The sequence below is a fragment of the Clostridium sp. LIBA-8553 genome, assembly GCF_057782465.1.
In genome coordinates this window covers 3,030,001-3,087,671 of record NZ_CM173489.1, presented here as the reverse complement: position 1 = coordinate 3,087,671, position 57,671 = coordinate 3,030,001, and the positions used below count along the sequence as shown (strand labels likewise).

Genomic DNA, 57,671 nt, shown 5'->3' with positions numbered 1-57,671 from the left:
ATGCCTAATAAATATTTTGATAATAATAAAACTGGAGTTATTATGTCTAGAATAGTAAATGATCTTTTAGACATATCAGAATTAGCTCATCATGGTCCAGAGGATTTATTTATATCAATAGTTATGTTACTTGGATCATTTATAATTTTATGTACAATAAATATACCTCTAACTATTATTACTTTTGCTATTTTACCATTTTTACTTTTTTATACTATTAATAAAAGAAATAAAATGAAAAAAGCATTTAAGGAGACAAGAGTTAAAACTGGTGAGGTAAACGCTACTATAGAAAATAGTATTTCAGGTGTTAGAGTAACAAAATCTTTTGGTAATAAGATTTATGAAATGAAAAAATTCGATAAGAGTAATAACATATTTAAAAAGGCTAGAGAACATGCATATAAGGCTATGGCTGAATATTTTTCAGGTATGTTTTTCCTTGTAGATATGCTTGAACTTATTGTTTTAATAGCAGCAGGATATTTTACTTATTTAGGGAAAATAAATATTGGTGATTTTGCAGCTTATTTATTATATATAAAAATGTTCTTACAACCTATTAGAAAGCTTATAAACTTTAATGAAATGTTCCAAAATGGAATGTCTGGGTTTGAGAGATTTGAAGAGATAATGAATGAAGAAAATGAAAAAGAAATTCCTAATGCAAAGGAACTTAAAGATGTAAAAGGTAAGATTTCAATAAAAGATGTTACTTTTAGATATGATAATAAGGAAAGCATATTAGAAAACTTTAATCTAGATATTAAAGCTGGTAAAATGGTTGCTTTAGTTGGACCTTCAGGTGGAGGAAAAACAACAGTATGTAATCTTATTCCTAGATTCTATGACTATGAAAGTGGAAAGATATTTATAGATGGTGTAGATATAAGTACTGTAACTTTAAAATCTTTAAGAGAAAACATAGGAATAGTTCAACAAGATGTATTCTTATTTACAGGAACTATAAGAGAAAATATAATGTATGGAAATCCTAATGCTACTGAGGAGGAAGTTATAGAAGCAGCTAAAAGTGCTTGTCTGCATGACTTCATAATGGGATTAGAAGATGGATATGATACATTTATAGGAGAAAGAGGGGTTAAGCTTTCCGGTGGTCAAAAACAAAGAATAGCAATAGCTAGAGTATTTTTAAAGAATCCTGCAATACTAATATTAGATGAAGCTACTTCAGCTTTAGATAATGTCACTGAATATGAAATACAAAAAGCCTTAGAAGAATTAAGTAAGGATAGAACAACTCTTGTAGTTGCACATAGACTTTCAACTGTTAAAAATTCTGATGAAATAATTGTATTAACAGATAAGGGAATAGAAGAGAGAGGAACTCATGAAGAGCTTATAAAGCTTGGAGGAGTTTATAGTCATCTTCATAATCTATAGAATATTTTAGGTCAAAAGAGGTTGTATTAAAAGCAAGTTAAAATAAAACTTATAAATATATTTAGAAAATTACTAGATTTCACTAAGAATTTGTAGTTATTACTCCGAAAAATTCGTCTAGATATTTTCTCTATATTATTTGTAAGTTTTATTATTTAAAGTTTTGATATAACAATTTTTTATTTTAAGAACTTTCAAAAATGAAATTAAAATAATGTATTTAAAAAGTGAAATATTTATAAATAGTCATACTTTACATAATATTTGAATATAAATATAATAGGGCAATTGCATTTATATTCAAGATTTAGTAAGGGTGAGTTTATGAGTAATAAAAAGATAGGTAATACAATATATTATATAGTTGTAGGTATGTTAGTTCTTATATTAATAAACAACTTTATGAGCAAGTCAGATGCAATATTTAAGGCTGTTGGTTTTAGAACATATTCTATATTAAGTGGAAGTATGGAACCGGAGATTAGGACAGGAGATTTAGCTATTGTTAAGAGTGCTAAAATGAATCAGGTTGAACCTGGAGACATAATAACTTTTAAATATGAAGGAAATACTGTTACTCATAGAATTATAGAAAAAAATGAAGAAGGATTCATAACAAAAGGTGATAATAACAACGCAGAGGATACTGAAATAGTTAAAGAGGAAGATCTAATAGGAAAAGTTTTATTTCACATACCGTTTCTAGGATATGTCACAGTATTTTTATCAAAGCCTATAGTTATATCTGGACTTATGGTATTAATTGCAATAAGTATTCTTTGGGATACTTTTAAAGGGGATAAGAAAAAAGTATTGAAGGCTTAGTTTATAACATGGAGGGTGATTCGATAGAACACCTATCCATGTTTTTATTTTGATTTGTATAAAAAGACTATTTATTAATAATTTTTATTAGTATAATATTATTGACATAAGGTTTTATAAATAATGTTTTTAAATATGAATTTTAGCTAGTTTATCTTATGGGTGTATAATTTTGAAACAGAAATTTTTTCATTTATAATAACTATAAGATAAATGTTGATATAATTAATAAAACTTTATTTTGGAGGGATAATATGTTAGTTGAAAAAGCAAGAGAAAAGTGGGATAAAAAACACGATTTAAATTGCGCAGAATGCATAATGTATGCTGCAAATGAAGAATATAATTTAAATTTATCAAAAGAAACTTTAAAGGTTATGTCTTCTTTTGGCGGAGGATTAGCTATAGGTCATGTATGTGGAGCAGCCACAGGAGCAGCAGGAATACTTGGAGTTATGTTTACTGAGGATAGAGGGCATCAGAGTCCACAGATAAGAGCTTTAACAAAGGAATTTATGGAAAAGTTTTATGATAAATTAGGAGATTATAATTGTACTGAGTTAAAGGCTAAGTATAAAAAAGACGATGATAGAAGATGTATAGTTATGATAGAAACAGCAGCAGAAGCTTTAGATGAAATCGTAAGAAGAGAAAGATAGGTGAAACAAATGGACTTTAAAAGTGTAGAATACGGAGAGGAAAAAGTAATATTAAAAGATGTAAAAAATTTTAATATAAAACAAACTTTTGAGTGTGGACAGTGTTTTAGATGGGAAAGAACAGAGAGTGGTTCATACATCGGTGTTGCCTTTGGAAAAGTAATAGAAGTTGCTCAAGAGGGTGATGATGTAATAATATACAATACTAATAAAGATGATTTTGAAAATATTTGGGTAGATTATTTTGATTTAGAAAGAGATTATTCAAAGGTTAAGGAAGCTTTATCTTGGGATGATACATTAAAAAGTGCTGTAGAGTTTGGGTATGGAATAAGAATATTAAATCAAGAACCTTTTGAATTAGTTATTTCATTTATAATATCAGCAAGAAATAGCATACCTGTAATATCAAAAACTATAAAAAAAATTAGTGAAAAATGGGGAAGTGCTATAGAATATAAAGGAAATACTTATTATGCTTTCCCGACACCGGAGAGCTTAGCTAAGGCTTCAATAGATGAGATAAGAGAAACAGGTGCATCATTTAGAAGCAAATACATATATGATACAACTCAAAAGATATATAATTGTGAATTGGCTAAAAAAGGAATGCTTGAAGCTCCAGAAGAGGATATAGTTGAAATATTAGAAAAATATGATTTAGAAAAGATAATAAATATGGATGCTGATGAATGCCATAAAGGACTTCAAGAGTTTATGGGAGTAGGAGCAAAAGTAGCAGATTGCATAATGCTATTCTCTATGAAAAAAAGTTCAGCTTTCCCAGTTGATGTTTGGGTTAAAAGAGCTATGATGCATTTTTATGGTGCAGATGATGCTTCATTAAATAAGATAAGAATTTTTGCAAGAGAAAGATTTGGAGAGTATTCAGGATTCGCTCAACAATATTTATTCTATTATGCAAGAGAAAATGGAATAAAAATATAGTTTAGATTAATGAGAAAAAGAGTAGACTAAGAGCTTTATAAACTTTGAGTTTGAGAAGCTAATAATCTACTCTTTTATTAATAACGACCTTTTTTACGAATGGCTTTTGATTGTTTTATAGTAAAATTAGCATCTCCAGGATGTTTTTTGATAAATTTTAAGTAACGTTTTATCTTCTCGTCATCTTTGAGCTTTTGTATAGAGTTAAGTCTAACAGCTAATTCATAATTACTATATAAAGCATGTACTTGTTTGTGACAAGGTACACAAAGCCACGCTGTTTCTTCAAATCTTCCTCCTTTTTCACGAGGAATTAGATGATGTTCTGTGATTGTAGGAACTTTCCTTTCACAAAGATCACATATATGAGTTTCTTTATTCATATTCATCACACCTTAAATAATAGAATACTTATAAATATTATAATATATGTATTTAAAATTTAAAAAGTCGTTACTTTAATAGTTTGAAAATTTAAGAAGAATTATTCTATAATTTAAGGAAAAAAGATTAAAGACTTTTTTTAAAAGAATAAAATACTTTAGAAATTATTGAAAATAATAGTACTAAAAGTATTACTACTGTTGCTAAGAATAAAAAATATGATTCTGGTAAAACATTTATTATTGGATCTTTTTTAGGGTCAAATATCCAATAGTCATTATTAAAGAAAACTTTATGAAATAAAGTAAATACTTTTGAAAAATTAAAATAAAATCCTAAAAGTATAAGAGAACAAATAATCAAAACTTCATAAAAAAATAAATTAAATGCATTTAAATAGATTTTAAACTTTAATTTTTTTAATAATATAAATAATATTATTCCTATTATTAAACAAGCTAATGCAGCTAAATAGACAGAAGTGAAAATATTTTTTACTTCTAAAAAATGATATTCTCCAGTAGGACTCATTTTAAAATTTTCAAACTTAAGAGTAGTTTCATATGGAGAGTTTAGGTAGTGAATTATATTATTATAATCATTCATAATTTGATTTTTACTAAGGTTGTTTACTGATGATAGACCTTTAAAATTTAAAAAGAATGAATATAGTAATGGAGAAATATTAAGTGTTATTAGAACAGAAAATATTATTGAACTAATTAATAAATATAAAGAAAATAGGATATCTTTTAAGATTCTAATCATTATTTACTCCTTAAAATAACTGTTTTTAGTAATTCTAGACTTTTTTATAAAATATTAATCAAAGAAGACATATTTCAAGAATAAACTTAGTATTAATCTATAGTGTGTGATGTATTAATAAAGATGAAATTGTCTAGAATTAATAAATAAAAGCTATAATTAAGCTAAAAAAGATATTAAAAGAAAACTAGAGGATATTACAGAAAACTAAAGATAATTTAAAGCAAAAGTAAGAAATAATAATAACATATTGTAAATTAACAAATTTAGTTATTGAATTTACAACTGGTAAATTATATTATATTAATAAGAATTAGCACTCTGTAATTAAGAGTGCTAAAAATTGAATGATTAAATAGCATTTTTAAGGAGGGTTTTTTGAATGAATATTAAACCACTTGGAGACAGAGTTGTCATTAAAAGATTAGAGGCAGAAGAAACTACTAAAAGCGGTATAATAGTTACTGGAACTGCGAAGGAAAGACCACAGGAAGCAGAAGTTGTAGCAGTAGGGCCAGGAGCAATAGTAGATGGAAAAAGAACAGAGATGGAAGTTAAGGTTGGAGATAAGGTTTTATGCGCTAAGTATGCAGGAACGGAAGTTAAGTTCGAAGGTGAAGAATACACTATATTAAGACAAGATGATATACTTGCAATAGTTCAATAATTTGAACATATAGATGATTTAGATATTTATAATAAATTTGGGAGGTAGATTAATATGGCTAAAACATTATTATTTGGTGAAGAAGCAAGAAAATCTATGCAGGCAGGTGTAGATAAACTAGCTAACACTGTTAAAGTTACATTAGGACCAAAAGGAAGAAATGTTATTTTAGATAAAAAATTTGGATCACCACTTATAACAAATGATGGAGTTACAATAGCAAGAGAAATTGAGCTTGAGGATGCTTATGAAAATATGGGAGCTCAACTTGTTAAAGAGGTGGCTACTAAGACTAATGATGTGGCGGGAGACGGAACAACTACAGCTACACTTTTAGCTCAAGCTATCATAAGAGAAGGATTAAAAAATGTAACAGCAGGAGCAAATCCTATATTAATAAGAAATGGAATTAGACTTGCTGTTGAAACTGCTGTTGAAGAAATAAAGAAAATTTCTAAACCTGTTAATGGAAAAGAAGATATTGCTAGGGTTGCTGCTATCTCAGCTGCTGATGAAAAAGTTGGTGAATTAATAGCAGCTGCTATGGAGAAGGTTGGTAACGAAGGAGTTATCACTGTAGAAGAATCTAAATCAATGGGAACTGAGTTAGATGTGGTTGAAGGTATGCAATTTGATAGAGGATATGTATCAGCCTACATGGTAACAGATACAGAAAAAATGGAAGCTACTTTAGATAATCCATTAGTATTAATAACTGATAAGAAAGTAAGTAATATTCAAGATTTATTACCAATACTTGAGCAAATAGTTCAAGCAGGTAGAAAGCTTTTAATAGTAGCTGATGATATAGAAGGCGAAGCTATGACAACATTAGTTGTTAATAAATTAAGAGGAACATTCACTTGCGTCGCTGTTAAAGCACCAGGATTTGGTGATAGAAGAAAAGAGATGTTACAAGATATAGCTATCTTAACAGGCGGAGTTGTTGTATCTGATGAATTAGGAAGAGATTTAAAAGAAGTTACATTAGATATGCTTGGAGAAGCTGAAAGTGTTAAGGTAACTAAAGATAATACAACAATAGTTAATGGAAGAGGAAATTCAGAAGAAATTAAAAATAGAATTAGTCAAATAAAAATTCAATTAGAAGATACTACTTCTGAATTTGACAGAGAAAAATTACAAGAAAGATTAGCTAAACTAGCTGGTGGAGTTGCAGTGGTTAAAGTTGGTGCCGCTACAGAAACTGAGCTTAAGGAAAGTAAGTTAAGAATAGAAGATGCTTTAGCAGCTACAAAGGCAGCTGTTGAAGAGGGAATCGTTCCAGGTGGTGGAACTGCTTATGTAAATGTAATAAATGAAGTTGCTAAGTTAACTTCAGATGTTCAAGATGAACAAGTTGGTATAAATATAATCGTAAGAGCCTTAGAAGAACCAATGAGACAAATAGCTCATAATGCAGGTTTAGAAGGCTCAGTTATAATAGAAAATGTTAAGAATAGTGAAGCAGGTATAGGATTTGATGCTTTAAGAGGAGAATATAAAAACATGCTTAAAGCAGGTATTGTTGACCCAACTAAGGTTACAAGATCAGCTCTTCAAAACGCATCATCAATAGCATCAACATTCTTAACAACAGAGGCTGCTGTAGCAGATATTCCAGAAAAAGAAATGCCTCAAGGTGCAGGTATGGGAATGGACGGAATGTATTAATAAAGAGGGATGGCAATTAAATGCCATCCTTTTTTTATGAAATTAATTATTTTGAATATAATTACACAATATCCTTTAAAAGGATTAAATGTCGAAAAATCAACTGAAAATGGTATGTAAATAGTGAATTCATTAAGTAATTGTTATTAAAAGTATTAATTTTAAAATTTTAATTGGTGAAAAAAATTTATATTAAAAAAATAAAAAAATATTGTATTATTTTGTAGACAACTGGAAAAATATGTGTTATTATAAGTTCATAAGTTACAAATGATTTTGAGAAACAAAAGAAATAGATATACTAAAGATGAAATAATTACTAACGAATGAATTTACAAAACAAAAGATATTAAAATTACATATGATTTAAATTCATTTAATAGCTTTTAGCTATTATAGCAAAAGACATTAAAGAAAAACGAAAGAAGTTATAGAGTACGTACATAAAGTTAGAATAAACAAAAGATTTAGAAATACGAAAGATTTTAAGATAACTAAGGAATTTAAATAACATAAGAAATTTAATAAACGAATGATATATAGAAAGAGATTCTTTTTAAAAAGAATCTCTTTTTTTATGTATAAAAATGGTAAAAAAGTCCATAATCCTAATATAAATCTAAAGTTAAAAAATATTTAACTTTAAAAAAATTATACTAGGAGGGATCCATAAATGATATCACTAAAATATGCGAATTTTAAAAAAGAAAAATCTAGGGAAAAAAAGAAAAAGGGATTTACTTTGATTGAGTTAACTGTTGTTTTGGCTATTATGGCTATAATTATTACTGTTATAGCTCCAAATTTTTCATCAGTAAAAGAAGGGGCAAAGACAAAGGTTGATGAGCAAAACTGTGCAGCTATCGAAAGATCGGTAGAAATGTTGTTAGCTGAAGATGTTATTGATAGTAGTACAACAAGTATAAAAATTACACCTAATGGTTCTGGAGTTGATGTTTCAGGGATACAAGGTGATGGAGGTGGAAAAACTAAATTACAGGATTTGCTTGGAGATTTAGATAAACCACAAAATGGAGATTTTTATAATGTAAGTATAGAGAATGGAAGAAAGGTTACGGCTTCAACTGGAAAAACTTCAACTGGAGGAGATTCAAATATAGAGGAGTAAAACAAAGAGACCTAATATTATCAATAAATATATAATTAAATAATTGTTATTTTAAGTAGATTATAGAGCTTTTGATGAAAAATAAAATCAAAAGCTTATTTTTTATAAAGTGTAATTTAATGTATTATTAAGTACTATTTAATAATTATGTTTATAAGAAGAAAAATAGTAAATTATTTATTTAATAAGCTAAAAATGTTGCTTAAATTATTTACAAAAAAATGTACGATGTTTATAATTAATATGAAATATTAATAGAAAGTTAATTTTTAAAACGAATTATGGAGGACATGTGTCAATAGTATTTTTTTTATTTGGATTAATAATTGGAAGTTTTTTAAATGTATGCATTTTTAGAATTCCAGCAGGTGAATCCATAGCATTTCCACCTTCACATTGTGGAGTATGTAAAAGGAAACTGAAATCTATAGATTTAATACCTGTATTGAGTTATTTATTTTTAAGGGGAAAGTGTAGATATTGTAAAACAAAAATATCTATAAGATATCCTCTAGTAGAATTACTTACAGGTTTTTTATATTTTTGTGTATATGAATATTATGGTATATCTTTTTTTACAATTAAGTATTTAGTCTTAATTACATTTCTTATAGTAATTTCATTCATAGATTATGACACTCAAGATGTTTATGCTGTTACAACTTATCCAGCAATATTACTTGGGGTTGTTTTTGCATTAATAGAAAAATTTTATTTTGGAGAAAGCATTTTAAATTATTTTTTAGGGTGCTTAATAGCTAGTGGAGTAATTTTCTTAGTTAGTAAACTAACTGGAGCTATGGGAAGTGGAGATATAGAAATACATGCTATAGCAGGAATTTTTCTAGGATGGAAATTAGCTATAATAAATATATTTTTATCTTTTATAGTTGGTGGAATATTAGCTGTTTTAGAGATTGTGATTAGGAAAAAGAAAAGAGGAGATTACATAGCTTTTGGGCCAGCTATAGGTATATCAACTATAATATTAATTTTTTTTGGAAATATTATAATTCCAATATATTTTGGAATTTAGTTATTTACTTTAGATAAAGGGGGATATTCCTTTGGTAAGTTATCAAAAGAAGCGTTTAGGAGATATCCTAATAGAATCAGGTAAACTGACAGAACAAGAAATAAAAGAAGCTTTAGCAATTCAGAAACAAGTTGGTAAAAGACTTGGAGAAATACTTGTTGATCAGAATTTTGTCACTGAAGAGGACATAATAGAGGTTTTAGAAAAACAATTAAATATAGAAAAAGTAAATCTTGAGATTATAACAATAGATAGAAGAGCTATAAAGATGATTTCAGAAACTGTATGTAGAAAACATATGATATTTCCTTATGAGATAGAAGATAATATTATAAAAGTTGCTATGGCTGATCCTTTGGATATAGTAGCGATAGATGATGTTGAAATTTCTACAGGATTAAAGGTTAAGCCTTATATAGCTTTAAAGCAATCTATTCAAAGAGCAATAGACATATATTATTCAAATCAAAAGGTTCTTTCAGTGGCAGAAGAATTATCAAAAGTATCAAGTGAAGAGAATAATGAACTTAATTTAGATAAAATTGAGGAAATTGATAATTTAGATAATGCACCTATTGTAAAAATGATAGAGTATGTTATTAAAAATGCAGTTGAAGAAAGAGCTAGTGATATACATATTGAATCTTATGAAAATATATTAAGGATTAGGTATAGAATAGATGGTAAGCTACATACTATATCAACATTGCCAGTAGATACCTTAGCACCATTAGTAACACGTGTTAAAATACTGGCAAACCTTGATATATCGGAAAAAAGACTTCCCCAGGATGGAAGAATACTTACTAAAGTAGGAAATAAACAAATAGATTTAAGAGTATCTATTTTACCTATGATAACAGGAGAAAAGATAGTTATAAGAATAGTAAATAAAGATAACTTTATAATATCTAAAGAAAGTCTTGGAATGAAGAAAGGTGAACTTGATTTATTAGAAAAAATAACTAAACATTCTAATGGAATAATACTTGTTACTGGGCCTACAGGTAGTGGTAAAACAACAACTCTTTATGCTATTTTGAATGAATTGAATACAGAAAGCAAAAATATTATTACTGTAGAAGATCCTGTTGAATGTGCAATAGAGGGAGTTAATCAAGTTAATGTTAATTCAAAAGTAGGATTAACTTTTGCAACAGGGTTAAGGTCAATTTTGAGACAAGACCCTGATACTATAATGGTTGGAGAGATTAGAGATACTGAAACGGCTCAGATTGCTATAAGAGCAGCTATTACAGGCCACTTAGTATTATCAACATTACATACTAATGATGCTCCTTCTAGTATTTTGAGATTAGAAGATATGGGGGTTCAAAAGTATTTAATAGCTAACGCTATTAAAGGGGTTATAGCTCAAAGACTTGTGAGAAAAGTTTGTCCTAAATGTGGTGAGGAATATGATGCAAACACATATGAAAAATCAATTTTAGGAATAGATAAGCATGAAAATTTAATTTTACATAAAGGAAAAGGATGTGTTTATTGTAATAACACAGGTTATGTTGGAAGAGTTGGTATATATGAAATTATGGAGATTACTAAAAGACATAGAGATGCAATTTTAAATAGTGAAAGTGCTGATGTTATTAGAGATATTTCCATAAGAGAAGGAATGAAAACTTTAGGACAAGCATGTAGAGATCTAGTATTAGAAGGGATAACTACAGTAGAAGAAATGTTAGCAGTAACTTATGATGATTAGTTCTGATAAAAGAAAAGGAGATGAATTATGGCAAATTATAAATATAAGGCTATTAATTCTGAAGGACAAAGGATAGAAGGAACACAAACTGCTGATTCTGAGAGTCAAGTTAGGGAAATTCTTTTATCTAATGAATATTATCCTTTAAGTATAGAAAAGGACAATTCCAAAAGTAAAAAACATTTTTCTTTTAAACATAAAGTTAAACTTAAGGATATAGCGGTTTTTTGTAGACAGTTTTATGTAATGCTAGATTCAGGGTTATCAGTGGGAAAAACTCTGAATATATTAATGGAACAAGATGAGAATCAAAAGATGAAGGAAGCTCTAATAGGAGTAAATGCAGATGTGAAAAGAGGAGAAACTCTTGCGAATTCTATGAGAAAGAGAAAAGATGTTTTTCCTAGATTACTTACCAGTATGGTTGATGCAGGTGAAAAAAGTGGTAATTTAGATATGATTCTTAAAAGAATGGCAGATTACTATGAGAAGGAAAACAAGATAAGAGGAAAAATAAAAAGTGCTATGATTTATCCTATAGTTTTAGGGATAGTTGCCATTATAGCAATAACTTTTATTCTTACTTTCGTAATGCCAACCTTTATACAAATGTTTGAAGAGAATAATGTTGAACTTCCTGCTATAACAAAGGTTGTGTTAGCCACAAGTAAGATAATTGGTAAGTATGGAATAATAATATTTATAATTTTGGTTGTGGGAATTTATTTCCTAGGAAAATATTTTAGAAGTGAAGAAGGTCAATATAAATTAAGTCATATAAATTTAAAAATTCCAATTATAAAAAAACTAACTCAAAAAATAATCGTTTCTAGATTTACTAGAACATTGGGTATAGTTTCTTCAAGTGGAATGTCTTTAGTTACTTCCCTTGAGGTTGTAGCATTTGTTGTTGGTAATAAGATTGCCGAGAAAGAGCTATTGGGAGTTAAGGATAAGGTTATTAGAGGAGAAAGTCTTGGAGAATCAATTATGAAAATAAAAATTTTCCCACCAATGCTTGGTTCTATGGTTAAAGTTGGAGAAGAGTCTGGATCTTTAGATAGTATATTAGATAAAACAGCAGATTTTTATGATGATGAATTAGAAAGAGAAATACAAACAGCAACAGCTTTAATAGAACCTCTAATGATAGTAGTTATGGGAATAATTATAGGAATCTTATTAATATCAATACTAACACCTATGTTTAAGATGTATAACAGTATAGGTTAATTTTAAGGAGGTGAATAGTCTTGAGTATTAACAAAAGATCAAAGAAAAAAGGATTTACTCTTATTGAACTTATTATAGTAATAGCAATAATAGCTATTTTAGCTGCAATAGCAATACCAAATTTTTTAGCTATTCAAAGGAAGGCTAAGGTTAATGCTGATATAGCCACAGCAAAGAATATATATGATGCTACATCGGCTCTTATTACTGAAGGTGCTCAAGAATTTACAATGCCTAAATATAATATTGATGAAGATGGTAAAGTCAATGGCGGTTATTCTATATATTTAACTAATAAACAAATGAATACGGAAGGAACTAGGGCTAATGAATTAAGAGAATATTTAGCAACTCAACCTGTAGTTAAGTCAGTTAAAAATGGGTATTATGCAGTAGCAGTTGAATTCGAGTTTGATAAAAATGGAAAGCCTCAAGTTGACAAGCCTAAGATAAGAGTTGCAATTTTTGATTCAGAGGCTCAGGATAGAAGACCAATTGGTGAAGTATATCCAGCACAAACAGGAATTTTTAATTTAGATAAAAAACCTAGTTAAGGTTTTATATAAATTACATATTATTTTAAGGAGGAAAACTAATGAATACAAAAAAACAGAATAAAAAGAAAAAAGGTTTTACTTTAATTGAGTTAATTATAGTAATAGCGATAATAGCAATATTAGCTGCTATAGCTATTCCAAATTTCTTATCAATTCAAAGAAAATCAAAGGTAAAGGCGGATATAGCAAGTGCTAAAACTGTATATGATGCAACATCAGCATTAATAGCAGAAGGAAAAATAATTCCAAATGGATCAGATGTTACATTTACATTAACACCTGGAGCAAATGGAGGAAAAGGAACTATAACAGCAGCTCCAGAAAATAAAAATGAATCAGAGGCGTTGACAGCATATTTACAAACAATACCAGCTGTGAAAACAGATAGTAAACAAAAATTTACTGTTGTTGTAGGTGGAAAAGCTGATGATCCTACTATAGTAGTTAAGTTATCAGGTGGAGATATTGTTTATCCAAATGGAGAAGATGCTTTTAATATAAATGGCGATGGATCAACACCAGCAAAATCCGTATCAGGTAGCGTTCAGCAATAAAAGATGATTTAATTAATAAAAGTGTAAGGAATCTTTCCTTGCACTTTTCAACTATAAAAGGCAAGGAGGTATCCCCTTGAGTTTAGAGAAAAAAGAGAATAAAAGCATATTACAAATGGATGTTAGTGACATATTAAAGCTATTTAAGAGGAAAAAACAGGGTAAGAAAAATAGTAAAGTTAAAAAAGTAATATCTAAAAAGGCTGTTTCTATAGATATTGGAAGCGAGAATATTAAAATAGTGCTTGGAAGATATTTTAGAAATAAAGTCATTATAGAAAAAGCTTTTAAAATACTAACTCCAGAAGGTGCAATTGAAGATGGACATATAAAAAATATTAATGAGTTAAGTGATGTTATAGGCGATGCTTTAGATTTACATAAGATAAATGAAGACAATATTATTTTTACTACTAACAGTACATCAATAATAAATAGAACCATATTAATTCCCAAAGTAAACGAAGATGAAATAGATGCAGTTATTAAATATGAGGTTCAGCAATATCTTCCTATAGATTTAGAAGAACATATGATTCAATACAATATATTAAGCGAGAAAGTTATTGAGGGAAAGGAAAAGTTAGAGGTTCTTATAGTTGTTTATCCAAATAGAATGATTTATTCTTATGCAGAACTTACTAATTTACTTGGTGGAAAACCATATGCGCTTGATTTAAATTACAATTCTAAGAGAAAAGCACTTTATGTAATGAATCCATATGTAAAGGAAACAGTTTTAAGTATGGATATAGGTGCAAATAATATAGGATTAACAATAATGAGTGGTAACGAACTTGTTTTAATTAAAACAATGAATTCAGGTGGTGACTATTTAGACCATCAAATATCAAGATTGTTAGGAATATCATTAGAAGAAGCAGAAAATGAGAAAAAAGAAAATTGCAATTTAATGAGTAGAGAAGAAGGACCTCTAGAACACTGTGTTAAAGAAAGTGTAGATATGTGGTTTGACGAAGCAAATAGATTGATAAAGTATTATAAAAGTAAAAATTCTCAAAGTAAAATAGATAAAATATATCTTTGTGGTGGTGGAGCTAACATAAGAGGACTAGAGAGATATGTTTCAACTAAATTTGATATGAGAGTTAAAATACTTCAAGGAAATAGCAATATAGAATTTAAAAAGAATGTAGAAGAGGTTAGTATTTCTGAATATATAAATGCTATTGGAGCCTTAATAAGACTTTAGGTTGGTGATTAAAAATGAGAGATTTTAACTTTTTCTCCCATATAGCTCAAGAAAGAAAAAGTGATTCAAAAAGAAAATATATAGGGTTAAGTATATTAGGAGCAGTTTTATTTATATTCATAGTAAGTTTCTCAATAAATCTTGTAAGAATTCATATTTTGAAAAAGCAGATAAGTGCTTATGAATCAGAGATAAATGCTACTGATATGCAAGAAAATTTAACTCAAGCAAAAAAAATTGCTTCAGAACATTCTACTTTAGAGAAGTATTATACAAATGTTAAAGCAGCTTCAGAACAAATTTGTAGCAATGACTATGTAAATACTCAAAGAATAAAAATAATAAATAGTACAGTACCTAATGATGTTATATTCACTCAAATAAGTATAGATAATAAGAATTTAACAATACAAGCCTTATCAAAAACAAGAAGTGCAATAAGTGATTTACAATATAACTTAAATAATATTGGATTTATTGAAAATACATATATAAGTGGCATTGGAGAGAGAAATGCAAAAGGAGAATATTCATTCTCTATAAGTTGTACTTTAAAGGAGGTAGGAAGTAATGAAAATAACTAAAAAAGAAAAGACTTTATTATTTATCCTAGCTCTTGGAATTATTGGCTCTGGATATTATAAATTAGTATGGGATTATCAATATAGTGAATTAAAAACTTTAGAGAGTAAAAAACAAAGTACTGAAAAAGAATATGAAAATGATGTGAAAATGGTTCAGTCTATGGAACCAAATAAAGAGGAAATAAACATATTTAATACAGAAATTAATAATTTAACAGCTGGATTTTATTCAAGTATTGAACAACCTAATATTATTTTAGAATTAAATAATTTAATGAATGATACTAATGTTAAAGGAACTATGAGTTTTTCAGAAATAAAAACTCTTCCTGTTATACAAAATAATGATGAACAAAGTAATAGTAAAAATAGTGAAGAAAATCAAAATCAGATACAAGGCATAGTAAATGATTATAATAAAATAGTTGATGATAAAAAAGAAGAAACTTCTAATAAAAAAAAGCAAGAAGAAGTTTATAATTTAAATCAAATGACTATTTCTTTAAGTGTAAATGGAACTTACGATGATATTATGAAGTTTATGAAAGCTCTTGATGAGAACCCTAAACACATAAATATACTTAATTTTAATTTAAGTGCTCAAACTGATGGAAAAGTTTCTGCTAATATAAATATACAATTAGTGGCTATACCTAAGATTGATGCAACAACTGAAGAGTTTACAACAGCCGATGAAAAATATGGTAAGGAGAACCCTTTTTCAGGAGCTAGTGTTGCAGGGAGTGGAACAATAGAAAGTGAATTAGAAAATTCAAAAACAAAAAATGATTTTTTAATGACTGTTAGACCAATAAATTCAGATTTACCAACTATAGTGTTAGGTAAGGCTGAAGATAAAAATAAGACAAGCTATTTAAGCAATGATGAAAATGATATTACTGATGTAGAGATGTACGTAACAGAAAAGGATGGTAAATACTATTATAAGTATAAAGTTGGAGGAAAAACATATCCAACAGATTTTAGTGGAAATGGCGAAGAATTTAAACCAAATGGAAATGATATAAACTTTGAAATTTTCTCAGAAAAAAGAGGAAATAAGGACGATAAGTCTGGAGTTAATATAAAAATAGTAAATAGTTCAGATAAAACCGTTAATTTAGTTGTGGATAAGGATGATACGACTAATCCAAGAGTTAACGTGACAACAGAAGGTAAGGTAAAAGTAATAAAAAACTAGAAGAGGTGTGAAGCTTATGGGTATCAAAAAAAGAAGAAGTAAAAAAGGATTTACAGTAATAGAAGCAATAATTAGTTTGGTTTTATTTACTTTAATAATGATACCCTTAGGAAGCTTTACTTTGACAGCAATTAAAACATCTACTAAAAGTGGTGAAAAGCAACAGGCTATAGATTTAGCTCAAGGTACAGTTGAGGAAATAAAAGCATTAAAAATTGATCAGTTATATAATTTATCTACATATCCAGATACAAATAAAATAGTATTGAGTAATGGAATAAACATAACTTTAAATAAAGAAAACAATAGTGGAAATAACTTTGATTCATATAAAGTTAATGGAACCTTTAAGCCGAATAATACTAATAAAAATTTTGAAGTTAATGGGACTATAACGCCAAATTTAAGTGGATATAATGATAATAAAGATGAAAATAATGAGAGTACTAAATTAGATTTTAATTATTGCGTTTATATTGGTAATACTAGTATTACTGTTTATAGGATAATAAATAGAGAGTGGTATAGATTAAAATATAGAAGGATTAATAATCTAAATAATGAGTTGCTTGAATTAACTATAGATAAGAAGAGTGATGGAACTGTTGATATTAAATCAACACATGAAGTAAGTGATATTACTGTTAGTAATGACAATGTAAAGACAGAAAGCGATATAAATAAATCAGACCTTGATAATGAAAGTAAAAATTCTAAAGTGAAAGTTCTTTTCTATGAAGATGAAAAAAATAAGGAGATAAAGTTAAGAGCTTTAAATAGTGATTTAGAAGGTGATTTAAGTATATATGCTTATAAGTATAAGGGGAGTGGTGTAAGATATTACGATAATATTGTTGATACAAAGCCACAAGGAATAGTTAAAATTTATAAAAACTATGTTGAAAAATCTCCTTATGATGATAAGGTAGGTCTATATGATATAAATTTAAATGTAAAGTGCGGAAATGAAAACATATATAATATTAAGGCTACAGAATTTATAGGAGAGTGATAATATGTTATACATGAGAAAGAAAAAGGGAGCTTCTCTTGCCTATGTAATAGTAGTATTAGCAATAGTTGCAACAATCGGTACAGCGATAGTTTCACTTTCTTTATCAAATTATAAGGCTATAATAGTTGAATCTAAAAAAACACAAAATTTATATATGTCTGAATCAGGATTAGACGAGGTTAAAGTTAAAATAAATGATATGACTGCAAAAGCTGTAGATGCTGGGAATGACGCAGTCACAAAAAGTAGCATGGAAAACTTAACTTCTGAAAATATAGAGAGTACTCAGAATTCTATATTTAAAAATGAATATAAAAAGTATGTTCATGATAATCTAAAAAGTTTATTTAAAATTAAAAATGGACAAGTTCTTTTTAATACTAATGGATTTAAATATGAGCAGGACGAAGATTATTATGATATAGATTTAGTTTCTATAAATGGAAAAGAAGTTAATTCAGATAGTGGAATTAATCAAACAAGCGATTTAGATAAATATTTTATTTTTACAACTACTAATAATAAGGAATTTTTGACTTTAAGGCTAAACTCAAAATTTAATGTTAAGGATGGCAATGAAACTAAAAATTATAAAGATGTTGAGCTAACTTTTAAAATAGAGGTACCTGAGTATAATGGAGCATACTATACAGAAAAAATACCAGTATATAATATATGGCAACAAGGTTTAGTTGTTGGGGAAAATCTTAATATTAACCAAAATAGTGATTTGAATGTGAGTGGAAGTACATATGTTTCTGCCAACTACGATTTTGAAGACAATAAATCTTATAAAAACTCAAGTCAAAATAAAACAGCCAGTGGAATTGTAATTTCAGGTGGAAGATTAAATGTTGATAACGGAGTTTTAGTAAGTAAGCAGGATATTATTCTTAATGGTGAAAATGGAGTTCTTGAAGCTTTAGATTCATCTGGAATAAACAATAGTGGAATATATACTCACAATTTAGGGATATATTCTTTTGAAAACATTGATTCAAATAAAGCTTTTGGGAATAGTGAATTTTTAAAAGGAAATAGTATAGATTCTAAAGTACCAGTTTATACAATGAATGATTTAATAATTAATGGACTAGATTCAACTATTAATCTTCAAGATGGATTTTATGGCCTTAATAGTAATAGTTCAAATGAAAATTTAGTAAGTGATAAACAAAATTCAAGTGCTATAGTAATAAACTCAAAGGATTTAGGAGATGGATCTAGCCTAGATATTAAAAATAAAGCAGTAATAATGGGAAGTGCATATATAAATACTTTAGGTGAAAGTTATCAAACTGGAGAATCTTTAGCTGTAAAAGGAAACTATATAGCCTATACATATGCTGTAAAAGGAAAAGATGTAAAGTTTAAATATTATAATCCATTACAATTAGTAGAAAGTATAGATGGAGATAGTAGTTTAGATGCTAAAGCTAAATATTTTAAGGAAGCAAGCAAGGCTGTAAATATAAATAGTAAGGGTATATCATTACCTAGTGCGGATAATGTAACAAGTGTTGGTGTAACTGTAGATGAAAATGATGATATAAAAGGAAATAATTTAACATTAGATAAAGTTAAAGAAATAAGAAGTGATTATGTAGAAAATTATTTTAGTAAAGTTAACTCTATAAATACAGAAAGTATGATTTCAAAAAATAAAAAGTATGTAAACAAACTTACAGAATCTAATGATTTAATATACATTGATATAAATAATGGAGCTAATGTAGAAAACAATGCAGAAAATAGTCCATTAACAATTAATGATGATATAGTAACTATAAACAAAGATTGTAATGGAATTATTATAACTGATAAAGATATAAAAATAGATAGTGATATAAAGTTTAAAGGGACTATAATAACTACTGGAAACTTAGATGTTTTAAATAAAGGAAAAGTTAAAAAACAAAATGTAAAAATAACTTATGATGAAGAATATTTAAAAGAATTAATAGGAAATAATTATGAAGATTTTAAGGGCGTGTTCAATGGAGAGCCAGTTTCCACATATTTATTAGTTAAGTCAGAAAAAGATATAAATGATACAACTTTAGATTTAGTTAAAACAAGTGATTGGAAAGTTAATTAATTATAAGAGAAAGATGGTGATAAGATGATAAAACTTAAAACTAAAAAAAGAGGACTTTCTCTTATAGAATTAGTTGTTGCGTTATCATTAATTACAATAATATTAATGATAGTTGGGCCTTTCTTTATATCAAATTATAAGAGTTTAAATAAGACAAGCAATCAAATAGACTTTCAAAGAGAAGCAAAGGTGATAATGAATTATTTCACTGACTCAGCTATGGAAGCCTCAAATATTTCAAGTATTAAATTGAATAATAATAAAGAAAGTATTGATTTAGCGGAGAATAGTACAACAAGCTCTATAGGATCTGGAAGTAGTATATCAATAACATTTGATAACAATGAGGCAAAGGATAATATAAAAACTAGGTTTAAGTTAGAAAATGAAATTTTATATTACCAAAAAGATGATAATCAAGAAATACAAATAGGACAATTTATTAAGAAAATAGGTTTTAATGCTTTACCAAGTGGAACAAATTTTAGTAATGCTAATTCAATAGAAGTAAAAATAGAGTTTGATACTAATAATGCTACTCCATATGAGGTTAGTAATATATTAACCTTCAGAAATAAAAAATAATAACTGTTTGGAGGTGAAATAGTTGATTAAGTTAGTTGATAATAGAAGAAATACTTTAATCTTTATTTTGGCAATAGGTATAATAAGTTTAGTAAGCTTAAATGTTTTGGCATATCAAGTACCTTATATGTCAATAAACACTGATACTACAGATTATATAATAAACAATGGAGAAGAGGTTAGCGTAACTTATGTAGTTCAACCACAGGATTTAGACCCAAGTTATTTTGGGTATAGTAATAGGGAGCAACCTAATAGTGTAGAAGAGCTTGGACATGCAACATTAGACCTAAATGTACCTGATGGGATTCAGGTAAAAGAGATTAAATGGAACCAAAATGAAATAAATGAAAATATTGATGTTGATGGAAAAAATTTAAATTCAATTAAACTTCATAATATACAGTATGAGTCTATAGGAAGTTGGAAATGGAATTGGTATTATTGGCGTTGGGATGGATATTTTAGAGCAAATCCATTTAAAATAACTATAAAATATGTTGGAAAAAACTTAAGTAATGAAGCTATTAAAGAATATTTAGTTGATGGAAAGATAAGGGTATATGGAGAAACATCTGGAGATTTACCAACTGTTAGATTTAGTGTTAATAAGGAGTTAAGTGTAAATATATCAGTAAGTGATTCAAGAGGAAATTTAGGTAAACCATATAATACAGTAAATGATAAAGATAATAAACTTTATTATGAAGATTTAACTCAAGATAATACTTTAATAGGAAGAGGATTAGCTAATTTTAAAGTTTCAGGAATAGCGAAGGATAAAAATAGTAATTATTATTTAAAATATAGGTTTATTAAAAAAGGACAAGATGATAATCCAGAATGGCAAAACCTACTGTTAAACACAGATAAGATAAATGCAGATATAGATTATGATAACCCTAATAATTTAACCTTTAGATCTTATGACGTTAACCATTTACCTACATTAAGTGGAAATAGTCAATGGTCTGATCCTAATTTGGTATTTAAAAATCCTTCAAGTAATATTAAATATTTGCCTACTGAAGTTGCTAATAGTAAAAATCAATATGGATATTTAAATAGGTATGTAGATAGTGATGGATTAGTAAAATATAAATGGGTTCCTAATATGACGTTTTATAATAGTATGTATATTGGAGGAGAGTATAAAGAGGCAGCTAAGTATTGGGGATACATAAAACCTAAGAAGAGTGGGTGGTATATATTAGGTATACTATCTGATGATGGTGCAAAAGGAACAATTACAGCTGATGGAAAGGCTTATGAGTTTTCAAAGAATGGATTTTATCCGCATGGAGTACAATATTTTTCAAATAGAGACGCAAATCCAATATATCTAAGTGCAGATGAATATTATCCTATATCATTAGAATACTTTAACTGGGGAGGCGGTGGTGCCTTTAAAGTTGGATATCAATATAGTAAATACAAAGATTATGGATATGGGAGACAAGAGTTTATGGGAGAGAATGGTTCTGCATTTACTTTTTATCCTTCAAAGAGTAAAGAACCAGGTGAAAATGCTGATGGAATATTCACTGGCGGAAAGGATGGGATTCCGTTTCCATCTGAAGAAGGAAGCTATTACATAGAATACAGAATAGTATCTATTGGAAAGGATGATACATCAAATCAAAAGGTATTAAAAGAAGGAAGATATGGTTATTTTAATGTTGAAAATAGATTTATAACTAATATAAGCCTAGCAAATAGCGAAAAATTAATTCAGGGAAAAAAATATGATTTAAAATATACATTACAACCTAAACCTATTGCAACAAAAGATATAAGTAATAATTCAGGAGAAAAATTGCCGGATACCATAACATTAACTGATATTGAGATAAATGGAATGTTGCCACCTGGAATTAAGTTTATTTCAAGAAATAATAGCAACTTAAATGAAAATTCAAATCGCTATTATATTATAGAAAAATCAGGAGATGAGACACCGAAGGGTACTAATTTTACTGTTAAATTTAATAATGATTTGGTTTATACTTTGGATAGAAATGATATGATGTATAAAGCTCAAACTATAGAAATACCAGTTAAAATACAGATCGGTAGAATTGGACAATTTATTTTTGATGGAAATGATAATAGAATTACATATAAGTATTCAGGAAAAGATATGGCAACAATAACACAGTATTTTCCAACAATAAATATAAATGCTATAAGTAGTTCTAAAATAATTGAGATGGGAATTTTAGATTCTACAGCTAAGCCAAGTAATATTGGGAATGTTAATAGTGTGAGCAATGTAGTAAATGGAATTCCAAGCAAAGTAGCGTTAAGTGTAAAGGTAAATTCTCCGAGCACTATTATTGATGTTTCTTTAAATCAAAATTATTTAAGAACGGGAAATAGAAATATATCTGTAAGCAAATATAAAATAACAAATGGCAATATTGATTTTATTAATTCAGAAACTGCAGAATTTAGTTTAAATAATAATGTTATAGCTATACAAGATAAAGATGGATTTAAATTAGAAGAGAATACTGATTATTTGATTGTTATAAATGTTACTCCAGATATACCTGGTGGTGGACAATTAAAACTAGAAGGAACAATTGATGGAGGTAATGATACAAATAAACATTACGCAATACTTAGACCAACAGAAATGCCAGATGTATTTTAGAGAATAAAATAAAGAGGATAGGATTATACTAAAAATATAATCTTGTCCTTTTTTATTTAAGATAAAAATGTTAATAAAAAACCAACTAAATGAAATTTAAAAATCATTTGAGTTAAATAAAGAATTAAAACTTGCAAAAATGCGCTTTTAAAATTAATTTTATGCATTTTATTGACAAGCCCTCTTTCATAGATTATAATTAATAAAAATTAAACAAAACGGAATATAAATAAACTCGTATAAGCTTTGAATAAGGCAAGGCGTTTCTACCGGAAACCTTAAATTTCCGTCTATGAGTGAATTTGATATACTATAGGTGTACTATAAGCATATTAACTTCACTTAGAGGTTAGTATGCTTTTTTTGAAAAATAAATTTCGTATCTAATGTATATTTGCAAGTTTACATTCAAAAATAGGGCAAGCCTTTTTAAAAACGAGTTACATAAAATTACTTAACTGTACATAAATAACTTTGAAAAATATAGTGTGGAGGCGATCGATATGGCAAGAATATTAAAAACAGCATATACATTTGATGATGTATTATTAGTACCAAACAAATCAGAGGTCCTACCTAATGAGGTTTCTTTAAAAACTCAATTAACTAAGAAAATCCAATTAAACATTCCATTAATGAGTGCAAGTATGGATACAGTTACTGAATCTAAAATGGCAATAGCTATGGCTAGAGAAGGTGGAATAGGAATAATCCATAAAAACATGACAATAGAAGATCAAGCAAGAGAAGTTGATAGAGTAAAAAGACAAGAAAATGGAGTAATAACAGATCCAATATTCTTATCAGAAGATCACACAGTAAGAGAAGCATTAGATTTAATGGCTCAATATAGAATTTCAGGAGTTCCTGTAACAAGAGAAGGAAAACTAGTTGGAATCATAACAAATAGAGATATAGTATTTGAAACAAACTACGATAAAAAAGTTTCAGAAGTTATGACTAAAAGCCCATTAGTTACTGCTAAAGAGGGAACTACATTAACTGAAGCTTTAGAAATATTAAAGCAACATAAAATAGAGAAGCTTCCTTTAATTGATGATGAAAATAACTTAAAAGGGCTTATAACTATAAAAGATATAGAAAAAGCTAAAGCGTTCCCAAATGCGGCTAAGGATGAAAAGGGAAGACTTTTATGTGGAGCTTCAATCGGTGTAACTAATGATATGATGGAAAGAGTAGATGCCGTAGTTAAAGCAAATGTTGACGTTATTGTTTTAGATACAGCTCATGGTCATTCAAAGGGTGTTATCGAAGGAGTTAAGAGAATAAAGGCTAGATATCCAGAGCTTCAAGTAATAGCTGGTAATATAGCAACAGCAGAGGCTGTAAGAGACTTAGCAGAGGCTGGAGCAGACTGTGTTAAGGTTGGTATAGGACCAGGATCAATATGTACTACAAGAATAGTTGCAGGGGTTGGAGTTCCTCAATTAACAGCAGTTATGGATTGTGCTGAAGAAGGTAAAAAAATAGGAATACCAGTAATAGCTGATGGTGGATTAAAGTATTCAGGAGATATAGTTAAAGCTTTAGCAGCTGGAGCGTGTGCGGCTATGATGGGGTCAATCTTTGCAGGATGTGAAGAAGCACCAGGAGCTATAGAAATATATCAAGGTAGAAGCTATAAAGTTTATAGAGGAATGGGTTCACTTGGAGCTATGGCAAAGGGTTCAAGTGATAGATACTTCCAAAACGGTACTAAGAAATTCGTTCCAGAAGGTGTTGAAGGAAGAATAGCTTACAAAGGACATTTAGCAGATACTATATACCAATTAATAGGTGGAATAAAATCAGGTATGGGTTACTTAGGAGCACCAACTTTAGAGAATCTATATGAAAATGCTAACTTTGTTGTTCAAACTTCAGCAGGATTTAGAGAAAGTCATCCTCATGATATAAATATAACTAAAGAAGCACCAAACTATAGCGTTAATCAATAATAAACAGGCTAGAAAATTCAACAAAATGTTAGAATAAATACATTGAAAATTTTAACATTTTGTTGCAATATATTATATAAGATAAACGGAAAAATAGAGTTGTGGAGGAAAGCAAATGAGAGATTTAGTTTTAGTTGTCGACTTTGGTGGACAGTATAATCAGTTAATAGCAAGAAGAGTTAGAGAATGTGGAGTTTATTGTGAAATAATTCCTTATACATACAGCATAGAAAAAATAAAAGAGAAAAATCCAAAGGGAATAATATTCACTGGTGGACCAAACTCAGTTTATGGAGAAAATACTCCTACATTAGATAAAGAAATATTCAATTTAAATGTTCCTATATTAGGAATCTGTTATGGAGACCAGTTAATGGCACATCTTTTAGGCGGAAAAGTTGATACTGCTCCTGTAAGAGAATATGGAAAAACTAATGTAACTTTAGATAATTCATCAAAATTATTTGAAGGAATAGAAGTAGATGAAACTTGTTGGATGAGTCACACTGACTACATAGCAGAAGCACCAGAAGGATTTAAAATCATAGCTCATACAGATGTATGTCCAGTAGCAGCTATGGAAAATGAAGAAAGAAGACTTTATGGAGTTCAATTCCACCCAGAAGTTGAGCATACTCCATTTGGTCAAAATATGATGAGAAACTTCCTTTACAATATATGTGGATTAGAAAATTCTTGGTCAATGGCATCTTTTGCTGAAGAAAAAATTGCTGAAATCAAGAAAATAGTTGGAGATAAAAAATTAATATGTGCTTTATCAGGTGGTGTTGATTCATCAGTTGCGGCTGTTATGGTTCACAAAGCTGTTGGAAAGCAATTAACTTGTATCTTCGTTGATCATGGTTTATTAAGAAAAGATGAAGGAGATCAAGTAGAAAAAATCTTCAAAGAAGGTTTTGATATGAATCTTATCAGAGTTAATGCTAAGGATAGATTCTTAGATAAATTAAAAGGTGTTTCAGATCCAGAAACTAAGAGAAAGATAATCGGAGAAGAATTCATAAGAGTATTCGAAGAAGAAGCTAATAAATTAGGAGATATCAAATTCTTAGTTCAAGGAACTATATATCCAGACGTTGTTGAAAGTGGAACAGATACTTCAGCAGTAATTAAGAGTCACCATAATGTTGGTGGACTTCCAGAGGATATGGAATTCTCATTAATAGAACCATTAAGAGAATTATTTAAAGATGAAGTAAGAGCGGTAGGTGAAGAATTAGGAATTCCTCATCACTTAGTATGGAGACAGCCATTCCCAGGACCAGGTTTAGCTATAAGAGTTTTAGGTGAGGTTACTGAGGATAAATTAGAAGTTGTTAGAGAAGCAGATGCTATATTTAGAGAAGAAATAGCTTTAGCAGGTCTTGAAAGTGAAATATGGCAATACTTCGCAGTATTACCTAACATCCAATCTGTTGGAGTTATGGGAGATGAAAGAACTTACTGCCATACTGTAGGTTTAAGAGCTGTTACATCATCAGATGGAATGACTTCAAACTGGGCTCATATACCATATGAAGTAATAGATAAAGTATCAAGAAGAATAGTAAATGAAGTTAAGGGAGTTAACAGAATTGTTTACGACGTAACTTCAAAACCACCAGCAACTATAGAGTGGGAATAAGATAAAGCTTAATTTAGATAGAGTTTAACTCTATCTGAATTTTAGTATAATTTATCTGATATCATTTCATCAAAGCGTGAAAAAATGTTATAACATCAGATAAATCAAATAAGTATCCAATTAATCAATAAATATATAAATTTTATTACGGATTAAATAGGCAATCATACATGATTGTCTATTTATCTGTGAATATTAAATTGGAAAAAGTAATCATGATTACTTGTGACTAAGTTAAGAAATCTAATTTTAGAAGATAACTGTGGATAAATTAGGTTTATAATTTCTGTGGATAATTTTTGTGTTAAAATAAATACTTAATGAATCACTTGTAATTGTATATAAAAAAGTAGCTATGAAATTTCATAGCTACTTTTTTTATATAAATGTTTTATTTTACTGCTTTCTTTTGAATTGCTTGGAATAAAGCTATTACTCCGATTGCTACGATCATTAAAACAATAAATACAGAGAATCCTTGTGAATATCCAGCAAATCCTGATCTATTTAGGAATGATGCCATTACAGGAGGTATTAAGAAACCACCTAAAGCACCTAATCCACCAATCCATCCTGAAGCTCCACCCATTGCTTCTGGAACTGCATTAGGAACGATTTTAAATACTGCTGCATTTGCTATACCCATACCAATAGCAAGAAGGATTATTCCTATTATTGCTAAAGTCATAGTTGAAGCAAAAGTCATACAAATTGCACCTACAAGTGCTATTCCTAGAGAAACTATAGTTGTTATTTCTCCACCTTTCTTATCAGCAAGTTTTCCACCGTATACTCTAGTTAATGAAGTTAAGATAGAATAAAAAGCTGTTAAAAGACCTGCTACTTTCATGTTTAATCCGAAATAAGTCATCCAGTAGTTAGGGAACCAGCCTGTTAATGCTAAGAAACCACCGAAAGTTGTGAAGTATATAAATACTAAAGCCCAAGTTTTCCATGATTTAGCTGATATTAAAAGTGTTTCACTAGCTTTTCCTTTAGGGAATAATTCTTGTCCATATTCTTTTGATGCTATTTCTTTAGCTTCATCTTTATTAATTCCTTTATCAAGAAGTTGGAAGTACCAAGCATTTTGACCTATTTTTATGTAAACTATTGTACCAACTATTAAGAATATTAACCAAGCTAAGTAAGAACCAGGTAATCCTAATAGTGGAAGTGCTAAGTTTGGAATTAATAATGCAAATATTCCAGGGGCTAAGTTACCAATACCACCATATAGTCCTAAAGCTACACCTTGTTTGCTTTTAGGGAACCAATATGATGCTTGGCTGACACCAACTGAGAATGTTGCTATACCACATCCTGATAATAGTCCAAGTGCAAATAATAAGTAATAATATTGATTTAAGTTATCACTGAAGAAGGCTAAAACTACGTATAAACCACCCATACCTATGATTGATAAAAGTAGTAGTACAATAAGTGGCTTTCTTCCTCCAGTTGTATCAACCCACGCTGAGAAAGGTATTCTAAGTAAAGAACCTGACAGGTTAGGGGCTGCTATAAGTAATGCTAATAATACAGGATTAAGGTTTACAAAAGCTTCTTTAAATACTGCAGAAGTTGGTCCATAAAGAGAAACTGCTGCGAATCCTATGAAGAAACCTAATGTAGCGCCTATTAATCCACGATTTGGATTACCTTTTAGGTTTAAGTTTTTCATCTCATTCACTCCATTTTTTTAATTTGTTAATTTTTTAACTCTAAAATATATAATATGTCAAATTTAATTGCCATAAAATTATAACATTAAATAGAAATATAAACTGTAACTTTTATCACGAATAAAAAGTAATAAATTGTTTACAGGAGTAAATTATTAAAAATTCATAGTATATTTATTATTATATATAAAATTAATAATCTAGATATATGTGTCATATATCTAGATTAAATCATAATTGCAATTAAGATTTATTTATTGAAAGGGACAAATTTAATGAAAAAATATTTGTAATGAAAAAATATTTTTCCAATATTGCAAAAATATTGGAAATAATTTAAAATACAAATAATACATTTTAAAAGACGTGTGTATTTGTGACATATACACCAATGATTTTAATAATATAATCAGATATAGCTTTTAAATTTGTTAATTTATTAATAAAAATACCTATTTACAAAGCAAAATCTAAGTTATATAATTATCAATATGAAAATAAAGTAAAATATGTAATAAAATTTTATTTTGGGAAATCATAGGGAATGTATGTATTGTAACATTAATTTAATATGGGGCATTGGATATTTGTTACATACTAGCAATAAATATATTAAAAGGGGGCAAAATTAATGAAAAGAAAATTAGTTACATTATTAACAGCAGGGCTAGCTACTTCAATGTTATTTGTAGCATGTGGAGGCGGAGCAGAAAAGCCAGCAGAGGGAAATAATAACGGTTCAAGTTCAGGAAGTTCAAGTGGGGAAACTAGGGATTTATCTAAGCCGGAAAGAATAGAGGCAACAAATCCTTCAGCAATTCCAGAGGCCGCTAAGAATAGAACTGATACATTAATAGTTGGAACAACAGATCCAAAAGGTGAATTCGTACCAATATATGGTTCAACTAAATATGATAGTTGGGTAAATGAATTGATATTCAGTGGACTAATTTCAAATAATGAAAAAGGAGAGCCGATTCCTGATGTAGCAGAAAGTTTTGAAGTATCAGAAGATGGTAAAACTTATACTTTTAAATTAAATAAAGGTATTAAGTTTACAAATGGTGAGGAGCTAAAAGCGAAAGATGTTGCATTCACATTCACTTCTATCTGTGATCCAGGATATGATGGTCCAAGAATGGATGCTGTCAGAAATCTAGTTGGATATGAAGAATATAACAAAGGTGATGCTACAAGCGTTGAAGGAATAAAGGTTATTGATGACTACACAATAGAATTTACTAATAAAGAAGTAGATGCAAAAGGAATTTGGAATTTTGAATATGGAATTATGCCAGAAAGTGTTTATGCATTTGAAAAAGGAAATTTCCAAGCCGTTAAAGATAAATTATTACAGCCAGTTGGTTCAGGACCTTATAAATTTGTTCACTTTAAACAAGGTCAGGAAGTTAAGTTTGAAAAGAACCCTGATTACTGGAAAGGGGAGCCAAAGATACCGTATGTCGTAATGAAAGTTACAAATGCTCAAACGTTGTTACAAGAGTTAATGGCTGGAACAGTTGATATAGATAGAGTAGGAGCTACACCTGAGAATATAGAACCATTAAAACAAGCAGGATTCTTAAATATGGATTTATATATGCAAAATGGATATGGATATATGGGAATGAATTTTGGTAGTGATAAAGTTAAAGATCCTAAAGTAAGACAAGCTTTAGTTTATGGATTAAATAGACAAGGTTTTATGGATTCATACTACCAAGGATATGGCCAAGTTTATAATTCACACATACTTCCAACTTCATGGGCATATAATCCAGATGTTCCTAAGTATGAATATAATCCAGATAAAGCTAATGAATTACTTGATGAAGCAGGATGGAAAGATACAAATGGAAATGGCGTTAGAGATAAGGATGGCGTTGAATTAGAACTTCAATGGTTAACTTATACAGATTCTAAATACGTTGATTCTTTAATACCAATAGTTCAACAATCATGGGAGCAAATCGGAGTTAAGGTTACGCCAGAATTAATGGAATTTGGAACAATGTTAGATAAGGTTGATAAGAGAGAATATGATATATTCAATGCAGCTTGGAGTCTTTCAATAGATCCAGATCCATCAGAATTGTTCACAATTGCACAAGATGTACCAGGTGGATTTAATAATGTTGGATGGAGAAATGAAGAGGCTGATAAGTTATTAAAAGAAGGTAAATCAACAATAGACCAAGAGGCTAGAAAGAAAGCTTATTATGAATGGCAATTAAAATTCTCTGAAGATCTACCATATATACTTTTAGGAAATGCGCAAGAAATGTTTGCATCAAGTTCAAGAGTTAAGGGATATCAACCTTCAACTTACATTGATTGGACTTATGATATTCATAAACTTGAACTAGTAAATGAATAAATTTAAATAAATTAGTAGAAGTTAGCCTGGACAAAAAAATCCAGGCTAATTTTGAAAAATGGGGGGAACAGCAAGATGCTACAGTATATTACTAGGAGAATACTATTAATAATCCCAACTATTGTTGGAGTATCATTAGTACTTTTCTTTATATTTGCTATGGCTCCAGGAGATGCCATTACAGCAAATATGGATCCAAATATGAGCGTTGAAACTAAACAAGCAATAAGAGAAAAATATCATTTAGATGAATCAAAACCTACTCAGTATATGTACTGGTTAAAAGGTGTTGTAACAGAAGGGTCTTTAGGAGAGTCTTTCTATTATAAAAGACCAGTTGCAGATGTAATGAAGGATTTTATACCAAATTCATTTATTTTAGGGGCTGCATCCTTAATTTTAGGAGTATTAATTGCAGTGCCAATAGGAATTGTTTCAGCAACCAAGCAGTATTCCTTTTTTGATAAATTCTTTACGGTGTTTGCTCTTATAGGTATATCAATGCCGTCATTTTTCTTTGGACTTATATTAATTAAATATTTAGGAGTCGAACTTAATCTATTCCCGATTTCTGGTATGACTGATGCTGGAAGTGCATATACAGGAATGCAATATGTTTTAGACGTATTAAAACATATGATTTTACCACTTATAGTTTTAACACTTGGAAGCGTAGGTGGATGGATGAGATACACAAGATCAAGTATGCTTGAAGTAGTTAGACAAGACTACATAAGAACTGCTAGAGCTAAAGGTTTAAAAGAGAAGGTTGTTATATATAAACATGCTTTAAGAAATGCTCTAATACCAGTTGTAACATTATTAGGAATGTCAATACCTGGATTATTTTCAGGTGCTACATTAACAGAAAAAATATTTAACTGGCCAGGTATAGGTCCAGTACAGTTAAGTGCGGTAAATAACAGAGACTATTATCTGCTTATGGGTATAAATCTTACTTTAGCAGTATTAGTTTTAATAGGAAATTTACTTGCTGATATTATATACGCATTTGTAGATCCAAGAATAAGGCTTAAGTAGGGGGTATTTTTTATATGCAAACAGAATTAAATAAAAAAGTTAAAGTAAAAAAAGAAAAAATAGAAAGCCCTTGGACTGTAGCTTTTAAGAGATTAAAAAAGAACAAGTTAGCTTTAAGTGGATTATTTATACTTTTGGTTTTGGTTGCGATTTCAATATTTGGACCAATGTTATATCCACAGGATCATTTAACAATAAATTTATTAAAAACTAATCAACCTCCATCAGCTCAGCATTGGTTAGGGACTGATGCTTCAGGAAGAGATGTATTAGCTAGACTTATGTATGGAGGTAGATATTCACTTTCAATAGGTATAGTTGCAGTAGGTATTTCTATAACTATAGGTACAACTTTAGGAATATTAGCAGGGTATTATGGTGGATTTATAGATAGTTTAATAATGAGAATTGTTGATGTATTTATGTGTTTCCCATTCTTATCATTATTAATAATGGTATCTGCTATAATGTCAGATTTAAAAATACCACCAGAGTATAGAATATTCGTAGTTATGTTTATTATAGGGGCATTAAGCTGGACTAGTACTTGTCGTATGGTTAGAGGTATGGTTTTATCTTTAAGAGAGCAAGAATTCATGCAAGCTGCAGAGGCTTTGGGGCTTTCAGATGCTAGAAAAATGTTCTTACACTTATTACCTAATACATTAGCTGTAATTATAGTTTCAGCTACTTTAGGAATTGGGGGAGCAATCTTAACAGAATCATCTCTAAGTTTCTTAGGAGTTGGAGTTACGCCTCCTACACCAACATGGGGAAATATGATACAGTCAGCTCAAGATTACTACACATTAACTAATAGATGGTGGCTATGGATACCACCAGGAATATGTATATTCCTAACGGTTATATCTATAAATATTTTTGGAGACGGATTAAGAGATGCTCTAGATCCTAAGCTAAAGGTTTAAGGGGGAGAGTATAATGGGAAAAACATTAGTAGAATTTAAAAATCTTGAAACTCACTTTCATACTGGTGAGGGAATTGTTAAAGCAGTAAACAACGTTAGTTTTAAAATAAAAGAAGGAGAGACAGTTTGTGTAGTTGGAGAATCAGGTTGTGGGAAATCTGTAACTGCAATGTCTCTAATGAGATTAATACCAAGTCCTCCTGGAAAAATAGTTGGAGGAGAAATCTTCTTTGAGGGAAGAGATGTTCTTAAGTTCACAGAGGAAGAACTTATGGATATGAGAGGTAATGATATATCAGTTATCTTCCAAGAACCTATGACATCATTAAATCCAGTATTTAAAATAGGAGATCAAATTTGTGAAGCTATAATTCTACATCAGCATTTATCAAAAGAAGAAGCTGAGAAGAAGGCCATAGAAGTTTTAAAAATAATAGGAATAGCTAGAGCTGAGGAAATAATCAAGTGTTATCCTCATGAGTTATCAGGAGGAATGAGACAAAGGATTATGATTGCCATGGCAGTTTGCTGTAATCCAAAGCTTTTAATAGCTGATGAGCCTACAACAGCACTTGACGTAACAATCCAAGCTCAGATTTTAGATCTTATGAGAGATATTAAAGAGAAATTAAACACTTCAATATTATTAATAACACATGACTTAGGTGTTGTTGCTGAGATGGCCGATTATGTTGTAGTGATGTATGCTGGTAAGGTTATTGAAGAAGCTCCAGTTATAGAATTATTCAAAAATCCTCTTCATCCATATACACAAGGATTACTTAAATCTAAGCCATCAGTTAATGGGACAGAAACTAGACTTTATTCAATACCTGGACAAGTTCCTAACCCTGTAGGTATGCCTGATAATTGTTATTTTAATGAGAGATGTGATAGGTGTATGAAAAAATGTACAGAAACTCAACCAACTCTTATTGATGTAGGAAATAGACACAAGGTTTCATGCTGGTTATATAAGGAGGGAAAGTAGATGGCAGATAATACAGTTTTAAAAGTTGAAAATTTAAAAAAATACTTTCCAATTAAAGCAGGAGTTTTTTCTAAGACAGTTGGACACGTAAAGGCTGTTGATGGAGTAAGTTTTACTATAAATAAAGGTGAAACTTTAGGACTAGTCGGAGAATCAGGGTGTGGAAAATCAACAACAGGAAGAGCGATTTTAAGATTATTTGAAAAGACTGATGGAAATGTATATTTTGAAGGTAAAGATATTTTTGATCTTAAAAAGAAGGAACTTAGAGAATTAAGACCAAAGATGCAGATGATATTCCAAGATCCATATTCATCTTTAAATCCAAGGTTATCAGTAGATTCTCTAGTTGGAGAAGCTCTTTTAAGTCATAAATTATGTAGTAAAGAAGAGCTTCCAGAAAGAGTAGCTCAGACTATAGAAAGATGTGGACTTGCTAGATATCATATGAAAAGATATCCACATGAATTCTCAGGTGGACAAAGACAAAGAATTGGTATAGCGAGAGCTTTAATTTTAAATCCAAGCTTTATAGTTGCAGATGAGCCAGTTTCAGCTCTTGATGTTTCTATACAATCACAAATAGTAAATTTAATGATGGATTTACAAGAAGAGATGGGATTCTCATACCTTTTCATATCTCATGATTTAAGTATAGTAAAGCATATTTGTCATAAGATAGGTGTAATGTACTTAGGTAGTTTAGTTGAGTTAGCGCCTAAAAATGAGCTTTATGAAAATCCATTACATCCATATACAAAGGCACTGTTATCAGCAGTTCCAATACCAGATCCAACATTAAAGAGAGAAAGAATAATATTAAAAGGTGATATTCCTTCACCAGCTAATCCACCAAGTGGATGTAAGTTCCATACTAGATGTCCTTATGCTATGGATAAATGTAAGAAGGAAGCTCCAGAATATAAATGCGTTGGAAAAGATCATTTCGTTGCATGTCACTTAGTTTAACTTTAATTAAATGTAGGTTATATGTATTAAAATGTAAAAAATGAATTAAAAATTAAATTTTGTATAGTGTAGGGGATTAAATTCTCCTACACTATAACTATATATGATAAAATTTCACTAAATGTATAAAAAGTTCTATATTGTATTGTAATACACAAATAAGAAATGATAAAATATTAACGTGTGGTAAACAGGGGGAATTAAGTTTGTTTTGGTTTAAAGACGAAATAACTAGAAGAAAAGAAAAAGAAGAATATGAGAAATTAATGGAAGAAGTTAAAAATAAAGAAAAGCCAACTTTTAAAGATTTGGTTGCTATAATGATAGCGCAATACGCAATAATACTTCCAATGGTTTTTGGAGGATTAATTATTTTTGCGATTATATTATATATATTAATGGCGTGGTTAAAATAAATTTATAAACGCTAATGGAGGTAGTAATAATGAAAAAAGGATTAGTTGTTGATTTATCAAAAGCAGCTCCATATTTAAAATCTCACGAAGTTGCTTACATGCAAGAAACTATAAACCAAGCACATGACAAACTGCATAATGGAACAGGTGCAGGAAACGACTTTTTAGGATGGGTTGACCTACCAGTTAATTATGATAAAGATGAATTTGCTAGAATAAAAGAAGCTGCTAAAAAAATACAAAGTGATTCAGATGTTTTAGTTGTTATAGGAATCGGTGGTTCTTACCTAGGAGCAAGAGCTGCTATAGAAATGTTAACTAACAACTTCTATAACTCTTTATCAAAAGATAAGAGAAAAACTCCAGCTATATTCTATGCAGGAAATAACATAAGCTCAAGTTATATGGCTGACTTATTAAAAGCTATTGATGGATTAGATGTAAGCTTAAATGTTATATCAAAATCAGGTACTACTACAGAGCCTGCTATAGCTTTCAGAATCTTAAAAGATTACATGGAAAAGAAATATGGAAAAGAAGAAGCTAAGAAGAGAATATATGCTACAACAGATGCTAAAAAAGGTGCTTTAAAAACTTTAGCAGATGCTGAAGGATATGAAACTTTCGTAATTCCAGATGATGTTGGAGGAAGATTCTCAGTATTAACAGCGGTTGGATTATTACCAATAGCTGCTGCTGGAATAAACATCGACGAAATGATGGAAGGTGCTGCTGACGCTAGAGAAGAATACGCTAACCCTTCATTAGCTGATAATGAATGTTATAAATATGCAGCTGCTAGAAATGCTTTATACAATAAAGGTAAAGCTATAGAAATATTAGTTAACTATGAGCCAGCTGTTCACTATTTCAATGAATGGTGGAAACAATTATACGGAGAATCAGAAGGAAAAGACAACAAAGGATTATTCCCAGCTGCTGTTGATTTCTCAACTGATTTACATTCAATGGGACAGTATATTCAAGAAGGTAGAAGAGACATCTTCGAAACAGTTATTAATGTAGGAACTCCAAGAGAAGAAATAACAATAGAAGCTAACGAAGAAAACATAGATGGATTAAACTTCTTAGCTGGAAAAACTATGGACTACGTTAACAAGCAAGCATTCAGAGGAACTTTACTTGCTCATAACGATGGAGAGGTTCCAAACATAGTTGTAAATGTTCCAGAATTAACTCCATACTACTTCGGAAGATTAGTTTACTTCTTTGAAAAAGCTTGTGGAATCAGTGGATATGTTTTAGGAATAAATCCATTTGACCAACCAGGTGTTGAAGCTTACAAGAAAAACATGTTTGCTTTACTTGGAAAACCAGGTTTTGAAGATTTAAAAGCTGAGTTAGAAGAAAGATTAAAATAATATAAATTTAATATAAAAAAGAAGCTCTTTTTAGAGCTTCTTTTTTAATTTAGGGATATAATTTTATTAATAGTATTATATAAATTGAAAAGTTCAGATTAATATTCATAAAGATAATGGAGAATATATTGAAAGGAGGAGTATAAATATGAAGATAGTTGTTGATGGCGATGGGTGTGCTGGAAGAGAAATAATTGAAAAAGTAGCTAAAAAAAATTCAATAAAGGTCTTAATATATTGCACAATAAATCACATGATAAGATCTGATTATTCAGAGGTTAAAATTGTTGATGATGGATTTCAGAGTGTAGATATGTACGTTGCAAATGCTACAGAAAAAAATGATATTGTGGTAACTCAGGATTATGGAGTGGCAGCTATGGCTTTGGGAAAGGGAGCCTTGGCCATTAGTCCAAGAGGATATATTTATGATAATAATAATATTGATAGATTGCTTTTTGAAAGACACTTAAGCCAAAAAAATAGAAGAGCTGGTGGAAGAACAAAAGGAAATCATAAAAGAAGCAAAGAAGATGATGAGAGATTATCCTATAATCTTGAAAAGATTATAGGAAAAGCAAACTAAGTTTAATAATGATTTGATAAAAATTTATTATTTTATATTTTTATGAAATTATTGGATTACAAAAATGAAGAAATCTCAGAATTGCTGAGATTTCTTTAATGGTTTGATTATATGGATATAATAAAATTAGGAGATTTACAGTGTTAAGTAACACTACCTATAGTATATACAATGTTAAGCTTTTTTATACATTATATAAAAAGAAAAAAATGTAGAAATAAAGTGTTTTATAATAAGAAAAATAGAAAATATTTACATAAAAACAGAAGTATAATATAATTTATTTATCTATAATATTTCGGGTTTTAGGGGGAGTGATTATGGGAGAATTACTTTTAGAGTTGGATGCAAGAGATATAATAGAAGACAATAGTCCGGTTAACATAAAGATAATAAATAATACTGATGATAATTTGAAGTATAAAATATTAACAGGAAAGGATGGAATTTGGGAAACTTTAAGAGAGTTTGAAAAGGAAAATAAATTTGTTTGGACGCCTAAGGATGTTGGGGAATATATGCTTATGATCCAAGGAAGAAAAGACAATTCAAATAAACCTTTTGATTATAAAGTTACTCAGAGTGTGAAGGTGAATAAAAAAGGTGATAGGCTTAATAATGAGATAAATATAGAAGAAAAAAAAGATGAAAAACTAATAAAAGGAATTTATCTAAACAAAGATGTTTTTAATGTTGGGGAAAAGGCGGTTTTAAAAGTTGATAGTACTAATGAAAATATTATGTACAGGTATTTTATAAGTGGAAAGAACGGATGGCAGCTTATAAGAGATTATACTTTAGAAAATAAACTAAATTACACTATTAATGAAAGTGGACAGTTTGAATTTTTAATAGAGTGCAAAAGACCTAGTTCAACTAATACAGCAGATGATTATACAACAGTTATATTCACAGCGAAAGAATTTATAAAACCTGAAATAATTAATTTCGTTAATTTAAGTGAAGACTTATTAGTAAATTCAGATCTTACATTCCAAGTAGAAGCAAATTTTGAAGATGAAAGAACGGCATTATATAAATTTATAAAGATATCACCAGATGGAAGTAGAACTTGCATTCAAGATTTTTCATCAAGACGTATTGTAACATTTAGAGAAATTAAAGAAGGAAAATATAAGCTTTTATGTTTAATAAGAGATATGTATTCTAATAGAGAATTTGATGATAGGGCTGTAATGGTTTATGACATAAAACCATACGAACCTCTTCAATTAAGAAGTTTTACTACAGATTTAAGTTCACCTCAGGTTAAGGGTGAAACAATATCAATAAAAGCTACTGTTGATGGAGGAAGTGATGTTCTTTATAGATTTAAAATAGACGGAGAAATAGCAGAAGATTCAGGGTACACAAGAAATAGCACTTTTAAATGGAATGCTAAAAAAGAAGGTAATTATAGAATAACTCTTTGGGCAAAGGATGATTCATTTATTGGTGACTATGAAATAGAGTCAAAACTAGATTACAAAATAGATAAAAAGGTTGCGAAAACAATAAAGATAACTGAATTGATTTTTGATAGGGATAAAAGTCCTATTATAAATGAAGCTATAAAACTTAGAGTTAGTGCAGAAGGTGGTACTGATTTAAAATATTCTTTTATAATAATTAAGGATGGTCAAATTATAGAGAATATTGCTTATGGAAGTACTAACTGGGTTGAATTCATTCCTAGTGAAAAAGGAAATTATCAACTTGATGTTAGAGTTAAAGATAAGTATTCAGCAAAAGAATATGATGTGCATACTATTTTAAACTTTAAAGTAAAAGAATATGTAGAAGGAAAAATTGATCATATCTTAGTTCCTGCTAAAGAATATTTTTTAGTTGGAGATGATATTGATATTGAAGTTATAACGCAGAATACTAGACAGGTAAAAGTTAAGTATGTAACTAAAGTTAATGGTCAAGTAGTTGAAGAAACTGATTATATAAAAAATAAGAGATTTAAAGTAACTCCTAAATGTCCAGGAAAGTATTCAGTAGATATTTTTGCAAGAAATGTTAAGTGTAAAGAAGGTTTTGATTCAAGAAGAGAAGTAAAATTCTATATTAATGAAGCATCACCAATTACTAATACTAAAATAAGCACTTCAGATCAGGTATTTAAAATAAATGAAGAAATAAATTTTTCTACGAAATGTGAAGGTGGCAGTAGGATTTGTTATGAATACTATATAATGGTTAATGGAAACTGGTCACTAGTTCAAAAATATAGTAGAAAAAGTTATTATTCTTTTAGACCTTATGTACCAGGACAATATAAAGTTTTAGTTTTAACAAGAAGCTATTATAAAAAGTGTGCTTATGAAGATTATGATACTTTTGAATTTAGAGTGGAGTAAAAATTAAGTTTTGTTTTAGGTGAATGTTGATTTTAAGTTCAAAACATAGACAAAATTTAAAAAGCTGATTCTTAAAATATATCTAGGTAGATTCATGATGTTAAAATTTTTAGCGTTATAAGGTTAACGTATGGTTGTATTTTAAGAATCAGCTTAATTATTTTCTAAAATATAATGAGTTGTAATTAGTTAAACTTTGCTTTATACTAACCACAGATATAAATGTAATTTTGTTATAAGGAGTGATCAGTTAGTGGAAAGATTGGATAAAGTCTTATCAAATTTAGGATACGGAACAAGAAAAGAAATAAAACAAGTCGTTAAAAAAGGACTTGTAAAAGTTAATGATAAAGTAGTAAAAGATAATGGATTACAAATAGATCCTGAAAAAGACATAATAGTTATAAATGGTGAAGAAGTAGAATATAAAAAGTACATATATTTAATGATGAATAAACCAGCGGGAGTAATTTCAGCAACTTATGATAAAAGAGATGAAACTGTTATTGATTTATTATATATGGAAGATCAAGTTTTTGAACCATTTCCAGTAGGAAGACTTGATAAGGATACAGTAGGATTATTACTGTTAACTAATGATGGAGATTTAAATCATAAGTTAATATCACCTAAGTATCATGTTGATAAAGTTTATTATGCTGAGATAAATGCACCTATAACAGATAAGGATATTAAAGCTTTTGAAAATGGTGTAACTTTAGATGATGGATATAAGTGTATGAGTGCTAAACTTAAGGTTATAGAAAATTTAGAAGACTCATCTAGAGTAGAAGTTACTGTTCAGGAAGGAAAATATCATCAAGTAAAAAGAATGTTTGAAGCAAGAGATAAAAAAGTTGTTTATTTAAAAAGAACATCTTTCGGTAATCTTCCACTAGATGAAAACTTAGAAGAAGGCGAATATAAAGAACTTTCTGAAAGTGAATTAGCGGTGCTTTACAAAAATTTTTAGAAAATTAAATGATAATGATTGTGCTTGAAAAATTGATGTAGGAAAACTTGCAAAAAAAATATTAGATTGCTTGCAATTTAAGTAAACATCTAATATAATAGTTGTGCGAGGATAAATAAAAGGAATAAATAGCCCCCTTTTTATTTATTGCTTATTGCTGAAACGCAACCTAGCCCCAAGGGTTGCGTTTTTTATTTTACAAAAATGCAAGAAAACTTGCAAATTGTATTAAATTTAAAAGAAAATATTCAAATGTTATGTATAGAGTCAGTATTTAAAAGTGCTGGCTCTTTTTTATATAAATAATAAGTTAGATAAATTTATATGTAATAGCTAAACATTAAAGTATTTTCTATAAATTTTAAAAATAGAGTAATGAATCATCTGTTGGGAAAATTTAACTTTATTCTTAATATTATATAATGTTTTTTTAAAATATATGTTAAAAGAGTTATTTTTTTTATGTTACATGAATATAAATATAAGGCTAAAAGTATATATTATGTTAAGGCTATGAAAAAGGGAGGAACATTATGAAAAAGACTAAAAGTGTGTTTCTATGTGCGTTTTTGGCAATAGTAGCTTTTATGCCAGTTAAAAACAATGATGTTTTTGCTAATGAAAAAGCGGGAGTAATAGTAGACATAGTAGAGGAAGATAATGCTCTATTTGATGGGGAAGTTATTTGGCAACCTGGATATATAGAAGATAGTTCAATTAATATTTCAAATAACTTAGATAAAGCTATAAAAATAAAAAAATTATCTTTTCATGATGATAGTATTTTTGATTATTTAAATTCTAAAAATATAGATGAAAGTGATGAAAGATATAAACATTTTTTAGAAAACGCAAAAATTGCTGTTAAGGATAATAAAGATATTATATTTGAAGGAAGTCTTGAGGATGTGTTTTCAAAAAGAAATATTAAATTAGAAAAAGAAATTATTGTACAAGCTAATGAAAATAAGTCTATGGAATTAGAAATAAATATTTCAGAGGATTTAGATAATAGGGGACAAGGAATACAACATGAATTTAGTGTTAGTATGCATTATGAATATGAAGATGGTAGTAATGGAAGTGGGGACTTACCGAATACAGGAGGCTTTAGCAGTAAAGGATTTATGATTTTAGGAATTTTTGCTTTAGGAATAGGACTATTAGTATTAAAGTTACCTAAAAAGAGGGAGGAGATTTAAGATGGAAAACGCTAAGATGAGAAAAATAATTGCCTTAGCACTAGCTATAGGGATAACTGGAAGTGTTGGAAGCTTGGCTTATTTCTCCGATAAAGAAAAAATGAATGGGGAAATAAAATTAACCTTAGGTACTTTAAGTTCAGAAATAAATAAAGGAATTAAAATAGATGGAATGGATATAGAAGTTCCTGTTAGTGATACATTTTTAATAATTAATAATGGCACTTTAGATCAAACAGTATTAATCAATTTTGAAAATTCATCAATAGGTAACGATGGATTGGAAAAAATAAAATATTCATTAAGCTTTAAAAGTAGTAAAGATAGAGAGTTAAAGTCATATGGAAATGGAGAAGAAACATTACTTTCTTTATTTGAAAATGGAATTAAAGTAGTAGATTTAGACAACAATGAAATCATATTAGAAGAAGGTGAAATTTTAACAGCAACATTAACATTGGATATGCAAAGGGATATGCCAGAAAAATATTCAGGAACAGATTTTAATTTTGATTTAAGAGTTGGATATAATCAAGCAAATAATAAGTAGTAAGGGAGGAGTATAAGTGATTAGTAAAAATAAAATTATAGCATTAATTTTAGGAGTTTCACTTGCTTTAAGTGCTACTTATGGAAGTTATGCTTATTTTACAGGAGAGAATACTATTAATAATACTATTAAAATAGCGGAGCTAGATTCAAAAGATAGTGCTTTGGAAGTTTCTAAAATAAGCATTAGAGAGAATTCTTTAATCTTAGAATTTTCTAAAAGAATATTTTACACTGGAGAGAACCTAGCTAATGATGTAGTTGGAAGTGAAAATTTTTTAGATGATGTTGAAATATCAATAGAAGAAAAAGAACTTATTATAACTAAAAAAGAGGGAGGATTTGTACTTCCATTAGGGTTAGAAAATAAGTTGCCTAGTATAACTTTAAATACAAATTTTGAAGATAGATTTAAAAAAGACTTAGAAGAAATCACGCTATATTTATATCATGATTCTAATGGAGACATTAATTGGAGTTTGACTAATGATTATAATGGGGATATGGTAGTACAACCTGATAATGAGACTTTAGTTGAAACTCCAGTAGAAAACGAAGTTAATAATGAAAGTGAAAACATAGAAAATCCTCAAAAAGAGGAGGAAAATAATCTTAATATAGAAAATAAAGTACAAGAAAATAACACTGTAGAGGAAGAAAAGATAGATAAATCAGATAAAGAGAATGTAGAGGAAAGTAATATTTCTGAGGAGCCTAACAATGTTAATGAGGAAAAACAACCTAAAATAAATTAAGAGATTTTATTATAAGGCTATATCTTAAAAATTAAATTTTAATTTTTAGTATTAGATTTGAATTTAATGGTCACATTTTATAATGTGACCATTTATTTTTTATATTAATCATGTAAAAGAATAATATGTTTGATAGAATATAATATAGAGATTTATATGGTATAATAAAGTTTAGTTTTATTGTAGGAAGAGGAGTGATCTAATGGATTTAAAAAGCTTGCTTAATAAAGAACAATATGAAGCAGCAACCACAATTGATGGTCAAGTACTTATATTAGCAGGGGCAGGTTCTGGTAAAACTAGAGTGCTTACACATAGAATAGCGTACATGATAGAAAAGGATATACAACCTTATAATATATTAGCAATAACATTTACAAATAAAGCAGCAGGAGAAATGAGAGAGAGAGTAAAATCTCTAGTTGGTGAAGTAGCGAACAATATGTGGATATCAACATTTCATTCATCTTGTGTGAGAATTTTAAGAAGAGAAATAGATAAATTAGGTTATAGTAAAGACTTTACAATATATGATTCAACAGATCAGAAAACATTAATAAAACTTGTTATGAAGGAGCTTAATATTAATGAAAAAGAGATAACTGATCAAGAGATTTTAGGTACTATAGGAAAAGCAAAAGATAATATTCAAAGTGCAGAAAGCTTCAAGAAAGAAAATGAAGGAAATTTTAGAAAAAATAAAATAGCAGATGCTTATCTTTTATATCAAAAGAAACTAAAAGAAAATAATGCTTTAGATTTTGATGATTTAATAGTTAAAACAGTTGAACTATTTAAAAAGCATAGTGATGTATTGGAGTTTTATCAAAATAAGTTCAAATACATAATGATAGATGAGTATCAAGATACAAACAAGGCTCAATATGAATTTGCTAAACTTTTAGCAGCTAAGTATAAAAATATATGTGTTGTTGGAGATGATGACCAATGTATTTATGCTTGGAGAGGTGCTGATATAAGAAATATATTAGACTTTGAAAAAGATTATCCAGAAGCTAAAGTAGTTAAACTTGAACAAAACTATAGATCAAAAGGAAATATTTTAGAGGCAGCTAATAAAGTTATAAAAAATAATGCTGAAAGAAAGTTTAAAATTTTAAGAACTGATCAAGTAGAAGGAGAAAAAATAAGTATCCATAGAGCTTACTCAGATAAAATGGAATCATCTTTTGTAATTTCAGAAATAGAAAAGCTAAAAAGTGATAAAGGATATAAATATAAAGATTTTGCTGTTCTTTACAGAACAAATGCACAGTCACGTAACTTCGAGGAAGCTTTAAGAAGAGCAGGAATTCCATATAGAATTTTTGGGGGATTAAAGTTCTATGATAGAAAAGAAATAAAAGATATTCTTTCATATTTAAAAATAATAGTGAATCCTAAGGATGCTATAAGCTTAAGAAGAATAATAAATGTCCCAAAAAGAAGCATTGGGGATACTACTGTAGAGAAACTTCAAAATCATGCTAATGAAATAGAAGATACATTATACAATGTTTTATTAGATGTGGATTATGTACCAGGATTAACAGCTAGGAGCATAAATCCTATTAAGAAGTTTACTGATATGATGGAAGAAATAATGGTTATGTCAGAGCAATTAAGTGTATCTCAATTAATAGAATATGTTTTAGAAAAGACAGGTTACTTAAAAGCACTTAAGGATTCTAAACTTATAGAAGATCAAAGCAGAATAGAAAACTTAGAAGAATTAGTTTCTGATGCTGTTGAATTTGAAAAAAGTGATGAAGAGGATAAATCATTATCAGCTTACTTAGAAAAAGTTGCTCTTGTTCAAGATATGGATGATGTGGAATCAGATGATAACTATGTAATGCTTATGACTGTTCATAGCTCAAAAGGTCTTGAGTTCCCTGTTGTATTTTTAGTTGGAATGGAAAATGGAATATTTCCAAGTGCAGCCTGCTTTGAACATGATAACCAAATGGAAGAGGCTAGAAGACTTTGCTATGTTGGAATAACTAGGGCAGAGGAAAAATTATATATGACATCAGCTGAGACAAGAATGATATTTGGTAAGACTGTAGCTTATTCACAGTCAGACTTTATATCAGAAATTCCAGCTAACATAAAAGACTATATAAATATTAATGGTATAAGTTCAAGTAATACTTTCAAAAATAATTCTTCAACTTATGGCGAACCAAGAAAAAGTTATAATCCACATAAACTTAGAAGTACAATGAGTGATTCTCAAGCTAGTATAGCTTTAAATAAGATATTTTCAGAGAATGATAAAAAATCGGATATAGATGAATTAACTGTTGGAAGAAAGGTTAAACATCCTAAGTTTGGTGTGGGGACATTAATAACAAAGAGTAAGGTTGGAGATGACTATAAACTTACAATTGCATTTGATAGTCAGGGAGTTAAACACTTAATGTTTAGCTTTGCGCCATTAGAACTTCTTTAATTTAGAATGTGAAATTTACTTTAATAAGGAGTAGATGAGTAAAATGGATAAGAAAAAGAGAATAGAAGAGTTAGTTGAAGAATTAAACAAATATGCATATGAATACTATGTTTTAGGAAATTCTTCAGTAACAGATAAAGATTATGATAAAAAATATTATGAATTAGTAGATTTAGAAAAGGAAACAGGATATAAATTACCATATTCACCTACTCAAAGAGTTGGAGATGTAATCCTTCCTGAGTTTAAAAAGTATACTCATAAGGCTAGACTTTGGAGTTTAGATAAAGCTCAAACATTAGATGAAATTAGGGAATGGCATAATAGAAATGTTAAGTTTATTGAAGAATATAACAGAACTTCAAATGAAGAATTACCACCATTAAAATATATTTTAACTAAAAAATTTGATGGATTAACAATTAATCTTTCTTATGATGAAAATGGTGTACTAGTTACTGGAGCTACTAGAGGAACTGGATCAATTGGAGAAGATGTAACAGCTCAGGTTAAAACAATAAAAACAATTCCATTAAAAATAAATTGTCATGATTTCTTAGAGATTCATGGTGAGGCTATTATGACTACAGAAGCCTTTGAAAAATATAATGAGGAAGCAGATACTCCTCTTAAAAACTTAAGAAATGGAGCAGCTGGGGCATTAAGAAACCTAAATGTAGCAGAAACAGCTAAAAGAAATCTTTCAGCTTTCTTCTATGATATTGGGTACAAAGAAGGAAATCCATTTAAAACTTATATGGAGATGTTAAATTTCATAAAAGAAAAAGGCTTTCCAATGGATGATTACATTAGAGAATGTACAACATTAGATGAAATCCAAAAGGAAATAGACTATATAAGAGATATAAGATTTGATCTAAACTATGATATAGATGGATTAGTTATAGCTATAGATGATATAAGAACAAGAGAACTTTTAGGTTATACAGTTAAGTTCCCTAAATGGGCTATTGCTTATAAATTTGAGGCACAAGAGGCTACAACTAAGCTTTTAGAGGTTGAATGGAATGTAGGTAGAAGTGGAAGGGTTTCTCCAACAGCTATCCTAGAACCAGTAGAATTAGCAGGAGTTACTGTTAAGAGAGCAACATTAAATAACATGGATGATATAGCTAGAAAAGGAGTAAGATTAGGTGCTGAAGTCTTTGTAAGAAGAAGTAATGATGTTATTCCAGAAATAATGGGTGTAGTTCCTGAAAGTTTAGAGGGCACAAAAGAAATTGAAGAACCAAAGGTATGTCCAGCTTGTGGAGCACATTTAGTTCATGAAGGAGTTCACATTTATTGTGAAAACACTTTAGGATGTAAACCACAAATGGTTAAAACTATAGTTCACTTTGCCGGAAGAGAAGCCATGAATATAGCAGGATTCTCAGAAAGAACAGCAGAGCAATTATTTGAGAAACTTGATATAAGAGATATATCAGACCTTTATAAGTTAGAATATGAAAAATTATTGGACTTAGAAAAATTTGGTCCTAAAAAGGCACAAAACCTTTTAGATGCAATAGAAAAAAGTAAGGATTGCACTTTAGAGGCATTTTTATATTCTTTAGGAATTCCTAATGTAGGAGTAAAAACTGCTAAGGATTTAGTTAAGAGATTTGAGTCTTTAGAGAATTTAGAAAAGGCTACTTTTGAAGAATTAGTATCTGTTCAAGATGTTGGAGATATAGTTGCTAGAAGTATAATAGAATTCTTTAAAGAGGAAAGAACTTTAAAAGTAATAAATGAGTTATTGGAAGTTGGAGTAAATCCTCATTATGAGAAAAAAGAGGTTTTAGAAAGTCCGTTTATGGGGAAAACAGTAGTTGTAACTGGTACTTTAGAAAATTATTCTAGAACTTCAATAAAAGAAAAACTAGAGTCTTTAGGAGCAAAAGTTGCTGGAAGTGTAAGTAAAAAGACTGATTTCGTAATAGCTGGAGAAGCTGCAGGTTCAAAATATGATAAAGCGAAATCTTTAGGTATTACTATATTAAGCGAAGAAGAATTTGAAAATATGATATAAAAAAATAAAAGTCATGTGATTAATCTCACATGACTTTTATTTTCCGTTTGTTTCTATGCCGCTTTCTATTTCTTCTTATATCTCTACGTCTTCTTCTAAATCTGGTTTAGTCATATCCTCTTTATCTAAAAGGTTTTTTTTTATTTCAGAATATGAAACTGAATCATCCATATCATTTAAGTTATCAAATATTTTTTCTTTATTTCTTATTAGAGATATGTTATGTGCTATTTTTTCAAGTAAATAATTTTTATACTTTATTTGTCTGTAAGCTTTGTTAGCAATAACAAAACTCCAGATTCCTAAGAACATCATTGTTAGCATGAAAAGTATAGCAATAACTTGAACCGCTAAAGTCATCTAACTTTACCTCCATATAAAATAATAAATAAATTATACCATAATAATAGCAAAAAATAGTGTTAAATAATTATTATATTGGAACATATAATTTAGTAAGCAATAAATAAGGAGAGAAAACTATGTTCAAATCCTTTTATATTTTATTGAACTCAAAGAAAATAGAAAAAGCACTTATGAAGCTTAGGAAAATATCAATAAAAAAAGTAAGTGAAATAATAATTAGGGAATGTATTAGAGAAAATTTAGAGTATGAAGTAATTAAAAAAAATAATAATGAATTTTTAATTGCAGTAGGATCTAATAGAAAAAAGAGTTTATTGATGTTTCATAAAGTATTGGCTGTCACTATTTATGACTATGATAGGTTTAGTCATTTAATGCAAGATAAAGGAACTAATAAGGGAATTTATATTACTACAGGAGTTTTTCAACAGGATGTTTATAATAGAACTTACACTGATAAATTTATAAATCATATAAAACTTTTAGATGGAAAAGAGTTTGTTGTGAAACAAAGGTGGATAAAAAGAAAACATGAGCATATTTCATACAATAAATTAAGTTTCAAATCTTTCTTCTAAAATATGCGTATTTCTTTTAATAGAAGTGTCAATAATCTAAATGGTAAAAGATTATTGAAGGAGATTTTTAATGAAGAAAGTAATTTTATTTATATGTTTAATAGTTTTGTTAAGTGTAGGTTTGCTAAAAAGCTATGTAGAAGTAACTCCAGTTTCTACTGTTAGTTTTAAGAACAATGAAAGTTTAATATATGCAGTTGATAGCATACCAAGTTCTATAAGACCTAGTGAGTTTTTAGGTAGAGGACAGGAAGATTTAATATGCTCTATATTTTCAGGATTAATTGAGTTAAATGAAAAAGGGGAGCCAATTCCGGATTTAGCTATGGGATGGAAGATTAGTGAAGATGGACTTGAATATACATTTAAGATTAATGAAGAAAATAAATGGAGTAATGGTAAGGAAATAGTGGCTAAAGATTTTCAGATATTCTTTAGGGATTTATTAAGTCCAGATAATGAAGAATATTCAAGTGATGAATTAGATAGCATATATGGAGTTAAGGAGTATAGAGAAGGAAAATCAGATTTTAGCAAGGTAGCTATTAATAGCCCAGATGATTATACACTTACTATAAGAATGAATAATAAGGATGATGAGTTGTTAAAAAAATTATCAAAACCTATATATAGATTAAGAGATTTAAGTGAACCTTTAGATAATTACGAAAAAGATTTTAGTCAAATATCATATACAGGACCTTACACTATATATGATATAACTGGTAATGGATTTATTCACTTGAAAGACAACCCTTATAATAAAAGTCAACTTGAAATAAAAGATGTGGTTTTAAAGGAAAAAGAAGCCGATGAAGTTGAGTTAGCTGCATTTAATTTAAATAAAGTAGATATTTTAAAAAATCCTCCAATAATATATTCAGAGGATTTAGGTTTATATAAGGATTTAAGTAAATTTAATAATGAAACTTTAAAGATGATGCTTGTAAATAGTGAAAATCCTGAATTAAGCCAAGGGATAGCTTCTATTATGAATGTCCTGATTAATGAAAGTAATATATTAAAAAATAATTTGGGAGAACCTTATGTGAATTTAATAGATAACAAAGAAAAACTCTCATTAGAAAATAGAGAAAGTATTGAATTAAATCATAGAATAAGTGATGTGGAAAAAAATAATTATAAAGAAATAGCAAAAAGTAATTTGAAAAAATGTATTGATAAAAATGAAGTATTAAAAATAATTATAGAAGATAACGAAGAGGATAAAATATTAGCAAATGAACTAAAAAGCTTTTTAGAAAAAGAGTTTGATATAAAGAGCATAGTCAAAGTGTATGAAGAAGAATTTGATGAAGTTATAAAAAAAGGAAATTTTAATATAGCTTTAGTGGAATTAGATTTAAATGAAGGTGAAAGATTGTTAGAAGAATCAAAAGAAGAGAGTATTGATGTAGAAAATGAGGAAAAAAATCTAGATGATAATAATACAGAGGAAAAAGTAGAAAATGAAGAAAAAGAAGAAAAAGAAATGTTTTTAAAAGAAGAAAATTTGAGTTTAATAAGTTTATATTTTAAAAATGATATTTGGTGCAAATCTCAAAAAGTTAATTATCTATTTATAGATGGAAATGGGAATTTAATATTTAAATATAGCAGTTAATAAAAAGCTGTATCAAATATTATTTGATACAGCCTTTTACTATAAATCTGTTGAAGCAAGAACATTTTTCATTCTATCATCTAGATTTTCTTCTTTTATATCAGTTGAATTAGAGTCTTCAGAAATTTCTCTAGGCAAAACTCCATTTATTATTGGAGGAGCAGGAGTGCCATGAAGCTTACTTGGCTCATTTGAAATTTCATGTTCTGTTTCTATAGGATTTGGAGGTGTTATAGAATTATTTATACTTGGTTTTTTATTGATATCTGATTTGTTTATGTTTTCGATATCTTTTATGGCTTCTATTTCTTCTAATGAAAGAGTGTCATCTACATTTGCATCAGTAATGTAATCAATATATCTATCAATAAAGCTATCTATAAATACAAAGAATATAAACATATTTTTGGTGCTATCAAAAGTAGTTTTATCACAAGTAAAATTTGATTTTCTATTAGAGTATTTTATATTCTTTACAAAGATAGGAGCCATTCCAGTGAGTTCAGGACTATTAGCATTTGTCATTCTAAACATTGATTCATTAATTAAATCATCTGATTTTAAAGAGAATTTTTTATATCTTTCATGAGAATCTAGGTTTGGAGCATCTGGGAAACTAGTAACCATTCCAGTATTTACAACATAATTCTTATAAACTTTAGATATTATATTTTCTCTTTTTTCTGAGGATTCTTTATCTATATCGAAAGATATTAATAGGTTTGTTAAGTATAAACAAATTTCAATGTTAGAATATTTATATTCTTTTTTGTCTGCTCCTTTTACTATTATTCCTTTATCATCATTAAACATATTGCTGAAAAGTTCAATTAAGTCTAAGTAAGCATCTTTAAATATAAGTATGTTTGTATTCTTATAGCTTAAGTACATATTTAATGCTAAAAGTGTTGCTGCCTCAAGATCAGAGAATGTATTGCTTGATTCATAGTATTTACCCAATATGAAATCAGATAAATCTAATACTAGAGATTTACACTCTTCATTATTAGAATATAAAAGCATATTATTTAAACAATAATTTATTTTGCAGCATTCATCTAATGGAAGTGAATAAAGTTCTTCCTTAAAATTGATGAACATGTTTAATATTTGAAAAGCAAAGTCCTTGTATGTTTTACTATCAGGATCCTCAGGAGCTACACGACTATACATGTAGTATGCTAACATCATAAAAGCTTGATCTGAATAAGAGACAGCATCATCTTTTTCATTTATGTTTAATCCAGATTTAGAAGAAGATTCTTCATTTTTTTTATTTACAAAAAAACCTTCAGGATTCCTTAGATAATTATAATAAAAATCAAGTTGTAGTTTACTTAAATTCTTATAAAAAGCAACTCTTTTGTATAGAGCAGTATCAATTCCCCTAAACTTTTCATAGTAAGAACAAAGCCTTAAAAGAGAAAGTGTCATTAATGCATTAGAAGAAACTTGAATATCCTTTTTAAATGTTGTATCATCCCAAGTTTTTGAATACTTAGAAGAATAAATATTAGGTTTAGCTTTTCTGTATATGCATATTAATGGAGTGTTGTTTTTAAAAAAAGAAATTTCATCTTTTTTAAAGTTTTCTTTAAGGTTTTTATAATTTGTAGATATTCCACACCTAGATTCAAGTACTATGTGGTTTACTGATTCTTTTGCAAGAAAAAGTAATTGTGATTCTATCTCTTCTTTTGAAAGAGAATTTATTTTGAAGAATGAACCTATATACTTCAAATAATTCACCTCATAATATTATTTCTTATATATATTAATATGAATTTTTATTATAAATATTACCTGGTGAGAACATAATACTTTTAGAGAAAATATAAAATTAAAGCAATTTTTATAAGTATATTTATTATAAAATTTTAGTAGGTGAAATATTGATAAAGGATAAAATAACCAATATACTATTCTTATAATTAGAGACTGAAATATAAAGTAAGGTAAGGAGATATTGAATGAGAAGTAGTGGAAGAAAAAAAGAACAGATAAGACCAGTTAAAATAACAAGAAACTTCACAAAGTATGCTGAAGGGTCTGTACTAATAGAAGTAGGAGATACAAAAGTATTATGCACTGCTTCTATAGAAGATAAAGTTCCACCTTTTTTAAAAGGTTCAGGTGAAGGATGGATAACTGCGGAATATAATATGCTTCCAAGGAGTACTCAAAGTAGAAAGCAAAGAGATATAAATAAATTAAAAATAGATGGAAGAACAATGGAGATACAAAGACTTATAGGTAGATCTCTAAGAGCCGCTGTAGATATGAAAGCTTTAGGAGAAAAAACTATTTGGATAGATTGTGATGTTCTTCAAGCTGATGGAGGAACAAGAACAACTTCTATTACTGGTTCTTTTGTTGCTTTAGTTGATGCTGTAAATAAACTACATCAAAAGAAACCTTTTAATGTATATCCAGTAAGAAATTTTGTTAGTGCAATAAGTGTAGGGATAGTAGGGGAAGAGAAAATATTAGATTTATGTTATGAAGAAGATCATATTGCCAAGGTTGATATGAATGTTGTCATGACAGAAGAGGGTGAATTTATAGAAATTCAAGGAACAGGAGAAGCTGGTCCTTTTTCAAGAAAAGAGCTGGATGAATTATTAAATCTTGCTGAAAAAGGAGCAAAACAAATGATACAAGCACAGAAAGATGCTTTGAAGACTGATTCTTTATGGATTGGAACGGGGAGAGAGTAGAATGAAAAAATTTATATTAGCAAGTAATAATGCACATAAGATTAAAGAGATAAAGGAAATATTAAAGGACTTTGATTTTAAGATATTATCTTTAAAAGAAGCTGTAATAGATATAGATGTTGAGGAAAATGGAAAAACTTTTGAAGAGAATTCCTTTAAGAAGGCTGATGAAATAAGAAAATACTTACTTAGTCAAGGAGAAAGTGATTTTATTGTAATGGCTGATGACTCTGGCTTAGAAGTAGATTATTTAAATGGAGCACCAGGAATATATTCAGCTAGATATGCTGGAGAACATGGTAATGATGCTAAAAACAACGAAAAGTTATTAGATGATTTAAAAGATGTTAAGGAAGAAGAAAGAAAAGCAAACTTTATATGTGTAATAGTTGCAGTTACAGATAAAGGAGAAAAAATAGTAGCAGAAGGAAAAAGTTATGGAGTAATTTTAGAAGCTTTAAGTGGAAATGAAGGTTTCGGATATGATCCATTATTTTTTGTGCCAGAATATAAAAAGACTTTTGCAGAAATGACTTCAGATGAAAAAAATGCTATTAGCCATAGAGGAAGAGCTTTAGAGAAATTAAAGAGCAATTTACAAGAGATACTTAAATAGGAGGAAAAGAAATGAGGGTAGCTATAGTAAGTGATACACATGGAGTTACAAATGTTATTGAATATATAAAGACTTTATTACATGATTCAGATGTACTTATACATTTAGGAGATAGTATAAATGATGTTAAATTACTAAGTGAGGGTTTTAATGGAGAAGTATATGATGTTGTAGGTAACTGTGATTATGAAAGAAATGGCCAGGTTGAACGAGTTATTGAAATTGAAGGAAAGAAGTTTTTAATAACTCATGGCCATAAATATACAGTTAAATATGGTTTAGATAAAATTTACTATAGAGGAATGGAATTAGGTGTAGACGGAGTGATTTTTGGTCATACACATAGAAAAGTGGCATTACAAGAAGGTGGTATGTGGATTATAAATCCAGGTAGTCCATCTATACCTAAAGATGGTGAAGCTAGTATAGCGTTTATGGATATAAATTCTGGTAACATAGATGTAAGATTTTTTGCTATATAATTAAAATATAATTTAAAAAATAGGTGTTAATACATAAAAAACACTATGTATTAACACTTTTTTTGAAAAGAAAACCTAGATTTAATCAGGGTTTCAGAGGATTCGATAAATTTTTTTAAAAAAACTTTGCAAAAAGTGTTGACAGAATAATAAGTATACTGTAGAATAACTATTGTCGTCGCGAGAGAGCGGCGGTGAAACAAAGCCTTCGGGGTGTGGCGCAGATGGGAGCGCGCGTGGTTTGGGACCATGAGGTCGCAGGTTCGATCCCTGTCACCCCGACCATTATGCGGGTGTAGTTCAATGGTAGAACACCAGCCTTCCAAGCTGGATACCCGGGTTCGATTCCCGGTACCCGCTCCACAAAATGTTTTAAAAGTTAAGTAAAAAAATGCTTGACAAAACATTTCAAACTAATTAAAATAGATTTTGTTTTTAATGTGTATCTTTAGCTCAGCTGGATAGAGCAACGGCCTTCTAAGCCGTGGGTCAGGGGTTCGAATCCCTTAAGGTACACCATATGGTGGGCGTAGTTCAGTTGGTAGAGCACCAGATTGTGGCTCTGGGTGTCGCGAGTTCGAGTCTCGTCGCTCACCCCATATTGGGATATCGCCAAGCGGTAAGGCAACGGACTTTGACTCCGTCATTCGCAGGTTCGAATCCTGCTATCCCAGCCAAAATGTGATTTGCTAGCTCAGTCGGTAGAGCACGTGACTTTTAATCACGGTGTCCAGGGTTCGATTCCCTGGCAGATCACCAAAACAAAATTTACAAATTATGATTTGCTAGCTCAGTCGGTAGAGCACGTGACTTTTAATCACGGTGTCCAGGGTTCGATTCCCTGGCAGATCACCAAATTTAATTTGCAGGTGTGGCGGAATTGGCAGACGCACTAGACTTAGGATCTAGCGCCTACGGCGTGGGGGTTCGACTCCCTTCACCTGCACCAATTAAATTTAACTCAAAGCATTTATGCGGGAGTGACTCAATGGTAGAGTGTCACCTTGCCAAGGTGAAAGTTGCGGGTTCGAGTCCCGTCTTCCGCTCCAATATGCGGGTGTAGTTCAATGGTAGAACACCAGCCTTCCAAGCTGGATACCCGGGTTCGATTCCCGGTACCCGCTCCACAAAATATTTAAAATGTTAAGTAAAAATGCTTGACAAAATGTTAAAAAACATTTAAAATAAATATTGTTTGATGTGTATCTTTAGCTCAGCTGGATAGAGCAACGGCCTTCTAAGCCGTGGGTCAGGGGTTCGAATCCCTTAAGGTACACCACACTTCGGGGTGTGGCGCAGATGGGAGCGCGCGTGGTTTGGGACCATGAGGTCGCAGGTTCGATCCCTGTCACCCCGACCATTATGCGGGTGTAGTTCAATGGTAGAACACCAGCCTTCCAAGCTGGATACCCGGGTTCGATTCCCGGTACCCGCTCCATAAATGTTTAAAATCATTTCAAAATTTGTCAATGTGTATCTTTAGCTCAGCTGGATAGAGCAACGGCCTTCTAAGCCGTGGGTCAGGGGTTCGAATCCCTTAAGGTACACCATATGGTGGGCGTAGTTCAGTTGGTAGAGCACCAGATTGTGGCTCTGGGTGTCGCGAGTTCGAGTCTCGTCGCTCACCCCATATTGGGATATCGCCAAGCGGTAAGGCAACGGACTTTGACTCCGTCATTCGCAGGTTCGAATCCTGCTATCCCAGCCAAAAACTTGATTTGCTAGCTCAGTCGGTAGAGCACGTGACTTTTAATCACGGTGTCCAGGGTTCGATTCCCTGGCAGATCACCAAATTTAATTTGCAGATGTGGCGGAATTGGCAGACGCACTAGACTTAGGATCTAGCGCCTACGGCGTGGGGGTTCGACTCCCTTCATCTGCACCAATTAAATTTAAATTAAAGCATTTATGCGGGAGTGACTCAATGGTAGAGTGTCACCTTGCCAAGGTGAAAGTTGCGAGTTCGAGTCTCGTCTTCCGCTCCATATGCGGGTGTAGTTCAATGGTAGAACACCAGCCTTCCAAGCTGGATACCCGGGTTCGATTCCCGGTACCCGCTCCATTCAAAAGATAACCATATAGGTTATCTTTTTTTGTTATTTAAATATAGGCATCTATAGCTCAGCTGGATAGAGCGTTGGACTTCGAATCCACAGGTCGCGAGTTCGAATCTTGCTAGGTGCACCAAAAAAAGAGTTACAAAAATTTTGTAACTCTTTTTAATTTAAAGCTAATTGTATTAATTTACCATTCTCTTCCGCTATCTCCAGCCATAGAGTTTTGAGTTATACCTGGATAGAGAACAGAGTAATGTTTTAATTTATATGTACTAGTATTAAAAACAAACAGTATTTTAAAATCTTTTGTTATCTTATATCCAATAATTTTTTCTTTTGATTTAGTAGTTACATCGTAGTCAGGTTTTCCAAAAAAGTTTTTTACATCATTTAAGTCTAAGGTATTTAAATTCTTATCTAAAGATCTGATTTCAAAGATTTGGTCTCCTTTATTACATCCAAAGGATAAGTCATAGGAATCAAAATTAAAATAGGTTCCTTTAGCTTCAGCAACATAATCCTCACTGGAAGGTTCTCCTAACTTAGAAGTTACAGTATATATTGAATCGCCTAAAGTAAAGTTAGAATTAATAACTTGGCCATTTGCAGCTTTGTCTTTTATATCTTTTAATAATTTTTCTGTATTTGAATTTACTTTATTATTATTTTTATTTTCGGAAATATTATTGTTATTATGTGATGAATTGTTATTAGTGTTGGATTTTTTAGTATTATTAGAATTAGTGTTATTATTAGAATTCGCTTGATTATTATTAATTATTTCTACAGATGAGTTAGAGGAGGAATTAGTACAACCTAAAAATATTACTGAAAAACTTATAATAATCAAAATTGGTATAAGAAACTTTTTCAATTTAACCACTCCTTTTTTTATTTGAAAAATTAATTATATTATATATTTTTTTTTACAGAATAGTTAACAAAATTATTAATTAATAAGATTAAATAATCAGATTAAATATAAGTTAGATTAATATTAATTTTAAATAGTACAGAAATCTTTCTATGCTATTTTTTTGCTTATATTATAAGAATTATTTTTACTTAATATATAAAAAATATATTATAAACATATTTTTTATATATTTTTTTGTAAAGGATATAGAATGGTATATTATATAAGTAAGCTATTTAAAACACTAAGGTTATATATTACTATTGATAAATAATTTTATAAAACTTTCGGCAGCTTTTGAAAGTGGCGTACTTTTTCTATGGATTACTCCGAGACTTGTACATAAATTGGGCTCATCTAATATTTTTAATTGAAGATTAGGAATTTCAATCATTTTTGATGCTGATTTTGGAATAAGTGCTATTCCAAGTCCCGCTTTAGCCCATAGTAATGTAGTTCTAGCATCATCATTTTTACAAAAACAATTTAAATTAATATTATTTTTTTCAAAGATTGATGTTATTAAAGATTCAAAGCGTCTATAGAAAATTAAAGGTTTATTATCTAAAGAGGAAATGGAAATTACATCTTTATCTATACCAATAAAGTATTCTTTTTTAGCAACAGCAACCATTGGTTCTGATTTTAAAAAGTAAGAGACTATATTTTTAGATTTAAACGGAGTTCTAACTAATGCTATCTCAATAATGTTGTTTTCAAGCATATCAAGCATTTCAAATGTTGTTCCTTCATGAACTTCAAATTTTATATTAGGATTTGCTTGGTGAAAATCTTTCATTCTATGAGATAAGAGTTCAGTGCCAGATGATGATATGGTTCCAAGTCTTAAAGTTCCTTTGACACCATTATCAAAATCCTTTAAATCTTTTATGGCTGTATTAGTTAAAGATACTATATTACAAGCATGCTTATATAGAAGTTTGCCTGAATCAGTTAAAGTTATGCTACGAGGTCCTCTTTCAATAAGCTTTGTACCTAATTCTTCTTCAAGAAGTTTTAATTGCATACTTAAGGGAGGCTGTGAAATATGTAGCCTTTTCGCAGCAGAAGTTATATTTCCTTCCTCAGCA

48 protein-coding genes, 21 tRNA genes and 1 riboswitch (2 of these 70 only partly in view) are annotated in these 57,671 nt (G+C 29.2%); of the genes, 62 read left to right on the top strand and 7 right to left on the bottom strand.

Going from position 1 to position 57,671, the window contains the following annotated elements; all coding sequences use genetic code 11:
* The 4 genes from AC2JAQ_RS13930 to AC2JAQ_RS13915 form a co-directional block, all read left to right on the top strand.
* On the top strand, nt 1–1,404 hold the 3' portion of the coding sequence (locus AC2JAQ_RS13930) for an ABC transporter ATP-binding protein (RefSeq protein WP_488456961.1). 297 nt of this gene lie to the left of the window's left edge; 1,404 of the gene's 1,701 nt are visible here — the last part of the coding sequence; the start codon falls outside the window, past its left edge; its stop codon occupies nt 1,402–1,404.
* 324 nt (nt 1,405–1,728) lie between these two features.
* Nucleotides 1,729–2,229 (top strand): signal peptidase I, encoded by a 501-nt coding sequence (locus AC2JAQ_RS13925; RefSeq protein WP_488456960.1) that lies wholly within the window; start codon nt 1,729–1,731, stop codon nt 2,227–2,229.
* Between the two features lie 254 nt (nt 2,230–2,483).
* Nucleotides 2,484–2,888, top strand: a complete 405-nt coding sequence (locus AC2JAQ_RS13920; RefSeq protein ID WP_488456959.1) for a C-GCAxxG-C-C family protein — start codon at nt 2,484–2,486, stop codon at nt 2,886–2,888.
* Nucleotides 2,889–2,897: 9 nt separating this feature from the next.
* On the top strand, nt 2,898–3,836 hold the full coding sequence (locus tag AC2JAQ_RS13915) for a DNA-3-methyladenine glycosylase family protein (RefSeq protein WP_488456958.1): 939 nt from the start codon (nt 2,898–2,900) through the stop codon (nt 3,834–3,836).
* A 77-nt stretch (nt 3,837–3,913) separates the two neighbouring features.
* On the opposite strand, the gene AC2JAQ_RS13910 is transcribed toward AC2JAQ_RS13915, so the two are convergent.
* Together AC2JAQ_RS13910 and AC2JAQ_RS13905 are read right to left on the bottom strand one after the other, a co-directional pair.
* The gene (locus AC2JAQ_RS13910) at nt 3,914–4,219 is read right to left on the bottom strand and encodes an HNH endonuclease (protein WP_488456957.1); all 306 of its coding nucleotides are present in this window, start codon (nt 4,217–4,219) and stop codon (nt 3,914–3,916) included.
* A gap of 127 nt (nt 4,220–4,346) precedes the next feature.
* Nucleotides 4,347–4,988: a TIGR01906 family membrane protein gene (locus AC2JAQ_RS13905; protein WP_488456956.1), complete on the bottom strand. Its 642-nt coding sequence runs from the start codon at nt 4,986–4,988 to the stop codon at nt 4,347–4,349.
* A 382-nt stretch (nt 4,989–5,370) separates the two neighbouring features.
* On the opposite strand from AC2JAQ_RS13905, the gene groES reads away from it, so the two are divergent.
* From groES to guaA, 17 genes are all read left to right on the top strand, one after another.
* Nucleotides 5,371–5,655, top strand: a complete 285-nt coding sequence (gene groES, locus AC2JAQ_RS13900; RefSeq protein ID WP_488456955.1) for a co-chaperone GroES — start codon at nt 5,371–5,373, stop codon at nt 5,653–5,655.
* A gap of 54 nt (nt 5,656–5,709) precedes the next feature.
* Nucleotides 5,710–7,329, top strand: coding sequence for a chaperonin GroEL (groL, locus tag AC2JAQ_RS13895; RefSeq protein WP_488456954.1), 1,620 nt, complete (start codon nt 5,710–5,712; stop codon nt 7,327–7,329).
* Nucleotides 7,330–8,002: 673 nt separating this feature from the next.
* Nucleotides 8,003–8,458: a type II secretion system protein gene (locus AC2JAQ_RS13890; protein WP_488456953.1), complete on the top strand. Its 456-nt coding sequence runs from the start codon at nt 8,003–8,005 to the stop codon at nt 8,456–8,458.
* Between the two features lie 292 nt (nt 8,459–8,750).
* Entirely contained in the window at nt 8,751–9,494 is a 744-nt protein-coding gene (locus AC2JAQ_RS13885; RefSeq protein ID WP_488456952.1) for a prepilin peptidase, read from the top strand.
* 31 nt (nt 9,495–9,525) lie between these two features.
* Complete coding sequence (locus tag AC2JAQ_RS13880; RefSeq protein WP_488456951.1) at nt 9,526–11,217, top strand: GspE/PulE family protein; 1,692 nt, start codon at nt 9,526–9,528, stop codon at nt 11,215–11,217.
* A 27-nt stretch (nt 11,218–11,244) separates the two neighbouring features.
* Nucleotides 11,245–12,450: a type II secretion system F family protein gene (locus AC2JAQ_RS13875; RefSeq protein WP_488456950.1), complete on the top strand. Its 1,206-nt coding sequence runs from the start codon at nt 11,245–11,247 to the stop codon at nt 12,448–12,450.
* A 20-nt stretch (nt 12,451–12,470) separates the two neighbouring features.
* Nucleotides 12,471–13,004 carry a prepilin-type N-terminal cleavage/methylation domain-containing protein gene (locus AC2JAQ_RS13870; RefSeq protein WP_488456949.1) on the top strand — a complete coding sequence of 178 codons (534 nt, stop codon included), beginning with the start codon at nt 12,471–12,473 and terminating at the stop codon, nt 13,002–13,004.
* A gap of 41 nt (nt 13,005–13,045) precedes the next feature.
* Nucleotides 13,046–13,561, top strand: a complete 516-nt coding sequence (locus tag AC2JAQ_RS13865) for a prepilin-type N-terminal cleavage/methylation domain-containing protein (protein WP_488456948.1) — start codon at nt 13,046–13,048, stop codon at nt 13,559–13,561.
* Between the two features lie 76 nt (nt 13,562–13,637).
* Nucleotides 13,638–14,774 (top strand): pilus assembly protein PilM, encoded by a 1,137-nt coding sequence (gene pilM / locus AC2JAQ_RS13860; RefSeq protein WP_488456947.1) that lies wholly within the window; start codon nt 13,638–13,640, stop codon nt 14,772–14,774.
* A 14-nt stretch (nt 14,775–14,788) separates the two neighbouring features.
* Nucleotides 14,789–15,358, top strand: a complete 570-nt coding sequence (locus tag AC2JAQ_RS13855) for a PilN domain-containing protein (protein WP_488456946.1) — start codon at nt 14,789–14,791, stop codon at nt 15,356–15,358.
* Nucleotides 15,345–16,559: a hypothetical protein gene (locus tag AC2JAQ_RS13850; protein WP_488456945.1), complete on the top strand. Its 1,215-nt coding sequence runs from the start codon at nt 15,345–15,347 to the stop codon at nt 16,557–16,559. The genes AC2JAQ_RS13855 and AC2JAQ_RS13850 overlap by 14 nt, the downstream gene beginning before the upstream one ends.
* A 16-nt stretch (nt 16,560–16,575) precedes the next feature.
* Nucleotides 16,576–17,571, top strand: a complete 996-nt coding sequence (locus AC2JAQ_RS13845) for a type IV pilus modification PilV family protein (protein ID WP_488456944.1) — start codon at nt 16,576–16,578, stop codon at nt 17,569–17,571.
* 4 nt (nt 17,572–17,575) lie between these two features.
* Entirely contained in the window at nt 17,576–19,672 is a 2,097-nt protein-coding gene (locus tag AC2JAQ_RS13840) for a DUF2572 family protein (RefSeq protein WP_488456943.1), read from the top strand.
* A 24-nt stretch (nt 19,673–19,696) separates the two neighbouring features.
* Nucleotides 19,697–20,257 (top strand): PilW family protein, encoded by a 561-nt coding sequence (locus tag AC2JAQ_RS13835; protein ID WP_488456942.1) that lies wholly within the window; start codon nt 19,697–19,699, stop codon nt 20,255–20,257.
* A 22-nt stretch (nt 20,258–20,279) separates the two neighbouring features.
* On the top strand, nt 20,280–22,913 hold the full coding sequence (locus tag AC2JAQ_RS13830) for a PA14 domain-containing protein (protein ID WP_488456941.1): 2,634 nt from the start codon (nt 20,280–20,282) through the stop codon (nt 22,911–22,913).
* Nucleotides 22,914–23,128: 215 nt separating this feature from the next.
* Nucleotides 23,129–23,226, top strand: a riboswitch (purine riboswitch).
* A 190-nt stretch (nt 23,227–23,416) separates the two neighbouring features.
* Nucleotides 23,417–24,871 (top strand): IMP dehydrogenase, encoded by a 1,455-nt coding sequence (gene guaB / locus AC2JAQ_RS13825; RefSeq protein ID WP_488456940.1) that lies wholly within the window; start codon nt 23,417–23,419, stop codon nt 24,869–24,871.
* Between the two features lie 115 nt (nt 24,872–24,986).
* A complete protein-coding gene (gene guaA, locus AC2JAQ_RS13820) occupies nt 24,987–26,516 on the top strand; it encodes a glutamine-hydrolyzing GMP synthase (protein ID WP_488456939.1) in 1,530 nt (509 codons plus the stop codon).
* 391 nt (nt 26,517–26,907) lie between these two features.
* Here guaA and AC2JAQ_RS13815 read toward each other — a convergent pair whose 3' ends face one another.
* On the bottom strand, nt 26,908–28,200 hold the full coding sequence (locus AC2JAQ_RS13815; protein WP_488456938.1) for an MFS transporter: 1,293 nt from the start codon (nt 28,198–28,200) through the stop codon (nt 26,908–26,910).
* A gap of 632 nt (nt 28,201–28,832) precedes the next feature.
* Here AC2JAQ_RS13815 and AC2JAQ_RS13810 point away from each other — a divergent pair.
* From AC2JAQ_RS13810 to ligA, 15 genes are all read left to right on the top strand, one after another.
* Entirely contained in the window at nt 28,833–30,578 is a 1,746-nt protein-coding gene (locus AC2JAQ_RS13810; protein ID WP_488456937.1) for an ABC transporter substrate-binding protein, read from the top strand.
* A 75-nt stretch (nt 30,579–30,653) separates the two neighbouring features.
* On the top strand, nt 30,654–31,619 hold the full coding sequence (locus tag AC2JAQ_RS13805; RefSeq protein ID WP_488456936.1) for an ABC transporter permease: 966 nt from the start codon (nt 30,654–30,656) through the stop codon (nt 31,617–31,619).
* 14 nt (nt 31,620–31,633) lie between these two features.
* Nucleotides 31,634–32,548, top strand: coding sequence for an oligopeptide ABC transporter permease (opp4C, locus tag AC2JAQ_RS13800; protein WP_488456935.1), 915 nt, complete (start codon nt 31,634–31,636; stop codon nt 32,546–32,548).
* 13 nt (nt 32,549–32,561) lie between these two features.
* On the top strand, nt 32,562–33,539 hold the full coding sequence (locus AC2JAQ_RS13795; protein ID WP_488456934.1) for an ABC transporter ATP-binding protein: 978 nt from the start codon (nt 32,562–32,564) through the stop codon (nt 33,537–33,539).
* Nucleotides 33,540–34,508 carry an ABC transporter ATP-binding protein gene (locus tag AC2JAQ_RS13790; protein WP_488456933.1) on the top strand — a complete coding sequence of 323 codons (969 nt, stop codon included), beginning with the start codon at nt 33,540–33,542 and terminating at the stop codon, nt 34,506–34,508.
* Nucleotides 34,509–34,714: 206 nt separating this feature from the next.
* Nucleotides 34,715–34,924 carry a hypothetical protein gene (locus tag AC2JAQ_RS13785; protein WP_488456932.1) on the top strand — a complete coding sequence of 70 codons (210 nt, stop codon included), beginning with the start codon at nt 34,715–34,717 and terminating at the stop codon, nt 34,922–34,924.
* A 29-nt stretch (nt 34,925–34,953) separates the two neighbouring features.
* Nucleotides 34,954–36,306 carry a glucose-6-phosphate isomerase gene (locus AC2JAQ_RS13780; RefSeq protein WP_488456931.1) on the top strand — a complete coding sequence of 451 codons (1,353 nt, stop codon included), beginning with the start codon at nt 34,954–34,956 and terminating at the stop codon, nt 36,304–36,306.
* Between the two features lie 148 nt (nt 36,307–36,454).
* Nucleotides 36,455–36,892 (top strand): YaiI/YqxD family protein, encoded by a 438-nt coding sequence (locus AC2JAQ_RS13775; RefSeq protein ID WP_488456930.1) that lies wholly within the window; start codon nt 36,455–36,457, stop codon nt 36,890–36,892.
* A 320-nt stretch (nt 36,893–37,212) separates the two neighbouring features.
* Nucleotides 37,213–39,258: a triple tyrosine motif-containing protein gene (locus AC2JAQ_RS13770; RefSeq protein WP_488456929.1), complete on the top strand. Its 2,046-nt coding sequence runs from the start codon at nt 37,213–37,215 to the stop codon at nt 39,256–39,258.
* A 253-nt stretch (nt 39,259–39,511) separates the two neighbouring features.
* Nucleotides 39,512–40,231, top strand: coding sequence for a pseudouridine synthase (locus tag AC2JAQ_RS13765; protein ID WP_423239121.1), 720 nt, complete (start codon nt 39,512–39,514; stop codon nt 40,229–40,231).
* Between the two features lie 533 nt (nt 40,232–40,764).
* Nucleotides 40,765–41,433, top strand: a complete 669-nt coding sequence (locus tag AC2JAQ_RS13760) for an LPXTG cell wall anchor domain-containing protein (RefSeq protein ID WP_488456928.1) — start codon at nt 40,765–40,767, stop codon at nt 41,431–41,433.
* Between the two features lies 1 nt (nt 41,434).
* Nucleotides 41,435–41,983, top strand: a complete 549-nt coding sequence (locus AC2JAQ_RS13755) for a SipW-dependent-type signal peptide-containing protein (RefSeq protein ID WP_488456927.1) — start codon at nt 41,435–41,437, stop codon at nt 41,981–41,983.
* 16 nt (nt 41,984–41,999) lie between these two features.
* Complete coding sequence (locus AC2JAQ_RS13750) at nt 42,000–42,737, top strand: hypothetical protein (RefSeq protein ID WP_488456926.1); 738 nt, start codon at nt 42,000–42,002, stop codon at nt 42,735–42,737.
* 202 nt (nt 42,738–42,939) lie between these two features.
* Nucleotides 42,940–45,192 carry a DNA helicase PcrA gene (pcrA, locus tag AC2JAQ_RS13745; protein ID WP_488456925.1) on the top strand — a complete coding sequence of 751 codons (2,253 nt, stop codon included), beginning with the start codon at nt 42,940–42,942 and terminating at the stop codon, nt 45,190–45,192.
* Nucleotides 45,193–45,235: 43 nt separating this feature from the next.
* Complete coding sequence (gene ligA / locus AC2JAQ_RS13740; RefSeq protein WP_488456924.1) at nt 45,236–47,224, top strand: NAD-dependent DNA ligase LigA; 1,989 nt, start codon at nt 45,236–45,238, stop codon at nt 47,222–47,224.
* Between the two features lie 75 nt (nt 47,225–47,299).
* Here ligA and AC2JAQ_RS13735 read toward each other — a convergent pair whose 3' ends face one another.
* Entirely contained in the window at nt 47,300–47,584 is a 285-nt protein-coding gene (locus AC2JAQ_RS13735) for a hypothetical protein (RefSeq protein ID WP_488456923.1), read from the bottom strand.
* Nucleotides 47,585–47,706: 122 nt separating this feature from the next.
* On the opposite strand from AC2JAQ_RS13735, the gene AC2JAQ_RS13730 reads away from it, so the two are divergent.
* Nucleotides 47,707–48,168 carry a hypothetical protein gene (locus AC2JAQ_RS13730; protein ID WP_488456922.1) on the top strand — a complete coding sequence of 154 codons (462 nt, stop codon included), beginning with the start codon at nt 47,707–47,709 and terminating at the stop codon, nt 48,166–48,168.
* Between the two features lie 70 nt (nt 48,169–48,238).
* Nucleotides 48,239–49,792 (top strand): ABC transporter substrate-binding protein, encoded by a 1,554-nt coding sequence (locus tag AC2JAQ_RS13725; RefSeq protein WP_488456921.1) that lies wholly within the window; start codon nt 48,239–48,241, stop codon nt 49,790–49,792.
* 39 nt (nt 49,793–49,831) lie between these two features.
* Here the strand turns inward: AC2JAQ_RS13725 and AC2JAQ_RS13720 are convergent, their stop codons facing one another.
* Entirely contained in the window at nt 49,832–51,532 is a 1,701-nt protein-coding gene (locus tag AC2JAQ_RS13720) for a hypothetical protein (protein WP_488456920.1), read from the bottom strand.
* A gap of 230 nt (nt 51,533–51,762) precedes the next feature.
* Here AC2JAQ_RS13720 and rph point away from each other — a divergent pair, with 230 nt between their 5' ends.
* The 24 genes from rph to AC2JAQ_RS13600 all read left to right on the top strand — a co-directional run bounded on the left by rph (nt 51,763) and on the right by AC2JAQ_RS13600 (nt 55,794).
* A complete protein-coding gene (gene rph, locus AC2JAQ_RS13715; RefSeq protein ID WP_488456919.1) occupies nt 51,763–52,509 on the top strand; it encodes a ribonuclease PH in 747 nt (248 codons plus the stop codon).
* A 1-nt stretch (nt 52,510) separates the two neighbouring features.
* Nucleotides 52,511–53,125, top strand: a complete 615-nt coding sequence (locus AC2JAQ_RS13710; protein WP_488456918.1) for an XTP/dITP diphosphatase — start codon at nt 52,511–52,513, stop codon at nt 53,123–53,125.
* A gap of 11 nt (nt 53,126–53,136) precedes the next feature.
* Nucleotides 53,137–53,607 (top strand): YfcE family phosphodiesterase, encoded by a 471-nt coding sequence (locus AC2JAQ_RS13705; RefSeq protein ID WP_488456917.1) that lies wholly within the window; start codon nt 53,137–53,139, stop codon nt 53,605–53,607.
* A 209-nt stretch (nt 53,608–53,816) separates the two neighbouring features.
* Nucleotides 53,817–53,892: transfer RNA gene (locus tag AC2JAQ_RS13700), tRNA-Pro, on the top strand.
* A gap of 4 nt (nt 53,893–53,896) precedes the next feature.
* Nucleotides 53,897–53,970: transfer RNA gene (locus tag AC2JAQ_RS13695), tRNA-Gly, on the top strand.
* Nucleotides 53,971–54,049: 79 nt separating this feature from the next.
* Nucleotides 54,050–54,126 (top strand) — tRNA-Arg (locus AC2JAQ_RS13690).
* A gap of 4 nt (nt 54,127–54,130) precedes the next feature.
* Nucleotides 54,131–54,206 (top strand) — tRNA-His (locus tag AC2JAQ_RS13685).
* Between the two features lie 3 nt (nt 54,207–54,209).
* Nucleotides 54,210–54,284 (top strand) — tRNA-Gln (locus AC2JAQ_RS13680).
* 6 nt (nt 54,285–54,290) lie between these two features.
* A tRNA-Lys gene (locus AC2JAQ_RS13675) sits at nt 54,291–54,366 on the top strand.
* Nucleotides 54,367–54,386: 20 nt separating this feature from the next.
* A tRNA-Lys gene (locus AC2JAQ_RS13670) sits at nt 54,387–54,462 on the top strand.
* A gap of 10 nt (nt 54,463–54,472) precedes the next feature.
* Nucleotides 54,473–54,556, top strand: a tRNA-Leu gene (locus AC2JAQ_RS13665).
* Nucleotides 54,557–54,581: 25 nt separating this feature from the next.
* Nucleotides 54,582–54,656, top strand: a tRNA-Gly gene (locus AC2JAQ_RS13660).
* A 4-nt stretch (nt 54,657–54,660) separates the two neighbouring features.
* Nucleotides 54,661–54,734, top strand: a tRNA-Gly gene (locus tag AC2JAQ_RS13655).
* Nucleotides 54,735–54,809: 75 nt separating this feature from the next.
* Nucleotides 54,810–54,886, top strand: a tRNA-Arg gene (locus AC2JAQ_RS13650).
* Nucleotides 54,887–54,891: 5 nt separating this feature from the next.
* Nucleotides 54,892–54,967 (top strand) — tRNA-Pro (locus AC2JAQ_RS13645).
* Between the two features lie 4 nt (nt 54,968–54,971).
* Nucleotides 54,972–55,045: transfer RNA gene (locus tag AC2JAQ_RS13640), tRNA-Gly, on the top strand.
* A 35-nt stretch (nt 55,046–55,080) separates the two neighbouring features.
* A tRNA-Arg gene (locus AC2JAQ_RS13635) sits at nt 55,081–55,157 on the top strand.
* A 4-nt stretch (nt 55,158–55,161) separates the two neighbouring features.
* Nucleotides 55,162–55,237: transfer RNA gene (locus tag AC2JAQ_RS13630), tRNA-His, on the top strand.
* A 3-nt stretch (nt 55,238–55,240) separates the two neighbouring features.
* Nucleotides 55,241–55,315, top strand: a tRNA-Gln gene (locus AC2JAQ_RS13625).
* Between the two features lie 7 nt (nt 55,316–55,322).
* Nucleotides 55,323–55,398 (top strand) — tRNA-Lys (locus tag AC2JAQ_RS13620).
* Nucleotides 55,399–55,408: 10 nt separating this feature from the next.
* A tRNA-Leu gene (locus AC2JAQ_RS13615) sits at nt 55,409–55,492 on the top strand.
* Between the two features lie 25 nt (nt 55,493–55,517).
* Nucleotides 55,518–55,592: transfer RNA gene (locus tag AC2JAQ_RS13610), tRNA-Gly, on the top strand.
* Between the two features lie 3 nt (nt 55,593–55,595).
* Nucleotides 55,596–55,669 (top strand) — tRNA-Gly (locus AC2JAQ_RS13605).
* 48 nt (nt 55,670–55,717) lie between these two features.
* Nucleotides 55,718–55,794, top strand: a tRNA-Arg gene (locus AC2JAQ_RS13600).
* A 57-nt stretch (nt 55,795–55,851) separates the two neighbouring features.
* Here AC2JAQ_RS13600 and AC2JAQ_RS13595 read toward each other — a convergent pair.
* Together AC2JAQ_RS13595 and AC2JAQ_RS13590 are read right to left on the bottom strand one after the other, a co-directional pair.
* On the bottom strand, nt 55,852–56,547 hold the full coding sequence (locus tag AC2JAQ_RS13595; protein WP_488456916.1) for a YjgB family protein: 696 nt from the start codon (nt 56,545–56,547) through the stop codon (nt 55,852–55,854).
* Between the two features lie 283 nt (nt 56,548–56,830).
* A protein-coding gene (locus AC2JAQ_RS13590; RefSeq protein WP_488456915.1) for a LysR family transcriptional regulator crosses the window boundary here: on the bottom strand, nt 56,831–57,671 show its 3' portion. It continues 35 nt past the right edge of the window; only the last 841 of its 876 coding nucleotides appear in the window; its start codon lies beyond the right edge, outside the window; it ends in the stop codon at nt 56,831–56,833.

Bases quoted from the DNA above. Each gene is read 5' to 3' on its own strand.
- AC2JAQ_RS13760 (WP_488456928.1), top strand. From the start codon at position 40,765: ATGAAAAAGACTAAAAGTGTGTTTCTATGTGCGTTTTTGGCAATAGTA.
- AC2JAQ_RS13840 (WP_488456943.1), top strand. From the start codon at position 17,576: ATGTTATACATGAGAAAGAAAAAGGGAGCTTCTCTTGCCTATGTAATA.
- pcrA (WP_488456925.1), top strand. From the start codon at position 42,940: ATGGATTTAAAAAGCTTGCTTAATAAAGAACAATATGAAGCAGCAACC.
- ligA (WP_488456924.1), top strand. From the start codon at position 45,236: ATGGATAAGAAAAAGAGAATAGAAGAGTTAGTTGAAGAATTAAACAAA.
- AC2JAQ_RS13850 (WP_488456945.1), top strand. From the start codon at position 15,345: ATGAAAATAACTAAAAAAGAAAAGACTTTATTATTTATCCTAGCTCTT.
- AC2JAQ_RS13780 (WP_488456931.1), top strand. From the start codon at position 34,954: ATGAAAAAAGGATTAGTTGTTGATTTATCAAAAGCAGCTCCATATTTA.
- AC2JAQ_RS13810 (WP_488456937.1), top strand. From the start codon at position 28,833: ATGAAAAGAAAATTAGTTACATTATTAACAGCAGGGCTAGCTACTTCA.
- rph (WP_488456919.1), top strand. From the start codon at position 51,763: ATGAGAAGTAGTGGAAGAAAAAAAGAACAGATAAGACCAGTTAAAATA.
- AC2JAQ_RS13905 (WP_488456956.1), bottom strand. From the start codon at position 4,988: ATGATTAGAATCTTAAAAGATATCCTATTTTCTTTATATTTATTAATT.
- AC2JAQ_RS13795 (WP_488456934.1), top strand. From the start codon at position 32,562: ATGGGAAAAACATTAGTAGAATTTAAAAATCTTGAAACTCACTTTCAT.
- AC2JAQ_RS13770 (WP_488456929.1), top strand. From the start codon at position 37,213: ATGGGAGAATTACTTTTAGAGTTGGATGCAAGAGATATAATAGAAGAC.
- AC2JAQ_RS13755 (WP_488456927.1), top strand. From the start codon at position 41,435: ATGGAAAACGCTAAGATGAGAAAAATAATTGCCTTAGCACTAGCTATA.
- AC2JAQ_RS13705 (WP_488456917.1), top strand. From the start codon at position 53,137: ATGAGGGTAGCTATAGTAAGTGATACACATGGAGTTACAAATGTTATT.
- opp4C (WP_488456935.1), top strand. From the start codon at position 31,634: ATGCAAACAGAATTAAATAAAAAAGTTAAAGTAAAAAAAGAAAAAATA.
- AC2JAQ_RS13920 (WP_488456959.1), top strand. From the start codon at position 2,484: ATGTTAGTTGAAAAAGCAAGAGAAAAGTGGGATAAAAAACACGATTTA.
- AC2JAQ_RS13915 (WP_488456958.1), top strand. From the start codon at position 2,898: ATGGACTTTAAAAGTGTAGAATACGGAGAGGAAAAAGTAATATTAAAA.
- groL (WP_488456954.1), top strand. From the start codon at position 5,710: ATGGCTAAAACATTATTATTTGGTGAAGAAGCAAGAAAATCTATGCAG.
- guaA (WP_488456939.1), top strand. From the start codon at position 24,987: ATGAGAGATTTAGTTTTAGTTGTCGACTTTGGTGGACAGTATAATCAG.
- AC2JAQ_RS13875 (WP_488456950.1), top strand. From the start codon at position 11,245: ATGGCAAATTATAAATATAAGGCTATTAATTCTGAAGGACAAAGGATA.
- AC2JAQ_RS13725 (WP_488456921.1), top strand. From the start codon at position 48,239: ATGAAGAAAGTAATTTTATTTATATGTTTAATAGTTTTGTTAAGTGTA.
- AC2JAQ_RS13815 (WP_488456938.1), bottom strand. From the start codon at position 28,200: ATGAAAAACTTAAACCTAAAAGGTAATCCAAATCGTGGATTAATAGGC.
- AC2JAQ_RS13865 (WP_488456948.1), top strand. From the start codon at position 13,046: ATGAATACAAAAAAACAGAATAAAAAGAAAAAAGGTTTTACTTTAATT.
- groES (WP_488456955.1), top strand. From the start codon at position 5,371: ATGAATATTAAACCACTTGGAGACAGAGTTGTCATTAAAAGATTAGAG.
- AC2JAQ_RS13910 (WP_488456957.1), bottom strand. From the start codon at position 4,219: ATGAATAAAGAAACTCATATATGTGATCTTTGTGAAAGGAAAGTTCCT.
- AC2JAQ_RS13710 (WP_488456918.1), top strand. From the start codon at position 52,511: ATGAAAAAATTTATATTAGCAAGTAATAATGCACATAAGATTAAAGAG.
- AC2JAQ_RS13855 (WP_488456946.1), top strand. From the start codon at position 14,789: ATGAGAGATTTTAACTTTTTCTCCCATATAGCTCAAGAAAGAAAAAGT.
- AC2JAQ_RS13805 (WP_488456936.1), top strand. From the start codon at position 30,654: ATGCTACAGTATATTACTAGGAGAATACTATTAATAATCCCAACTATT.
- AC2JAQ_RS13925 (WP_488456960.1), top strand. From the start codon at position 1,729: ATGAGTAATAAAAAGATAGGTAATACAATATATTATATAGTTGTAGGT.
- AC2JAQ_RS13835 (WP_488456942.1), top strand. From the start codon at position 19,697: ATGATAAAACTTAAAACTAAAAAAAGAGGACTTTCTCTTATAGAATTA.
- AC2JAQ_RS13735 (WP_488456923.1), bottom strand. From the start codon at position 47,584: ATGACTTTAGCGGTTCAAGTTATTGCTATACTTTTCATGCTAACAATG.
- AC2JAQ_RS13775 (WP_488456930.1), top strand. From the start codon at position 36,455: ATGAAGATAGTTGTTGATGGCGATGGGTGTGCTGGAAGAGAAATAATT.
- guaB (WP_488456940.1), top strand. From the start codon at position 23,417: ATGGCAAGAATATTAAAAACAGCATATACATTTGATGATGTATTATTA.
- AC2JAQ_RS13730 (WP_488456922.1), top strand. From the start codon at position 47,707: ATGTTCAAATCCTTTTATATTTTATTGAACTCAAAGAAAATAGAAAAA.
- AC2JAQ_RS13890 (WP_488456953.1), top strand. From the start codon at position 8,003: ATGATATCACTAAAATATGCGAATTTTAAAAAAGAAAAATCTAGGGAA.
- AC2JAQ_RS13790 (WP_488456933.1), top strand. From the start codon at position 33,540: ATGGCAGATAATACAGTTTTAAAAGTTGAAAATTTAAAAAAATACTTT.
- AC2JAQ_RS13845 (WP_488456944.1), top strand. From the start codon at position 16,576: ATGGGTATCAAAAAAAGAAGAAGTAAAAAAGGATTTACAGTAATAGAA.